Raw genomic sequence first — 57671 nt, 5'->3', positions numbered from 1 at the left:
TCGGCACCCCTTTCTTGCGCCATTCGTGCGCACCGACGAGGCCGAGCAGTTCGCGCAACGACACGACCGACGGCGCGCCGCCGGGCCCGTACGCCTCTTCGCATGCGGCGCGCACGTCGGGCGCGCGGCGCAGCGGGATCGTGTAGTCGGCATCGAGCGGGATCAGCAGCATGCCGAGCGTGCGGGCGCGCTGCGACTGCGCGAGACGATGCAGGTTGAATGCGTCGACGCCGGCCGCGGCTTTCGCCTTCTTCGGCTTGCGCTCGACACGGCGCGCCATCGCCTGCACGAGCTGGCGCGCATTCTGGAAATCACCCTGCCAGACGAGCGCGGTGCCCTCGCAGGCAAGACGGTAGGCCGCGTCGGCGGTGAGGCGGTCGTCGGCGGGCACCGCGCGCTTCGGCGGTTGCACGCCGGCTTCGGAGCGCCAGCGCACGGCATGATCGGCGCCGTCGGCGTCGGTCCAGTGGAAAACGGGGAAATCGGTCACGCGAACTCGGTTACGGTTGGCTTCAACGGCGGCGAGAATTCACCGCGCGGACCACACCATACCGCGCTTTGCCCGACCCGGCAAAACAGGCACCGCAACGCGTGCCCCGAAGGCGCTCGCGGCGGTGCAACCGGCGATCAGGTCAGGTCGAAGGCTTCGGCAACCGGCGCGTCGCGCTTGACGGCTGCAATGCCGTTCTCGCGCCCTTGTACGCTCGTATAGGTTTCGCTCGTACCGATGACCTGGTGATTCGCGGCCTTCAGGTTGAACATGGGTTCGCCGTTGCGGGCGAGCTTCCGCTCGTAACGCTCGTCCCGTGGTGCATTTTCACGCACGGACGCGATCCCGTTTCTCGCGCCGCCTTTCTCTTCGTACCGCTCGCTCGCGAGGATGATCTCGCCATTCGCCGACTTCAGGTGGAAGTAGTACTGACCGTTCGTGGCTTTCATGATTTCGAATTTTGCCGCCATGTATTTCTCCCGGAAAATTGTCCGGCCCTCGGACACCAGCGAGTCTACGTGCCGCATCGGCAAAAATCGACATGACGCCAGAATGAATGTTGAAGAGCGTCAAATGGTCAATTTTGCGTGACGTTTGCGCGACATTGCCCGCAACCACGCATGCTATCCGCCCCACCCCGGCATCGCGGGCAGGCGCAGCGTGCCCGCGTCGTTGAAGTGCACGGTGCCGAGCACGCCGCCCGCGAGCCGGCCGCGCAGCGCATACGGCAGCTCGCCGTTCGCGGCCGCGCCGGGCAGGTTCCACGCCTGCCGCGCAGCGGCGAAGGCCGACACGGAAACCGGCACGTCGAGCACGGCCTCGCCGAAGCGCGGCACGGTGCCCGAGCGATCGCTGACGCCGCCCGCGAACGGCGCGCCGTTCAGGTCGAGTGCAACCGAGATGCCGTCGTAGTCGATCGGCGCATCGTTCGGGTTCTGCACGCGCAGCTTCAGGCTGAAACGCATCTCGAGGCCCTGCCCGACGAGCGGGTCGAGCCCGACGACCGTCACGCGCACCGGGTCGCGCGTCAGCCCCGCACAACCGCCGAGCAGGAGCACGGCGACGAACAGCAGCAGCATGGCGCGCAGCGGCGCGATACGGAACAGGGTTCGTGGCATGGGAAAACCTCCTCGCGGCAATCGGTGAGCGGATCGTCGCTGCATTGTACCGAGCACGCCCCGGTACGCCGGGTTTCGTAGTTTTCGCAGTCCCGCGAGATCGTTAATAGATTAAAACTACGAAGATAACAGCGAAACAGAAAGCGCATTAATGCCTTCCAGCATTCAATCGAGCACGGCGAATTCAATAGATGCAATTTCTAAATTTTTCGTTTCCTTTACCTAAAACCATCAAGTATATTTACGCATCCTTCGAGCAAGCCGACAAACCTTGAAGCCGCATGACGGTGATTTTACGGAACGGCGACATGCCTTCCTGCCATCCTGCGACGAGGCCCGGCCAGCCCCGTAGGTCGTCTGTTCAAAGGGGAAAGCGCGCCCGCCCAGGGCGTGCGGCTCCGTGTCGTGCGTGCGAAATCAATTCAGTACAACACGCGCCCGGCCATTTTGAACCGGCAAGTTAACCGACATCCGGAAATCCAGAGGGGGCAGTAAACCATGATTACCTTCACGTAGTCGGCCGCCGTCTTTTCGAATAATCCGTCATTGGCATTTTCATCGCTGTTGATTAACGGCGAGGGGATTGTCTTTGCCGGCGTTTTCGCAGCACTGAACGATTCTTTCAACAATCGAGGTTTCAGTCATGTCGATCAACATTCGCAAGATGCGTTATCTGCCGATCGTCGCCGCGCTCGCGCTAGCCGGGTGCGGCGGCGACGACGGCGGCGTGGGCTCGGCTTCCGCGCTCAGCTCCGCCGGCGCGCCGCACTCGGGCTCGTCGCCCACCGTCACCGCGCCGCCGAGCGCCTCCAACGTCGACAAGAGCGTCTCGCCTGTCGAGTTGCCGGACACCGTGGTACCCGTGAACTACCGGCTGTGGTTCCGCCCGAACGACGCGCTGAACGCGTTCGACGGCCGTGCCGACGTCGAGATCAAGGTGCTGAAGCCGGTCAACAACATCGTGATCGCCGGCCACCGGATCAAGTTCACGAACGGCCGCATCACGCTGCAGCCGGGCAACATCCAGCTGATCGCGACGCCGCAGGACAAGGGCGACTTCTACCAGTTGCGCCCCGTGAGCGGCACGATCTCGCCGGGCAACTATTCGCTGCACATGGAGTGGACAGGCATCATCAACTTCAAGTCGTATGACGATCCGGTCACGAAGACCGGCGGCAGCTGCGGCGACGATCCGTATCCGGGCTGCTCGGCCGCGGAAGGCGTCTTCCGCGTCGACCTGAAGGGCACCGACGGCAAGACGAGCGGCGCGATCCTCACCCAGGGCGAAACCAACCTGTCGCGCCAGTGGTTCCCCGGCTGGGACGAGCCGGCATTCCGCCCGACCTATGAAGTGACGGCCGAAGTGCCGCAAAGCTGGCGGGTCGTGTCGAACGCGGCCGAGAAGCCGTCGACCAACGTCGGCGGCGGCTACAAGCTCGTGCAGTTCGAGAAGACCCCGCCGATGCCGTCGTACCTGCTGTTCTTCGGCGGCGGCCTGTTCGACACCTACGAGGACGACTTCTCGAGCCCGCTGCCGGGCGGCAAGGGCGGCCTGCACCTGCGCGTGTTCACGCCGCCGGGCATGAGCGACTGGGCGAAGCCGGCAATGGACCGCACCAAGCAGGCGCTCGACTTCTACTACCGCTATACGGGCATCGCACTGCCGCTCACGAAGTTCGACACGGTGGCCGCGAACGACGCGTTCAAGGAGCAGAAGGACCTGAACTTCGGCGGGATGGAGAACTGGGGATCGATCCTCGAGTTCGCCGACGACATCCTGCCGCAGCCGGGCCAGCCGATGTCGCACTACGGCAACGAAGTGCTGACGCACGAAGTCGCGCACCAGTGGTTCGGCGATCTGGTCACGACCGACTGGTGGGACAACGTGTGGCTCAACGAGTCGTTCGCGACGTTCTTCGAGACGAAGACGACGATCCAGTTCTTCCCCAACGAGTTCAGCTGGCTCGACCAGGTGAAGAACAAGTACCGCGTGATCAATCGTGACATCGGCCCGAACGCGTTCCCGGTCGCACCGAACTTCAACGGCTGGGCGTCGAACGACTTCGTGCTGAGCGCGAGCGCGTTCACGTACGACAAGGGCGGCCACGTGCTGAAGACGCTCGAGAACTATCTCGGCGAACAGACGCTGCGCAAGGGTCTCCAGCAGTACCTGGTCGACTACTCGTTCGGCAACGGTACGCCGAAGCGTCTGTGGGATGCACTGTCGAAGGAAAGCGGCCAGTCGATCGGTGCGATCGGCGACAGCTACGTCCGCCAGACCGGCGTGCCGCTGATCTCGCTCGACACGCAGTGCGACCTGACGAAGAACCAGACGGTCATCACGCTGAAACAGCAGCCGTTCCCGAACAAGAACGCGTATCCGGGCCTGCAATGGACGGTGCCGATCACGCTCGCGTACGGCCAGGGTCTCGCGAAACGCACGACGCTCGCGCTGAAGGATACGCAGACGCAGACGCGCGTCGACGGCTGCACGGGCGTGGTCGCCGACCCGAGCGGGCTCGACTACTACGTCGTGAACTACAGCGACGCGGCCTGGAGCGGGCTGCTCACGCAGGTCAACGGCTCGACCGATCCGGTCCTGCTCGCGAACCTGAAGAGCGAGGCCGCACTGCTCGTCGCGAACAACCTCGCGCCGGCATCGCGCTCGACGTCGATCGGTTCGGTCGCTTCGCCGGCCGCGATGAAGCTGCGCCAGACGCCGACCTTCGGCGGCCTCGAGCCGGTGACGAAGGAACGCCCGGCACTGCACTACCAGGGCATCTTCAAGCCGCGCAAGGTACTGACGCAGTAACGGTGCGCATCCGGCCGGCGCCGCGCAGCCTGCGGCTGCCGGCCGGCGTACCGGTTTCTCCGACCTTTGACGGGCCTCGCATGCGAGGCCCTTTTTTCTTTCCGCACGGGCACCCGCCCACCGTCATGCCCACGCGGCATCCCACGCCGGCTGCGCGAACCACGTCGCGAGAAACGCAACGAGCCGCGACGCGCGCGCGGTGCCGCGCGCCTGCTGGCGCAACACGTGGATCGTCGCCGGCTCGGGCGCCGCCGCGAACTGCGGCAGCACCGCGCGCAAGCGTCCGTCGCGCAGCGCGTCGCCCGCGAGCCAGGTCGGCAGGTGCGCGAGACCGAGCCCGTCGATCGCGGCTTCGAGCAACGCTTCCGAATGATTGCTGCGAAACCGCGGCTGCGCCGGCACGTGGCGGCGCTCGCCGAAGCGCCACGCGCCCGGCGGCGGCGCACCGTGCCAGGCGAGGCAGTCGTGGCCGGCGAGCGCGTCGGGCGACTCGGGTTCGCCACGCCGCGCGAGATACGCCGCGCTCGCGCACAGCACGCGCCGCTGCGGCGCCAGCACGGTCGCGACGAAGCGCGTGTCCTCGAGCGGGCCGATACGCACCGCGAGATCGACGTCGGAGCCGAGCCGCGCGCCCTGCAGGTCGACCATGCTGTCGGTCAGCACCAGGTCGACCTGCAGCGCCGGATGGCGCTGCATGAAAGCAGCCAGCGCGGCCATCAGGTGCCGGCGGCCGAACGGTGCCGGGCAGTCGACGCGCAGCAGCCCGCTTGGCTCTTCGTGCTGGCTGTGCAGGTCTTCCTGCAGGCCGCGCAGCTCGGCCAGCATCCGCGTCGCGCGCCCGTACAGCAATTGCCCGGCCTCGGTCGGCCGCAGCGCGTGGGTAGTGCGATGCAGGAGGCGGATGCCCAGTTGCGTCTCGAGCCGGTCGATGCGCCGCGTGACCGACGACGCGGCGACACCCAGCCGGCGCGCGGCCGCCGAGAAGCTCTGCTGGTCGACCACGTCGACGAACAGCGCCAGATGCGGGGAAAGGAAATCGTCCATTCGGTGCCTTCGGAGTTGGCTATGCGTTTAGCGCAAAGCAATCATCCGCCTTTGCGCGTTTCCGCGTCAAACCGGGCCGACTAGACTGCATGCATCCTTTTCACCCGCTGCGCGCACCGCCCCGCCGGGCCGCGCGACAGCCATCCGCCACGGAGATCATCATGCGCAGCATCCGCTTCGACGCCCCCGCCGCCGACATCGAGTCGCTCGACGCACGGGTCAGGGAAATCGACCCGCCCGTCCCGGCCGACGGCCAGATGCTGATCGAGGTGCGCGCGGCCGGCGTGAACCCGAGCGACGTGAAGGCCGCGCTCGGCCGCATGCCGCACGCGGTGTGGCCGCGCACGCCAGGGCGCGACTGGGCCGGCATCGTGCGCAGCGGCCCGGACGGCTGGATCGGCGCGCCGGTATGGGGCTCGGGTGGCGATCTCGGCGTGCATCGCGACGGCTCGCATGCGGAGTGGCTCGTACTCGACGCGCCGCTGGTGCGCCGCAAGCCCGCCGTGCTGACGCTCGACGAAGCGGCCGGCATCGGCGTGCCGTTCGTCACCGCGTACGAAGGCTTGCGCCGCGCCGGCATGCCGACGGCCGGCGACGTCGTGCTCGTGTTCGGCGCGAACGGCAAGGTCGGCCAGGCGGCGATCCAGCTCGCGACCGCGCACGGCGCCACCGTGATCGGCGTCGAGCGCAGCGCCGGCGGCTATCGCGGCCATGCATCGGGTGACGTGCATATGATCGACGCGTCGAACGAACCGGTGGCCGACGCGGTGCGCGCGGCAACCGGCGGCCACGGCGCGGACATCGTCTACAACACGGTCGGCAGCCCGTACTTCGGAGCGGCGAACGCGTCGATGGCGATCGGCGCGCGGCAGATCTTCATCTCGACGATCGACCGCAGCGTGCCGTTCGACATCTTCGCGTTCTATCGCGGCCAGCACACGTTCGTGGGCGTCGATTCGCTGCAGCTCGGCGGCGCCACGGTCGCCCAGATCCTCGACACGCTCGCGCCCGGCTTCGGCAACGGCACGCTGCGCCCGTTCCCGATCGGCGACGACTACGTGTACCCGCTCGAGCGCGCACACGACGCGTATCGCGCGGTGCTGGCCGGTGCGCGCGAGCGCGTCATCCTCAAGCCCTGACGCCGGACCATACGGGAGACTGCCATGATGGATTACGTGACTTCGCTCGCGGTGGGCCTCGGCGTCGGCGTGGTGTACGCGCTGCTGCACGTCCGCTCGCCGGCCCCGCCGCTCGTCGCGCTCGTGGGCCTGCTCGGAATGGTGATCGGCGAACGCGCGATCGCGCTGCTGCGCTGACGAATCGATGCGGCGCCGGTGGTGCTAACGATCGACGCGCCGGCGGAACGCCCACCATGCGGCGAGCGCCGTAAAGCCCGCGACGAGCAGCACCATCAGCCAGAAGCCGTGCTTGTTCTCCGAGAACGGCACGCCGCCGACGTTCATCCCGAAGAAGCCGGCGACGATGTTGATCGGCAGCGCGATCACGGTCACGAGCGTCAGCGTGAACAGCGTCCGGTTGTTCTGCTCGTCGAGACGCGAGCCGATCTCTTCCTGCAACAGCTTGATCCGCTCGTTGAGCCCGGCCAGATCGGCCAGCACCAGCGAGAACTCTTCGGTCGACTCGCGCAGCTCCTGCACGTCTTCCAGATGCAGCCACGCGGGCGGTTTCGCGAGCAGCCGGAAGATCGACCCAGGCTCGGGCGCGAGCATGCGCTGCAGGCGCGTCAGCGTGCGGCGCATCGCGCCGAGCTCGATGCGGCTCGACGTGAGCCGCTGCGACAGGAAGCGATCCTCGATACGGTCGACGTCGACGCTCGTGCGCCGCATGATCTGGATCAGCAGATCGGCCTGGTCGCGCAGCAGGTGCACGAGCAATTCCGCGGGCGACCTGAACTGCTCGCCGTCGCGCACGCACGCGCGCAGCGTGTCGACCGAGCGCAGCGGCTTGAGCCGCGCGGTGACCATGATGCGCCGCTCGACGTGGACGAACAGCGTCGCGATCTCCGACGGCGTTAGTTCGAGGTTGAACATCACGTCGTTGACGATCGCGCGCAGCGCGCCGTCTTCCTGCTCGATGCGCGTCGAGCGCGAGCCTTCGTGGAGGAATGCGAAGAAGCTGTCGGGCAACTGGAGATGCGTGCGCATCCAGCGCTCGCTCGCGCCGTGCGCGAGATTGAAGTGCAGCCAGACGAACTCGTCCGACGCGGCATCGTGCTCGCGGCACGTGCGCAGCCACGTGGCAGCCGCGTCCGCATCGAGCGTCGCGCCGGAGCCGCCGGGAACGAAGCGGAATCCGCACACCATGCCGGACGTATCGGCGCCGTAAGTCTGTACGATCAGGTCCATCGTGTCGAAGGTCGTGCTGCACACGGCGCGCCGCGCAAAGCAGGTCGCGCGCCCGCGCCGGAAATGGAAAGGAGACGTATGCCCGACGGGCATGACGCGCCGGTGACAGCGTCACGCCGCATCATACCGTCCGATTCCGCGCCCCCAAAGCAATGCGCCGCCCAACGGGCGGCGCAGGTGCGGCGGCTCGACACGCGCAGGACGCGTTACTGCCGCGTCTCCGACTGCGCGGCGCTCGGGCACGCGGGGTCCTTGCCCCAGTGACCCTCGCAGACGCGCCAGCGGCACAGTTGATCCTCGAAGAAACCGCGCTCCGAACACTCCTTCACGCGCGACGCCAGCGAGCCGGTCGTCGCGGCCGTCTTGGTCGGCACGGCCTGCGCCTTCTGCGCGGCGAGCTTCTTGTCAGCAGGCTTCGTGCGCGCGACGAGTGCCGCGAGCAGGTCCGCATCCGGATCGTCCTTCCCGGCCGCCTTCGCGGTACGGGCCGGCGTCGCGTCGCGATGCTTCTTCGCCGCCGCGAGCTCGGCCTGCTGTTCCTTGTGACGCTTGCGGGCCTCGGCTTTCGCATCGGCCTTCGTATCGGTCTTGCCGTGCGCGGCGACCTTCGCGCCCTTCGCGGCGTCGGCCTTGGCGGCGTCGGCCTTCGCGGTTTTGGTCGAGGCGGCAGCAGCGGCAGCGGCCGCACCGGCCGTGGCCGCACCCGATGCGTCGTCGGCGCCATTGGCGAGCGCACGCGACAGGCGGCTGTTGTCCGAGGATGATGCGGACGATGCGGACGCAACGGTTCGGGAAGCTGCGTCGTCGTTGACGATCGTGGCCGGTTGCGCGGCGGATGCGGCGGACGCGGCATTTTGCGCGACCTGCACGGCGGCATCGCTGGCCGCTGCGGCCTTCGCCGGCGCGGCGGCTGCCGGCGCAGCCTCTGCCGTGACGGCGGGGGCCTGCTCGCCCGCATGCTGCATGCGCCATGCGCCCCAGCCGCCGACGGCGACCACCAGGGCCACGACGGCGGCGATCGGCGCCTTCAGCGAACGGCGCGGCGGTTCGGCCGGCGGCGTGACACGTCCTTCCAGATTCGCGAGAATGCGCGACTGCTGAGCTCCGTCGCCTGCCGGTTTGGTATCGGACAGCAGGCTGGGCGGAGATTTCGAATTTGAATTTTCCGGCGCACTCATTCAGCGTCTCATTGAATCCTGGTTTAATTCACCGCGATAATATAGCCCGGCCTCTCGAAGCAGCCTGATTCTAAGAGCAAGCATTGCAAAACACAATCAATTCCAATTTCCGGGGATTTCTTTGATTGCCGTCGCACTCGTCGCCTATTTCGCCCTTGCCGTCGCGGTTGCGGCACTGTTGCTTTTACCGGGTATCCGCGCGACCGTATTCGAATCCGTCGCCCAGTTTCACGGCCGTCTAACGCGCCGTGCGAACGATCGCGCCTCGCGTACGCGAAGTCAGATTGTTAAATCGGCAAGCGCTACGCGCGGCGCTTTAAACGACGTGCAAAATTTACTGGTTCGCCGGCGCTTGATGATTATGGTATCGGCAGGTATTCTTGCGACGCCGCCATTGGTCGCCATTGCGTTACGCGGCCGGCAATTGTTCCAGTACGACGACACGGCGCGCGTGCCCGACGAGAAGATCGCCGCGCTGCTGCAGGGCGAACAGCTCGTCCCGCCCCCGCCGCTGCCGCCGGAAGTCTTCGCCACCAAGGAAGTCGAACAGGTACGCCCGGCGCTGAAGGATGCGAGCCGCGACTGGAACCTGCTGGATCCGGATTTCCGTACGCGTTTGCTGCTGGTCTACAAGATCATGCACGAACAATATGGTTATGAAATGGCGTTGCTGGAAGGTTACCGTAGCCCGGAACGGCAGAACCGGCTGGCGCAGATGGGCACGAACGTGACGAATGCGGCGGCCTTCCAGAGTTATCACCAATTCGGGCTGGCGGCCGACAACGCGTTCCTGCGCGACGGCAAGCTGGTCATTTCCGAGAAAGACCCGTGGGCGATGCGCGGCTACCAGTTGTACGGCCAGGTCGCCGAGCAAGTCGGCCTCACCTGGGGCGGCCGATGGAAAATGATGGATCTCGGGCACGTGGAATACCATAAACCCGGTTTTAAACTGGGACGCGGCAGCTAGTCAGGGCTGCCGGACAAGAAATAATGAGGGCGGCATGGGGCTTTTTAATCACCCGGCAGGAAACGATTTGGGCGGCGCAAACGATCGGGCATTCCGGTGCGCGATTTTTTCCGGCCGCCGCTTCCGTTTTAAATCTCACAGCGTCCTTTCGTTAATGCGCGCGCCTTCTCCGATGCCGCGGGCACATTGATGCCGGCCCCCTTCATCCCGTTTGACAGCATGGCGACACATCGCGGCGCCACCCTTGCCGCTCGGCGCGCCTGCGTCGCCTCATCGAATCGCACCGGAACCTGAACGTCCTATGCAACGCATCCTCAATGTGCTGACTCATCCGCGTACGCTCTCGATCGTCGGGATCGTCGCGCTAGCGGCCATCCTCTTCATCGTCGCCGACATGCTGCAGCTGCCGCTCCTGTGGGCGGCGATCGCCTTTGCGGCGATCCTCGCGCTGTGGCTCGTCGTCGCGCTGTGGCGCCGCTGGCGCGTGAAGCGCGCCAACCAGCAGCTCGGCCAGGTGCTGGAAGAGCAGGCGGAAACCGGCAAGATCGCCGCGCCCGCCGCCGCCGCGCTCGCCCCCGACGCGAAGACGGCCGATCTCGACGTGCTGCGCACGCGCCTGTCGGATGCGGTGAAGACGATCAAGACGTCGAAGATCGGCCAGGTGTCGGGCGGCTCCGCGCTGTACGAACTGCCGTGGTACATCGTGATCGGCAACCCGGCCGCGGGCAAGAGCAGCGCCGTGCTCAATTCCGGCCTGCAGTTCCCGTTCGCGGACAAGAACAGCGCCGTGATCCATGGCATCGGCGGTACGCGTAACTGCGACTGGTTCTTCACGACCGAGGGGATCCTGCTCGACACGGCCGGCCGCTATTCGGTGCATGAAGAAGACCGCAGCGAGTGGCTCGGCTTCCTCGGCCTGCTCAAGCGCTATCGCCCGAAGGCGCCGATCAACGGCATCATCGTCACCGCGAGCATCGCCGAACTCACCGGCAACCGCCCCGAATTCGCGATCAACCTCGCGAAAAACCTCCGCCAGCGCGTTCAGGAGCTGACGGAGAAGCTCGAAGTGTTCGCGCCGGTCTACGTGATGTTCACAAAGGCCGACCTGATCACCGGCTTCACCGAATTCTTCAGCAGCAGCGACAAGCACGAATACGACCGCGTGTGGGGCGCCACCCTGCCCTACGAACCCGACGACAAGCGCGACGTCGTCGCGCAGTTCGACACGCACTTCGAGGAGCTCTACGAAGGGCTGAAGGAGATCAGCGTCGCGCAACTGTCGCTGTCGCGCGGCAACCAGCTGTCGCCGGGCCAGTTGAGCTTCCCGCTCGAATTCTCGACGATCAAGCCGTCGCTGCGCGCGTTCCTCGCGACGCTGTTCGAGAACAACCCGTTCCAGTACAAGCCGATCTTCCGCGGCTTCTATTTCACCAGCGCGCTGCAGGAAGGCGAAACCAACAGCGCGGCCGCGCAGCGCATCGCGCATCGCTTCGGCCTCGACGGCGCCGCGCTGCCGAAGCCGCACAGCGCGTTCTCGAAGAACGGCTTCTTCCTGCGCGACCTGTTCTCGAAGGTGATCTTCGCGGACCGTCAGACGGTGCGGCAGTTCGCCAGCCCGACCAAGACGCGACTGCGCTACGCGACCTTCTTCGGCTTCGTCGCGGCGCTTGCACTCGCGCTCGGCGGCTGGACCTGGTCGACGATCGGCAACCAGCAGCTCGTCGCGAACGTGCAGGCCGACCTCGACAACGTCACGCGCCTGCAGCAGGGCCGCAACGACTTGCAGTCGCGCCTGCAGGCGATGGACATCCTCGAGGACCGGATCGAGCAGCTCGAGCAGTTCCGCCGCGACAAGCCGATTTCGGTGTCGCTCGGCCTGTACCAGGGCGACCGTCTCGAGCAGCACCTGCTGACCGAGTACTACAACGGCGTGCGCCAGATCCTGCTGGCCCCGGTGTCGCAGAACCTCGCGTCGTTCATGAAGGACGTGAACGCGCACCCCGAACAGCTCGTGCCGATGACGCGCCCGCCCGAATCGGGCGCCGTGCAGGGTGGCACGATGCCGGTCTCGACGAACGCGGCGGGCGCCGCGCCGCAGGCCGGTGCCGCACTGGCCGCGTCCGGTACCGCGCCGGCCGCAGCGCAGCAGCCGGCCGCACCGCAGGGCGGCCTCTACAGCGACGCGTCGCCGACCAACGTGCAGGATGCGTACAACGCGCTCAAGACGTACCTGATGCTGTCCGACAAGCGCCACGTCGAGCAGGCGCACCTGACCGACCAGCTCGCCCGCTTCTGGCGCGGCTGGCTCGAGACGAATCGCGGCAACATGCCGCGTGACGAGATGATCAAGAGCGCGGAGCGCATGATCTCGTTCTACCTCGCCCGCGTGAACGACGACAACTGGCCGATGATCGACGCGAACCTCGCGCTCGTCGACCAGACCCGCGAGAACCTGCGCCACGTCGTGCGCGGCATGCCGGCCCGCCAGCGCGTGTACGAGGAAATCAAGGCACGCGCGTCGACCCGCTTCGCGCCGATGACCATCGCGCGCATCGTCGGCGACGGCAACCAGGGGCTCGTGGCCGGCAGCTACGCGATTCCGGGCACGTTCACGCGCGAAGCGTGGTTCGACTACGTGCAGCCGGCGATCCGCGACGCGGCGACCAAGGAACTGCAGGCGAAGGACTGGGTGCTGAACACGTCGACACAGGACGACCTGACGCTCGAGGGCAGCCCCGAGCAGATCCAGAAGACGCTGGTCGGCATGTACAAGACCGAGTACGCGCAGCACTGGCAGAAGTTCATGCAGGGTATCGCGGTACAGGGCTTCACCAGCTTCGGCCAGGCCGTCGACGGGATGAACCGCCTCGGCGACCCGCAGGATTCGCCGATCCGCAAGATCCTCGAAACCGCGTACGACCAGACCTCGTGGGACAACCCGTCGCTCGCGAACGTGACGATCAAGAAGGCGCAGACGGGCGTCGTGAACTGGGTCAAGCAACTGTTCTCGCGCTCGCCGGCCGGCCAGGTGGCGGCCGCCAACATCGACATCAACGGCAATCCGGCCGAGGTGCCGATGGGTCCGATCGGCCAGGAGTTCATCGGGCTCGCGCGGATCGTCGCGTTGCATGACGGCACGTCGATGCTCAAGGGCTACATGGAGTCGCTGTCGAAGGTACGCACGCGTTTCAACGTGATCAAGAACCAGGGCGACCCGGGCCCGGGCGCTCGCCAGCTGATGCAGCAGACGCTCGACGGCAACGGTTCGGAACTCGCCGATTCGCTGAAGCTCGTCGACGAGCAGATGCTGACGGGCCTCACCGATTCGCAACGCAAGTCGCTGCGTCCGCTGCTGGTGCGGCCGCTGATGCAGGCGTTCGCGGTCGTGATCCAGCCGGCCAGCGCCGAAGTCAACAAGGTGTGGAACGCGCAGGTCTACCAGCCGTTCCAGAACTCGCTCGCGACGAAGTACCCGTTCGCGGCGAGCGCGAAGGTCGAGGCCGGCGCCGGTGAAATCGCGCAGGTGTTCGGTCCGGACGGCTCGATCGCGAAGTTCGTCGGCACGACGCTCGGGCCGCTCGCGGTGCGCCGCGGCGACACCCTCGCCGCCCGCACGTGGGGCGACATGGGCATCGGCCTCACGCCGGACTTCACGAACGGCTTCGCACGCTGGGTCGCACCGCTCGCCGGCGGTGCTGCAGGCAGCGCCGCCGCGTCGTCCGAGCCGCAGACCGTGTTCCAGATCCTGCCGCAGCCGAGCACGGGCACGACGGAATACACGATCGCGATCGACGGCCAGCAGCTGCGCTACCGCAACACGCCGCCGCAGTGGACCAACTTCGTGTGGCCGAACCCGCAGGGCTCGCCGGGCGCGACGCTGTCCGCGACGACCTTCGACGGCCGCACGGTGCAGCTCGTCAACGAGCCGGGCCGCTACGGTCTCGAGAAGCTGATCAACTCGGCGCAACGCAAGCGCCGTCCGGACGGCACCTTCGACCTGACGTGGGCGCAGGGCAGCGTGAACGTGTCGGTGACGATGCGCATCATCAGCACGTCGCAACCGTCCGGCGGTGGCGGTGACCAGCCGCAGCAGCAGAGCCTGCGTGGCCTGCAACTGCCGTCGTCGGTCGCCGACGCAAGCGCGGGCGCCGCGCAGAACGCAACCCAGACCGCCGGCACGGGCACGCCGGCCGCAGCGCCGGCCGTCGCGGCCGCCAACGCAACGCATGCCCAGGGGGCGCAATGACGCAAACCGTACAGGCGCAGATCGCCTACTTCGGCAAGATTCCGTCGCGCGGCGACTTCGTGAAGAGCCCGCACAACCCGCAGTTGCTGCAGACGCTCGATCGCTGGATCGCGCAGGCACTCGAGCTGCTCGCGGAAGATCCGCGCTGGAAGCTTGTCTACGAGGATGCGAAGCCGATGCATTTCGCGTTCCTCGGCTCGCGCAGCAAGCTCGCGATCGCGGGCCACATGGTCGCGAGCCACGACGTGTCGATGCGCCGCTTCCCGTTCCTCGGTGCGACCGCGCTCGAGGTCGACCGGCCGCTCGCGTTCCTCGCGCGCAGCCCGCTCGCGTTCGCGCGGCTGTGGTCGCGCGTCGCCACGCAGATCCCGCCGCTGCTCGGCAAGGACGAGCCGCCCGGCGCACTGCAGGCGCTCGGCGACACGCAGGTGCCGATCGACATCGGCGGCCCCGGCACGTCGCATGACGGCACCTTCAACGATTTCGTCGAACACCAGACGCTGCACGGCCTCCAGGAGATGCTGCTCGAAAGCGGTCATCCCGTGCGGCTGCGCGGCGCGATGCTCGCGCTCGGCTCGCTGCTGCGGCCGGTGATGCAGAGCGGCTCGTCGCACATCGAGCGCGGCCTCACGCTGCCGTTGCCGGTCGATCCGTTCTATCGCAGCCTCGTCGCCGCGTTCTGGCTCGAACTGATCGCGCCGTTCGTCGCGCAGGCCGACTTCGAGCTCGCGATCTTCATCGGCACGATCGCCGAGCGCGAACGGCTCATCATCGGCTTCAACGGCGCGTCGGCGAAGACGCTGCTGAGCGTCGTCGACCCGCAGACCTACGCCGCCCACAACATCGACATCGACGATCCCGAGTGGATCGACGCCCATGCGCAAAACGATCACCAGATCAGCAAGCTCGTCAGCTACCTCGACCAACCGCAACTCTCGCTGCGTGTCGCCATCGACGCGTTCCGCGAAGCGTTCATCGGAGGCTGACGGGATGCATCGCACGATTCAAGCCCGGCGCGCGCGCTTTTCGGCCGCGCTCTCGCCCGCCGTCGCCGCCCTCCTCGCCGCCGGGCTCTTCGCCAGCGGCGCGGCCTTCGCGCAGAACACCGGCGCGACCGTCACGCCGGTCGGCAACGGCACGGTCGCGACAACCGCGCTCTCCGCTAACCCCGGCGCCGCGCCGGGGACGGCCTCCGGCACTGTCGTGCACGGCACGGCCGGCACCGCGAACACCCTCACGCCGCCGCCCGCGACCGCGACGCCCGGCCAGGTGGTCGTCGGCGGCAAGGTGCCCGACGAGGCGACCAAGGCCGCCGTGCTGCAGAAGCTGCGCGATACCTACGGCGCGACCAACGTCGTCGACCAGATCGAGGTGGGTGATGTCGCCACGCCGCCGAACTGGAGCGCGAACGTGCAGAAGCTGCTCGGCACGCAGCTCAAGCAGATCAGCAAGGGGCAGTTGAAGATCAACGGCACGCAGATCGAGATGAAGGGCGAGGTGCACAACGAGGCGCAACGCCAGCAGCTCGCGAGCGACATGGCGAACACGCTGAACCCGACGTATACGATCAAGAACGGGCTGCGCGTGTCGGCGTCGGAACAGGGCGTGCTCGACCAGACGCTCGCGAACCGGACGATCGAGTTCGAGACCGGCAGCGCGACGCTCACGCCGCAGGGCAAGCTGATCCTCGACCAGATGGCGGCCGCACTCGCGAAGATGCAGAACCGCACGGTCGACATCATCGGCCACACCGACAACTCGGGGAACCGCACGTCGAACATCGCGCTGAGCCAGGCGCGCGCGGATTCGGTGAAGGGCTACCTGATCACGAAGAGCATTCCGCCGCAGCAGATGACGACGACGGGCGTCGGGCCGGATCAGCCGATCGCGCCGAACGATACGGCGGATGGGCGGGCACGGAATCGGCGGATCGAGTTCCGGGTGGGGCAGTAGGCGGCGTGTTTTGCCGCTTCGCGGGCGGTGTTCGCATCGCTTCGTTGGATGCGGGTCGCGCGGGGCTGTCGGCGGGCAGGCCCTCTAAGCGCTCGCTGGCGGCTGTCGAATCGTGACCGGCCGCCAGCCTCGCTATTTCAATCGTCCATCAACGTGACCGGCTTCCCGTGAACGCGCTCCAGCCGACGGGGCGTGACAATCATCAACAGGATGCCCTTGACGGCAAGGCCCGCGAAGAACAGCGAGCACGGGGTCAGCAACACCGTCGAGAACAACAACAAATCCGCTGACGCCGGCAAAGGTGCCCGTATCCTCACAGCCAGGAACACGGCCGGCGTGGTGAACAGGACGAGCCCCTGAACGATCCGGGCAATCGGGCCGCGATGGTTCGACAACGTGCTCAACTGCTGCATTGCCGACAGGCTGTACTGAATCTCGCTGCCGGCATCTCTGAAGGCCTGCGCGATGAACTCGGGCCTCCCGAGAACGGCGGATACCTGACGGGCCGTCATGACCACCCAGAGAAGGGTTCCCGTCACGGCCACTGCGATGCACACGGCGCGAAGCGTCGACGGCATCGGCGTGGATGACACATAAAACATCCACGAGATACCGGCGATCCACACGTAGATCGACGCGTTTGCGAGAACCGCAGCAACGCCGTATAGCCACAGGCGCCCACGCCCGTCGTCGACTCGCCATGCGGCGACCTGGCCGATGCTGGTGGCCAGCGCCACGCCAGCGGCGATCTTCCACGGCAGCGAATCGTCGAGAAACAGCGGCGATCCGATCATAACCGCACATCCGATCAGGAACGCGCCAGCGAGCAGATTCGCTTTGAAGATTGCGAGATATCGATCGTGGATGGTGCAGGGTTCCGTCGTTTCCATTGGCGGTATTGAGTCAAATGCCGTCACGTATTTTCAGGCTGTGGCGGTGCCACGGGAATCGGAGCGTTGCGAAGCAGACGCCGCTGCATGCGGGGCGATATGTGGCCGGTACGACCAGCAACGAATTGCCGGTCATTGCGCGAGGATGACCCTCTTGCCGGTTCGCCTCTCAAGCTTCAACGGCAAATACACACGAAAGAACAGCTGCCGCACATAAAAATTCCCGACAAGTGAGAGCGTCATTGGAAACGCAAGAAGCGAAATAACGATACACAACACGTGGGACCGATGTTCTCGTCAAAAGCGTGCCCCCGAAACGATGCGGCGAAAGGCATCAAATACGCAACCACCGACAACGCCCCTCTTTCACGGGATTTCTTGCCGTCAAGCGATCGATATCCCCGCCACACGAGTGACGCAGAATCAGGTTCTATCAGGCGATCGACGTTCATGAGCCAAGGACGACCTTCTTCCCGGTTTTTCGCTCCAGCTTGATAGCGAGATAAATATGAAAATAAGCGAATCGCACAAAGAATTTCGTCAATAACCAGCAAGTAATAGGAAGCCCTATCGCCGACAGGATAATAAACATCCCGTGCGGCCCACCATTTCCTTCAAAAAGCCGGGCCGACAACATGGAATATCCGATAAGTATCGGACCGACCACCGAAACCAGCCAATACGGGACCGCAATCGACTTCCCCGGTCCGTCCAGTTTTCCGATAACGGAATCGGACTCGTCCGGATACACGATACAATCGCCTTCATCCTTGAAAAGCTGCTTAAGCAATCCAAGTCGATCATTTTCCCGAGCAAAAGCAGCCCACGACAACCAGGCCCAGGTTGCCACCACCACCAAACACATCAAAAGGGCAATCGCACGAATTGCAATCGACATCGGCGCAAAACAAAAATAAAACAACCAGTACGAGCCGAGCAGCATCCAGGTCGGGATAAACCCGACACACACTGCAACCCCCTCCCAAATCAACCGCCTCGATCGCCGATTCAGAAAATAATGCACATACAAAAACAGGGGACACCCGATCTCCAGCATCAAGGCAATGACCCAGGGTAGCCTGGACGACCAAAAACCGTTGAATGCATGCCAATATATGATTATCGGGATGATTCCAATTACCAATCCGATTTTGGCGGCTAACGGATGATCATCAATCCGGGTTCTGTCGCCTTTCCCTGTAGCGCCAGAGCTACGCATCGAAACAGGTTTCATGGCGTTGCCCCGAGCGGAAACACTTGCCACGACGACTGCGAATAAGAATTCCCGTAATCTCCAGGCAATTTCTTCTCCAACTGACTGCCAATCAAATGATATAACTCCGTGATATGGTCATTGAACTTCACAACATTGAACATGACCGCTACGGCATAGCCCACAATCACAATCAGTGCGACAGTTCCAAGCGCAATTGTACCTATTGACGCACCGACCGCCGCACCACCCGCAAGAACCGCTCCTCCTGCAAACAGCAATGAGACGATCCATGTCGTAATGTATGTTGTCATCCACATTTGAGATGTGTCCGAGATAACGGATGCAAAGAGCTTCCCCAAATCTCTCTTTGGCGGCCCACCATCGGCTGACGGCTCATAATCATGCAGCCATGCCATATAGTCCATCGCGATCGTCACACCCAACGCCTTACCCGTCGCCGTCGTCGGTAAAACCGAAGCTTTCGCAGCCCCTTTAGCAGCAAGCTTGGTTCCAGCCAACGATCCGGTTCCTCCAGCGATCGTCATTACCTTGACGTCCGTGGAAACCGTTTTATATACGCCGAGCAGATAACCGACGATTTTTGTCTCTTTGGCGGCCGTCGAAAAAATCAAAGTGAATTCCCCACTCAAATCCCTCTGAATGATGAATGTTCGATTCCAAAACCCCTTAAGTGGCCCCTTCCATATCGTATCGGTCATATATCCGAAGAAACCAGGAATTTGACTGAGCAAAAAATTCCGGGACAACGTATTGAACGGATCCCACTTGTATGCGTCTGCACCACTCTTGAAAAAACCAGTAAGCTCCGGAGGCACCTCCGGCCCGGAAGTTTGCTTGATTTTGAACGCATGAATTGCCGGTAGTCCTTCAGTCGGCACTTCGACCTTGGCTTCGGAATACGGTACTGGGGCCGAAGCTGCGCGACGAGCTTGACCCAAAGCCGAGTTGAATTTTTGTTCGTTCAAACGTGCCTTTGCCTGTTCAAACCCACTCGCCAATAGCGGTGAAACAGGGCGTTGCGACAGCTCGGGGATTTCGCTCAATGCAAGAAGGTCTTTGACGAATTTCTGATCGTCATGCAGGGTAATGAACATCGGCGCCGGCTTATCCTTCGGATCGTCCGTACAACTGTTCGTATAGTCCATCTTGCTGATCGGGTAGCGCCCCAGCACCTTTTCACCCTGCTTGAGAATCAGGCTCCCCTCGAAATTACGGCCGATCCAGATGTGACACGACTCCCCGTCCTTGAACGTCGTCTCACCGGTATTCACCTTCCGCTTCGTGTCATAAAAGCGCCCGGTCGGTCGATCGGGATGCGTCGTCGTGACGGTATACGTCGCGCCGGCATGAAGCTTGATGTCGAACACCACGTCCCGATGCTTGCGCAACAGCACCGTCAGATCCGTCTCGGCTCGGCAGCTCACTGCCTCCCCCGGCAAATCAATACAAACATTATGCTGAACAAGCGGCCTGCCCATTTCACTCTCCCGTCCGTTTGACCTGGCTAGCAACGAACTCGTCAAAATCGATGTTCTTCAATTCCGCCCGGCCTTCCGCGTCGAGCGCGACGCTATGTTCGGTCCCGTCCTCGGTCGCGAACTTGATCGGCTCCCCGTGCGGCACGTTGCCGTCGGCGTCGACATAGCGAATCCGCATGTCCGCCTTGCGGCCTTCCGTCTTGAACGTCTTGTGCAGGCTCGTCGGCCCGCTGAATGCGTGCTGCCCGCCCTTCACGTCGATCTGTCCCGGTGCGTGGATCTCGATGTTGCCGTCCTTGATCCGGACATACGCGCCGCCCGCCGTCAGCAGGATCTCCTGCTTCGCGACGCCTTCGATCGATGCCGTCGCCGACAACACCTTGATCGCCTTCTGCGCAATCATCTCGACGTTGTCGCTGTGGGCCCGGATCTCGACCGGCCCCTTGCCGGCAAAGAGCTTCATGCCCGCGTTCTGCACGAACAGGCTGAGCTTGTCCTTGACGCTCGCCACCAGCGACTTGCCGCTCGCGAGATGCGTGCTTTGACCGCTGACAAGGTTCACGTGCCGATCCGCTGCCACGTGCGCGCTCTGCTGCGACGACACCCCGATCCCCGCCGGGCTGGCGAACAGCATCACCGGCTCCTTGAACGCATTCGCGTCACCCGTCCCACCGCCCGACGTCCTGCCGCCCGACGACGCCCCCGCCACGCTGTTCTTCGTCGCATCGGCGAACTGCTTCAGCGCATCGTGACCGGGGCCGAGGCTTTCGGCCTGATGCATTTCACTGGCCTGCGACATCGATTCCAGCAGCCCGTCTGCATCCGTGAGTTGCGCCCGCGCTTCGCTCGCATCGAGCGGCTGGCTGTTCGCCGGCTTCGGATGCGTCGTGACGTACAACCCCTGCCCGGCCCGCACTGCACCATACGCATCGGTACGCAAGTCGAACCCCGAACCGAGATACGCACCCCGCGTGTTGCCGTTCTGTTCGATCAGGTAGCCGAGATGCAACAGCGAATTCGCGCTGCTGCTGAACAGGCGTGCACGGTTCTGGCCGGTCGCGTCGTCGAGCACCATCTCGTTGTGCCCCGACCCCGCGTACTCCTTCGACCGGAAGCCCGACAGGATGCCGTCGCTATGCCACTGCGGCTTGGTTGCCCCGTTGTAGACCCGATGCATGACGATCGGCCGGTCGCAGTCTCCGCCGATGTAACCGATCAGCACTTCCTCGCCGACCCGCGGAATATGGACGGCGCCGTAGCCGCCGCCGGTATCCGACTGCACGACACGCATCCAGCATGATGCGGTTTCGGTGCCCTCGTTCTGCCGGTCCCAGACGAACATGACCTTGATGCGGTTCAGCGCGTCCGTATATACCTCTTCGCCCTTCGGCCCGACGACGACGGCCGTCTCGAGCTGCATCACGGGCTTCTTGTGCTCGAACGGGCTGCGATACGGCACCGCCGCGCGTTGCGCTTCGACCTCGACGAGGTAGAACCCGGCCGAACCGTCTTCGTGCCCGACTTCGAACGCAGCCGCCGCACCGTGCGCGGCTTTGGCCTGCGCGAGCCGCGCCTGCAGGCTGTGCGGGAAGTTCGCTTCGTGGTCCGAGATCGGCAGGTTGTTCTCGATATACCGTGACACCTTCAAGGCCGCGAATTCCCGGTCCTGCGCCGAATCGCGGTCATGCTCGGGATGGTCCGCCAGCGTGAAGCGCCGCCCGGCATCGATTCCGCGCACGCCGCCCACGCCGAAGAAGCGTTTCGCGCGCGACTCCCATTCCTCGAGGCGGATCTTCGACAGATGCTCGCCGCGATCCTGCCCCGCGTACGTGTACGCACCGGTGTATTCGTAGATTTCCGTCTGGCCCGGCAGATCGCCCTGGCCAGCCTTCGTGGGCAAAGTCGTACCGTTCGGATTGCCGGCCGTCGATGGCGACTTGTAATCGAACGTGCGCGTCGTGTGCTGCGAACTCTGCAAGGTCCGCGACGCAGCCCATTGGGTGAATCCGGCGGTTTCGCTCCCGGTTCCCGAGCGGTCGAACCGGACGGGGTTCGGTGACAGTTCGTCGACCGCGTGCAGGTCGTCGGTAATGACGAGCGTGTGAGCGCTGCCATCCCCGGCATGCCGCCAGAAGCCGAACAGCCCTTCGTCTTCCATCAGGCGATGCACGAAGTTCCAGTCGGTTTCGCTCTGGCGGCAGTACGAGCGCGACGGCAGCGGCTTCGACAGCGCGAACTGATAGCGCCCCTTCGCCTGCGAGTGCATATCGAACACGTCGGCCAGGATCGCGTCGACCGGCTTGTCCTGCCAGTACCGCATGTCGCTGCGGAACTTGAGAAAGTGCATCCACGACGCGAAGGTCAGCTGGTAGCCGGACAGGCTGCCGTCCGTGCCGAGCCGGCGCGCCGTATGGACGTAGCCGTTGATCGGGAGGTACGACTGGTCCGCCTGCTGGATCCACAACGTCATCGGCGTCGCGATCAGCGTCTTGAGTTCGACGTCGCTGGCGGTCGACACGAGGTCGAGCGCCACGCTGAAGTCGCGTCCCAGTTCGGAACAGATCACGGCCCGGCGCGGCACCAGCGCGTTGTTCGGCAGCGACGGGATGTCCGTCTTCAGCAGGCGATCCTGCTGAATCAGGCCACCGCGAATCGCCTGTGCCAGTTCGGTCAGGTTCATGCGTCAATCCACGTTCTTGTCTGCCGCGAGCCCGCCGGGCCCGCGCTCTCAGGTCAAATGCCCGTCGCTCACGACTGCTCGTCCGACCTCACGCCCAGCAACTCACGAATATGCGACAGCGAGCCGTCGTCCTTCACGACGCTCTCGAGCCACTTGTGCAGCGGCATGTCGGCCCATTCGGCGGCCTTGTCGGCGAGATACGCGACCGGGCTGTGCGGCTCGGTCTGGCGGAAATAGCGGGCGACCGCGCGCAACTGGTCGACGGCCTGCGCACGATTCTGGATGCCGGCGATCATCTGCGTCACCGGGGGGCGCGGAACGGGCTGCGGCTGCACGTGAGTCTCCTCGGTCTGGATCGGGTTGCCGAACACCGGCTCGATGCGCTCGGGCTGCGCCTGCGGTGCCGACTGCGTGTGCGGCGCGCTGCCCGTATAACCCTGCTCGCGCGCAAAGCGCTCGGCGAGCCGGTACACGGTTTCGAACGCGTCGCGCGCCTGCCGGAAGCTCGGCGCCGAATCGCCCGCGCGCTCGACGAGCCGTTCCTCGAACGCATCGAGCGCGAATTCGAACGCCTTCAGGTTCGCGAGCAACGCGGTGTAGAACGCGATCGACGTCACGCGTCGCGACGAATCGATCTGCTCGATCGACGGCTTGCCGCGTGCGATGTCGTCCGCATGCTCGGGGTCGCGCTTGATGGCCTGCGCGACGTGCTGCGCCACTTCCCAGTCGAGCGTGCTGAACGCGTTCGACGCGCCGTCCGTCATCGGCACCGCGCGCAGCAGCTCGGCCGTGCGGCCGGACAGCCACGCGACGTTGCCGAGCCGGTGCTCGGTGTCGTCGTCTTCCGGCAGCGGATGCACGGTGTCCCAGAAGTCGCGGCACAGGCCCTCGAGCAGCGCATAGCCTTCGGTGAGGCCGGTGATGCCGTCTTCGAGCGCGAGCGCCTCGGTCAGCCACACGGCGAGCCGCAGGTCCTTGGTGCGCGTGCGCAGCAGCTCGCCTGCATGGTCGACCACGAAGCCCCAGTCGGCCTCCTTGATCTCGGTCACCCACTCGCCCTGGTCGAGCGTCGGATCGTCGTAGCGCCGCGCATCCTGGATCGCGTCGAATTCGTTCGAAAACAGCAGGTCGTCGCCGCTGGGCGACGCATCGCTGATCGGCGTCAGCAGCTCGGGGAGATTGATCGGCATGGTTCGGTCAGTTCATCAAATGCTTGCGTTGCACGGCCGCGCTCATTCGACGGTGTACGTGAATTCGCCGGCCTCGTCCGCGCGCACCGCGATGCGCGCGATGGCCTCGCCGTCGGCGATCCGGCCGAGCACGTGGCCCGCGATCTCCGGCAGCAGCGTGCCGTTCAGGATGTGGTCGACGTTGCGGGCGCCCGAATCGACCTCGGTGCAGCGCGCGAGCACCGCGTCGACGAGCGATTCGTCCCATTCGAACGCGGCCTTGTGGTTCGCCTCGATCCGGCGGCGGATCCGTTCGAGCTTCAGCTCGATGATCTCGGCCAGCACGTCGTCGGAAATCGGGTAGTACGGCACGACCTTCATCCGCCCGAGGAACGCGGGCTTGAACGTCTTGTACAGCTGCGGGCGCAGCGTCTCGGCGAGCGCGTCCGGATCGGGCAGCTCCTCGGCCGGCTTGTTCAGGCACGCCTGCATCACCGCGGAAGAACCGACGTTCGACGTCAGGATGATCAGCGTGTTGCGGAAGTCGATCTCGCGCCCTTCCGCGTCGTCCATCGCGCCCTTGTCGAACACCTGGAAGAACATCTCGAGCACGTCCGGGTGCGCCTTCTCGACCTCGTCGAGCAGCACGACGGAATACGGGTTGCGGCGCACGGCCTCGGTCAGCACACCGCCTTCGCCGTAGCCGACGTAGCCCGGCGGCGAGCCCTTCAGGCCCGACACGCTGTGCGCTTCCTGGTACTCGCTCATGTTGATCGTGACCATCTTGCGCTCGCCGCCGTACAGGATGTCGGCCAGCGCGAGCGCCGTCTCGGTCTTGCCGACGCCCGACGGCCCGACGAACATGAACACGCCGCGCGGCTTGTTCGGATCCTCGAGGCTCGCGGTCGCGGTGCGCACGCGCTGCGCGATCGCTTCCAGCGCGTGGTCCTGGCCGATCACGCGCGCGGCGAGCAGCGGCTGCAGGTTCAACACGGTGTCGATCTCGTCCTTCACCATTCGGCCGAGCGGAATGCCCGTCCACGCGGCGACGATCTCGGCGACCACGTGGCCGTCGACCTGCAGCGGCACCATCGGCTCGCCGCCCTGCAGCGCGTGCAGCGCCGCGACGCGTTCGGCGAGCTTGTCGCGGGTGGCCTGCACGTCGACCGGCTGGCCGTCTTCCGACGGGCCGCGTGCCTTGTCGAGCGCTTCGCGCAGTTCGGTGATCTCGGCGACGATCACGCGCTCGGCTTCATAGCGCGCCTCGTCCTTCGCCAGTTGTTCGAGCGCCGTGTCGCGCGCGCCGCGCAGCTCGCCGAGCCGCTCGTCGTGCGACGCGCCGCCCGCCGCCTCGCGCTCCAGCGACGCGATTTCCGCGTCGATGCGCTCGATGCGCTTCTTCGTGTCGTCGATCGCCGCCGGCGTCGCGCTGTGCGCGAGCGCGACCTTCGCGCACGCGGTGTCGAGCACGCTGATCGCCTTGTCCGGCAGCTGGCGGCCGCTGATGTAGCGGTGCGACAGGCGCACGGCCTCGGTGATCGCATCGTCGAGGATCCGTACGTTGAAGTGCTTCTCCATCAGGCCGGACATGCCGCGCAGCATCGCGGCCGCGAGCGGCTCGCTCGGTTCCTCGACCTTCACGACCTGGAAGCGCCGCGCGAGCGCCGCGTCCTTCTCGAAGTACTTCTTGTATTCGCTCCACGTCGTCGCGGCGATCGTGCGCAGCTCGCCGCGCGCGAGCGCCGGCTTCAGCAGGTTCGCCGCATCGTTCTGGCCGGCCTGGCCGCCCGCGCCGATGATCGTGTGCGCCTCGTCGATGAACAGGATGATCGGATGCGCGCTCTTCTTCACCTCGTCGATCACGCTCTTCAGGCGATTCTCGAACTCGCCCTTCACGCTCGCGCCGGCCTGCAGCAGCCCCATGTCGAGCACGTGCAGCGCGACGCCGCGCAGCGGCGGCGGCACGTCGTCGGCCGCGATGCGCAGCGCGAGACCCTCGACGACCGCCGTTTTGCCGACGCCGGCCTCGCCGGTCATGATCGGGTTGTTCTGGCGGCGGCGCATCAGGATGTCGATCGCCTGGCGGATCTCGGCTTCGCGGCCGATCACCGGGTCGATCTTGCCGTCGCGTGCGCGCTGCGTGAGGTTGGTCGTGTACGTGTCGAGCGCGGGCGTCTTCGACGGGCCGGACGCGGGCGCCAGGCCGTCGGCGGCCGGCGCGACGTCGCTCCCTTCGTCGTCCGCCTGACGCGGCTCGGCTTCGCTCGAGCCGGCCATGATCTCGTCGAACTTGTGCTTCAGGTCCGTCACGTTCATTTCCGCAAACTGCGACGACATCCGTTGCGCGAACTGCGCGAGATCGGGCGCGGTCAGCAGCGCGAGCAGCAGGTGCCCCGAACGGATGCGGCCGAGCTGCGAGTCGAGCGACGCGATCAGCCACGCCTGTTCGAACAGCGCGATCAGGTGCACGGAGAACACCGGCGTGCGCGTGTTGCCCGTCTTCAGGCGCGTCAGTTCGCGCTCGAGATCCGCATGCAGCGCGTGCGGATCGACGCGGCTCGCGCGCAGGGCGAGCGGCAGGTCGCCCGTCGCTTCGTCGAGCAGCGCGAGGAACAGGTGCTCGAGATCGACCTCGTAGTGGCCGCGCGCCAGGCACGCGCTCGCCGCACGCTCGGTCGCGTGGCGGCACAGCGGGTTCAGTTTCGTGATCAGGGTCTTCAGAGGCGTGCTCATGGCGTCGATCTCAGGTTCGATTGCGTGTTGTTGTCGTTCGGAATCAATGAATCACGTGCAGTTCGTAGCGGGCGTCGGAGCGGTCCTCGACCGCGTCGCGCGTACACAGGAACGCGTCCCAGCCGAGCCGCGAGCCCGCGCCGAGCACGCTCGCGCCGACCTCGGTGCGCTTGAGCACGAGCTTCACTTCGTATTCGAGCGTGACGCCGGCAAGCAGCGTCAGCATCCGCTCCAGTGCGATGGCGTGCGCGCCGCCGGGCAGGAACGCCTCGTAGTCGCGCTTGGACAGCGGCCCGACGATGATCCGCGCGCGCATGTCGCGCTGCCACACGCGTTCGCCGACGAGCGCCGTCGCGCCGAGCACCGCGTTGACTTCGCCGAGCACGCTCAGCTGGTCGGGCGGCACGTCGTACCACTTGCCGACGAACTGGTCGATCTTCACCGGCACGCGGAAGTAGTCGGACAGCGTGCGTTGCAGGTACGCGGCCGACATCGGCCGGTGCCGTGCGGCGAGCGCATAGCCGGCCACGGCCTCGTCGAGCACGCCGCCCACGCCGGCCGCGAGACTGTCGCGCACCTCGTCGCTCGGCACGCCCGCGATCGCAAGCAGCAGCGGCAGATAGCGCTCGTCACGATCGAGTTCGTAATGGAACGGCAGCCGGTATTTCTTCCACGCGGCATAGAACAGCGCGGTCGCGCGGTTCGAGAACACGTCGAAGAACGCGCGCGCCGCATGGTCGCGCTTCAGGTGCTCGCGCGCGACGATCTGCTCGGTGTAATGCAGCGGCAGCGCGCCCTGCCCGCCGAGCAGCCCGAAGAACGCGGGCGTCAGCTCGACGTGGCCGAGCTCACCGGCCGCGAGCGCAGCGCCGCGCGCCTCGCCCGTGTCGAGGTGGGTGCCGTCGTCGTCGAACGAACGCGCGCCTTCGATCTCGCTCGGCGGAAAGCCGAGCGACAGCGTGTTGCGGAATTCGATGCGCTGCGCGACCACGTCGCCCTGCCGCCACGCGCCGGGCGCATCCGACGCCTGCCGCGCGAACAGCCCTTCGAGCACGCGCACCGCCTGGAAGAACTCGAAGCGGTGCGGCTCGTCGAGCAGCGCGTCGACTACGCCAGGATCGATTCGCCGGTTCGGGGCTTGCATCGGATGATCTCCTCGCCGGTGCGCTTCGACACGACGACCAATTGAACGAAACTGTTGAGGTGCACGTACAGCCCGAAGAAGCTGTCGAGCACGCGCACGAACGAGGCCAGGCTCGCGCCGACGAAGTGTTCCTCGTCGATCGTCAGGCGGATCTCGATGCCGCGCACGAAGGTCGCGAACGGCTTGCCGGGCAGCCACTGCACGGCGCCGCGCTGCTCGACGCCGACGAGGCCGTCGATCTGGCGCATCGACACGGCGGTGCGCCGCAGGTCGTACAGCGTCAGCATTTCCTTCAGCGGCGCGAGGCCGTGCGCGACCAGCGACACGTGATTGAGCGCGAGGTGCGACACGAGCCGCCAGTGCGCGGCGCGGCCGCGCTCGAAGCGCACGCTCTGCGTCGGGCGGCGCAGCAGTGAAATGCCGCTCGTCTGCGCGCCGCCCTCCTGGAACAGGTCGCCGCCCTCGAGCCCGAACGCGAGCATCGCCGGCAGGTCGCGGTTCGTGCAGGTGAGGTCGAGGCTCAGCGTGTCGGTCTGCGGCGACGTCGGCTCGAAATCGATGTCGACGATCGAGATCTCGGTTTCATAGCCGGGGCTCTTCTGCGCGACCCAGTCGTTGCGGCGTGCGAACCAGTAATGGCCGATCCGCGCCGATTCACCGTGATGCAGCGAATAGAACGGCCGGAATTCGATCACCGATTCCTCGTGCGCCTGCTGCCTCACGAGCTTCACCGAATCGATCGAATACACCTCGTACGCGAACGCGCGCCGCGCCTCGGCGATCACCGGGTAGGACACCGCGCGGTGGGTGATGCGAATCGGCTCGCCGTGCTGGCGGAACAGGTTGACGATCGGCGTGCAGAACAACCGGAAGTGGTTCGCCGTCAGCAGTTCGAGCAGCCGCGCGACGTGCGAATCGCTGCGCACGTCCTGCAGCACGAGATGCAGCGTCGCGCGCTGGCAGCGGCCGCTCGCGCGCGCGATCGCCGCGATGTCGAAGTCGACGAAATCGAACTTGTCGGGGAACGCGAAGTATTCGGTGAGCAGGCGATACGCGGGATGCGATTTCGCCGGGTAGTCGATCAGCGCGTCGTCCTCATCGAAGCCGGCGTGCGCGATCGGCAGCTTGCGCAGCGCGGTCCAGCGGCCGTTGCGCTCGGGTTCGACATACGCGCCGAGCACGTTGACGAACAGGCAGTCGGTCAGCGCGGCGACGAACGACTGCTCGCCGTGCAGGTGCGCGCGCAGCGTCGGCAGCTTCAGCGCGCCGAGATCGAGCTGCGCGGCGAGCGACTCGAACGTGATCGAGATCACGCCCGTCGCGTTCGACGGCAGCACCGTCGCGCTCGGCGCGAGCGCGACCGGCGTATAGCGGGCTTCCGAGATGCGGATCGGCGCGAGCGTCACGTCATAGGCGGTGCGGAACCGGCACTGCACGCCGCGGATCGGGCGGCTCTTCAGCTCGGTGCCGCGATCGATCACGACCGGTTCGGTCTGCTGGCCGGGCGACGCCGGCGTGAACTGCGCGATCGAGCACGACGGGAACGGCCGCAGGTAGTGCGGATACAGCACTTCCAGCAGCGCTTCGGTGAATTCCGGGTAATCGTCGTCGAGCTTCTTGTTGATGCGCGCGCCGAGCAGCGCGAACGACTCGATCATCCGCTCGACGTGCGGATCCTCGCAATGCTCGCCGGATAGCGCGAGCCGCGCCGCGATCTTCGGATAGCGTTCGGCGAAATCTCGCGAATAGCGCCGCAAAAACGATAATTCGCGCTCGTAATACGGCAGCAATTCTTCCATCGACGACCCCGAACCTCAATATTTCCTGCCGGACCCTGTTCCACCACCGGGCGGTCCGGCCCGCTCGGCGGCTTGATTTACTGCATTCTTGCGGCGCGTGCGCGCGTGACCGAATACTGCAGCGTCGAGGGCTGCAGCATCGCGTCGAAACTCACCGGCTCCTCGGCCGGGTGCACGACGAGCAGCGCCTGGATCGCGAAGTAAAGCGCGTTGGTGGCCTGCTCGTTCAGCTCGAACGTCACCTGCACCTGCTGCAGGCGCGGCTCGTGGCGCGCGATGGCCTGCTGGATCGACTTGCAGATGAACGCGCGATCGTAGTGACTCGCCAGGCTCAGCCCCGCGAAATCGTTCAGCCCGTAGGTCAGCACCGACTTCTGGCACTCCGGCAGCGCGGCCAGCTCGTTCTCGGTGTGGGCGATACGGGTATTGAGGATCGCCTCGACGTCGCGGGCGACCGTGTTCTTCAGCTCGTCCAGCGACAATTGCCGCATCGCTGCCGAGGCCGGCAGGTGCGGTTCGTCGTCGAACAGCTTGTCGAGAAAACTGGGTTCGAATCGTTTCATCGGCCGGGATTCACAGCGAAAACGGCAACGGGACGCCGTGCGCCCCGTTGCCGCAACCGACCTTAGACCGCGTAGGTCTTGTCGTTCTTCGTCAGACTCCAGGCGCCTTGCGTGTTGCCGCCCTGGTTGCCGCCGATCTTCTGCTGGGTTTGCTTCCACTGCACAGCTGCGTACTTCAGCGAGAACGTCTCGAGCGGCAGACCTTCCTCGCGAACGCTCGGGGCGATGCTCGAGATGATCACGTACTTGAGCTTGACTTCCAGATACTGCACGCGCTTGCCTTCACCATCAGCGCGCGAGAAATGGACCGTCACCTCGTCGAACGTGGTGCCGCCCGAAGCGTGTTGGTACAGCAGCGGGCTCGACGAATCGATTTCCTTCGTGAAGATCATGTCGCCGTGTTCGCAACGCGTCATCGTGTGACCGCCAGCGGTCGATGCGGTTGCCGAACGCGGCTGAACGATCGAGTGATCCCACGATTTCAGTTCGATCCAGCCCTGGTGGTCCTTATCCGCGGATTCGCCCTTCACCGCGGGACTACCAAACTGCAAGTGCATATGTAACATGGCCCTTCGACTCCCCAAAGAGGTGGTTTTAACGTCCTACCCAGGCGGCCCGCCCGGGCGATTTACTCGCTTATGAATTTGCCGGTTTGGGCAGATCAGCGACAAGTCGCAGAGAAATCGAGAGTTCGTCGAGCTGAAAGTGCGGGCGCAGGAACGCGACCGAACGATACGAGCCCGGCTTGCCCGGAATCTCTGACACTTGTATGGATGCCTCGCGCAGCGGAAATTGCGCTTTCTGTTCCTGCGAGGCGTTGTCGTCGAGCAGGACGTATTGCGAAATCCACCGGTTGAGGAAAGTCTCCACGTTCTGCGCCGATGCGAAACTGCCGATCTTGTCCCGCATCATCGCCTTCAGGTAGTGCGCGACGCGCGATACCGAGAAGATGTACTGAAGCTGGGCGGACAGGACGGCGTTCGCATTCGCGCTGTCGGTGCTGTATTTCTTGGGTTTCTGCACCGACTGCGCAGCGAAGAACGCGGCGTAATCTGAGTTCTTGCAATGGACGAGCGGGATGAAGCCGAGGTCGCTCAGCTCCTTCTCGCGGCGATCGGTGATCGCGATTTCGGTCGGGCACTTCAGCGCGACTTCACCGTCGTCGGTCTTGAACGTGTGGGTCGGCAGGTCCTCGACGAGGCCGCCGCCTTCGACGCCGCGGATCGCCGCGCACCAGCCGAAGTCGTCGAATGCGGCCGTCAGGCGCGCCGCGAACGCCCACGCGGCGTTGCACCACAGGTACTTGTCGTGGTCGGTGCCGTCGACGTCCTCGACGAAGTTGAAGTTCTCCGCGGTCTGGCCGTCCTTCGGATTGAACGGCAGGCGGCCGAGGAAGCGCGGCAGCGTCAGGCCGACGTAGCGCGAATCTTCGGCGTCGCGGAACGACTTCCACTTCGCATATTCGACCGTATCGAACACCTTGCCCAGGTCGCGCGGCTTGCCGAGGTCGGAGAACGACTCGAGGCCGAGCAGCTCGGGCGATGCCGACGCGATGAACGGCGCATGCGCGGCCGCCGCGACGTGCGACATCTGCTCGATGAAGTACATGTCTTCCGGCTGGCGCGAGATCTCGTAATCGCCGATCAGCGCACCGAACGGTGAGCCGCCGAACGTGCCGAATTCTTCTTCGTAGACCTTCTTGAACAGCGCGCTCTGGTCGAACTCGCTCGCGCCCTTGAAATCGCGCACGAGGTCGCGCTTCGGTGCGTGCAGCGCCTTGATCTTGATCGTCTGGCCGGTGTTGCTTTCCTTGACCAGGTAGTCCATCCCGCGCCACGTGCTTTCCAGGCGCTGGAATTCCGGCGCGTGCATCACCGCGGAAAGCTGCGTGGAAATCAGGCGGTCCAGTTCCGCGACGCGCGCATCGATCGTGGCCGACAGGTTGTCCGACACGATCACCGTGCCGTCGAGCACCTGGTGCACGAGTTCGCCGATCAGGTCCTTCGCACGCGCATGCTCGGAATCGGATTTCGCGACCTTGCTCTTCTCGACGATGTCGTCGAGCAGCGAGGTCCCGGCGGCGTAGTCCGCGCCGCTCGCTTGGGCCGCAGCCGTTTGCTGGTTCATCTCAACACTCCGTCGTCATTCGCCGTCTTTGTCGCTGCCCGTGCCCTTCGCGAGCTCCTGCAGCTGCTGCGTGTTCTTCAGCACCTCGGACAGCAGATCCTCGAGCTTGTCGTTGCCGGCGAGCTTGTTGCGCAGGTCGGCGAGCTTCGAGCGCGCCTCGAGCAGGCGGCGCAGCGGCTCGACCTGTTCGACGACTTCGTCCGGGCTGAAATCCGACAGCGAACGGAACTTCAGGTCGACCGCGAACTTGCCGCCTTCCGGGCTCAGGCGGTTTTCCACCTGGAACGCGGCACGCGGCTCGATCGCCTTCATCACGTCGTCGAAATTGTCGCGATCGATGTTGACGAATTTGCGGTCGCGCAGCTTCGGCTGCTCGATTTCGGACTGGCCCGCCAGATCGCCGACGACCCCGACGACGAACGGCAGTTCCTTCACCTCGATCGCATCGCCCTTTTCGACCTCGTAGGTCAATTGGACGCGCGGCGGCCGTATTTTCTGCAAGCTTTTCTGAATGCTTTCTTTCTTGGCCATCTCGACGGCTCCCAGGTTAGTTGTGGTTATCGCGTCAGTCTTGCGGTCAGTTGCGCAGTGCGCCGAACGGGTCACCGCCCTTCGCCCCGCCGCCCGACGACGTGTTGGTCGGCGGCGGCGCAACGTTGGATTCGGCGGTCTGCGTCTGGGCCTTCTTCGTATGGACGACCGTACGACCCTTCTTGACTCGGCCCGTGGCGCGGGTCGTCGTTTCCGGCGGGAACAGCGCCGATTCACCCAGCGTGTCGCGCAGCTGCTTCGCGAGCGCCTGCGCATCCGACTTCGCGTCACCCGCGAGCGACGAATCCTGGCGCAGCTCGCCGAGCGACTGCGTCGCGATCCGCAGGCCGGCCACGGCCAGCACGCTCTTCGCCTGGCGGTCGGTCGCGTCGCGCTGCAGCGCTTCCTGCGCGGCAACGATTGCCTGGCCGTAATGGTTCTGGGCGAACTGGATTTGCGCGATGCGCGACCACGGCTCTTCGCGCGTCGGATCCGACTTCGCGAGCTGCTGGTACAGGCCGAGGGCCTTGTCCTGGTCCCCCGCCTTCGCAACTGCGTCCGCATCCGCCAGCGACTTGTTGAACACTTCGGCGGTCGGCGGCGCCGGAGGCTGGCTCGCACAGCCGGCGATCACGCCGCAAGCCACTACTACCCCAGACAGTTTTGCGAAGAGACGGTCTTTCATCGTTATATCCACCGGCGCGTGAGTTTTAAAATCGTTGAGAATCTGGTTCTTTTGCTTTGCAAGAAGCGCGCGGGTATAGTACCGATCAATTTTTCATAATTCAATCGTCGTGTGAAGAGTAATTCCTTTTAAAACTGGGCGCTACCCCCTCCAATGGCCTCTCGCAGCGGGCTCGCAGCGATTTTTTCTGGCGGCCGGAATGGGCAAGTTTTACTGGTTGCACGACGCGCCGCCCGGATGGCGGAAAAAATTTCCGGACGCCTGCCTCGACGCGGACGTGCTTAATAGTTGAACAGTGCAATGCCGGGGACACGCAGCGAACGCGGAAATACCCGGCAGATTTGACAGGGATAAAAGGCAGCCCGCCGGAAATACGATGAGATCGTTGATGATTCGCTACGCGCTGCCACTGGTTGCCTGCGCCCTCCTGGCCGGATGCGCGGCCGCCCCGCTGCTCGGCTCGGCCGCGAGCGCCGTGATGTCCGCGGCCGGTATCGGCAAGCCCGAGGTACCTGACGCGCAGAAGCCGCCGCGCAACCTCGGCATCACGCTGGCCGCCGCGCCGAACCTGAATGCCGCGACCGACCACAAGCCGCTCGCGCTCGTCGTACGCCTCTATACGCTGAAGGACCCGACGTCGTTCCAGCAGGCGCCGTTCGACGCATTCACGGATCCGACCAAGGAAAAGGCCGCATTGGGTGCCGATCTGCTGAACGTGCGTGAAATCACGCTGATTCCGGGCCAGCGCTATACGGCGACCGAGAAGGTTTCGCGCGAGGCGCAGGCATTCGGCATCGTCGCGCTGTTCCGCGATCCCGCACTCCAACGATGGAAACTGACGTTCGACCCGGCGAAGTCGGAGAAATCCGGCATAATCATCGGCCTGCATAATTGCGCGATGACGGTCACCGACGGCACTGTCATCGCACCGCAACAGGGTGCGCCTTCACAACCGCTGAATTTGCTTTCTTCGGTCTCCTGCGGTTAAACAATGACGCACGAATGTCAATTAACAAGAGTTAACAATTGGCGATTTAATTCGGGCACGAACAAATCGATTACATCGCAACGCGACATTAACCGGATTTGACATGAGTTATTCGGCCAAGGTGCTGTGGGGGGAAGGGCTGTTCCTCCGGCCTCAACACTTTCAGCGACAGGACGCGTACCACGAAGCGCGCCTGTTCGAATCGATCCAGGCGATCCAGCCGTACAACTGGGGCGTGCGCTCGGTGCGCATCGACCGCGATGCGCTCGGCAGCAACGTGCTGCGGGTGGCCGAGCTTGCGCTCGTGTTCCCGGACGGCGCACTGTATGCCGCGCCGCAGGCCGACGACCTGCCGCCGCCGATCGCGCTGGACACGCTGCCTGACGGCATCAACGAATTCGTGTTCTATCTCGCGCTGCACCCGCTGCGCGAGAACGGCACCAACTACAGCGACGATCCGGCCGCCGGCTTCATGACGCGCTTCGTCAGCGAGCAGGCGAGCGTCGGCGACAACTTCACCGACGCCGCCGAAGCCGACATCACGTTCCTGAAGACGCAGGTCAAGCTGATCGCGCACAGCGAACCGCGCGACCAGCTGCTGTCGGTGCCGCTCGTGCGCGTGCGCCGCACCGCGACGTCCGGTTTCGAGATCGACGACAGCTTCGTGCCGCCGTGCCTCGCGATCGACGCGTCGCCGATCCTCCACCAGCGGCTGCGCCAGCTCGTCGACGCGCTGCAGGCGAAGGTGAACGCGCTGTACGGCTTCCACCGCGAGCCGTCGAAGAACATCATCGAGTTCCGCTCGGGCGACATCGCGTCGTTCTGGCTGCTGCACACCGCGAACGCCGCGTTCGCGACGCTCGCGCACCTGCACCAGCATTCGGCGCTGCATCCGGAGCGGCTGTTCCAGGAACTGCTGCGCCTCGCAGGCCAACTGATGACGTTCTCGAAGGGCTATACGCTGGCTGATTTGCCGGTGTACCGCCATGACGATCCGGGCCCGAGCTTCGCGCGTCTCGACCTGATGCTGCGCGAGCTGCTCGACACCGTGATCTCGACGCGCTACTTCGCGATCACGCTCGACGAGGTGCGCCCGTCATTCCACCTCGGCCGCCTCGATTCCGGCAAGATCGACGACAAGACCGAGTTCTACCTGGCGGTGTCCGCGGACATGCCGAGCGTCGAGCTCGTCGATGCGGTGCCGGCCCGCTTCAAGGTCGGTGCGCCCGACGACGTCGACAAGCTCGTGCTGTCGGCCATGCCCGGCGTGCGGCTCTCGTACACGCCGCAGGTGCCGCCCGCGATTCCGGTGCGCCCCGGGGCGTGCTACTTCGCGCTCGATTCGCGTAGCCCGCTGTACGAGCGCATGCTGCAGGCCCAGTCCGCGATGATCTACGCGCCGACTGGCATCAATGACCTGAAATTCGAACTGATCGCGGTCACATCATGAGCTACGCGCCTTCCCTGTTCGGCGACAACGCGCCGGCCCCCCTGCATACGCCGGCGTCGACCGACGCCTCGTTCCAGGCCCGTTCGCTGCTCGACCTGCTTTACGACGGGTTCTTCATGCTGTTCCTGCTCAAGAACGGGCGGGAGCCGGAGAGCGCGGGCGAGTTCAGCACGCGCATCCAGGAATTCCTGTCGGACTTCGAGCGCGGCGCGAAGAAGCTGAATATCGCCGCTGAAGACGTGTACGGCGCGAAGTTCGCATTCTGCGCGGCGATCGACGAGATGGTGCTGTCGTCGCAGTTCAAGATCCGCACGGACTGGGAACGCCGGCCGCTGCAGCTCGTGCTGTTCGGCGAGCAGCTTGCGGGCGAGAAGTTCTACCAGTATCTCGAGGAATGTCGCGCGCAGGGTGCGGCGCGGCTGCAGTCGCTCGAGGTGTTTCACATGTGCCTGCTGCTCGGGTTCCAGGGGAAGTATCTGCTGGAAGGGCCGGAGAAGCTGGCCTACCTCACCGCGCGGCTGGGCGATGAGATCGCGCATATGAAGGGCAAGCGGGCGGCGTTTGCGCCGCATTGGCCGTTGCCGGATCAGATCGCACATCGACTCAAGCGTGAGGTGCCGGTTTGGGCGATTGGGGCGGTTTTTGCGCTGGTTGCACTGCTCGGATATCTCGGGCTCAACACGTATCTCAAGGACAAGACGCTGCAGGCGCTGGCGCCTTATTCGCAGGTGATCAAGGTCGGGCCGGAGTCGGCTAATTTGACGATTTCGTTGCCTTGAGGGGCTCGGGCAACGCTTCACGATGAAGAAGGACCGCCAAGCGGTCCTTCTTCATTGCGGCATCCGGTTTAGTCATGCTTGTGACTGCATGCCGTTCGGGCCCAGATCGAGGAAGTCGTCGTAGCGATCGAAATGATTGAGGCAGCGAACGACCTCCTCGATCGATGCGTCCGGTTTCTGACGATAGGCCAGATCGACGACGTCCTGAAAGTGCTCGCACGCGTACTGGAATACGTAACCAAGCTCGGTGACCCTCTCGGGGTAGATCTCGCGATCCTCATCGTCGACCTGTACCGTATCTCCGATGAAAATCGTCTGTTGCGGACACAGCTCCGCGTCGCCGTCCTTTCCGTAAACATCATATAGCCACGCGGGATCGTAGCCCGCCCGCCGCTCCGCCTTCGCACGGACAACGGCAATGAATTCGGCTAGCTGGAAAGTTCTATTCTTGAAATCTTCCGGGCCACGAATCCGCAATCCGATACGTTCGCACTCGATACGCGCGAGCAGTTGCTCTGCCTTGTCACGCTCGATCGCCAGCGTGCCGACATCGGTGTCGCTTGCTGCCGCAAGCGCCCTCTCCAGGAACGGCCGTGCCGATACACCACGTGACGTTTCACACATCAGTTCCCCAAGGGCGACGAGCGACTGCGCGAGCGCAACGCGATCGCCTTCCTGCTCGGCCTCGGCCAGCGCGAGACACAGTGCCGCTTCGCCGCGATCTCTCAGGCCGCGATCGAGCAGCATCAATGCCTTGCGGAGGGTTTGCCGCGCACTCACTGCGACGCCTCGTTGCCGGGATGATCCATCCAGATGTCCTCATAGCCGGCGTCGTCGATGATGAAACGTACGCCTGCCGGCAGCATCAAATAAGGCAAGACCAGCGGCAGGAATTGAGGCAGATGCGTGGCGTGCAGCGGCTGATAAAAATCGTCGGCATCCGAGTATTCGCCGCAATGAAAGAACCAGCTCACGTTCCGTCCTTCGGACAGCGTGATGCGCGTGCCATGGACGGGTGCTTTCCCGAGCGTCGACATGGCGACGGCGACCATGTCATCAGGTTCGACGACTGGCAGGTTGTATCGCGCACAAATGGCTTCCTGACGGGCACGCAGCCCAACCGGATCGTCTGTCATGTTCGTCATGCTCTTCCCGTCCTGTGGCGCACTAACCAGCTTGCCAGCATAGCTGCGGATCGGCCCGGCCGGACGATACGAAATAGGCGACCGCTTTCGCTGCCTTCACGCGATCCACACATTCCCGCGTCGGGTAGCTGCCGCGCTGGCCGCCGGCAACGAGTTCGATCGTTTCTTCCATCGGTGCCTCGGGTGTCGTCAGGTTCAGCAACACGGCATCGAGGCTCGATGCGATAAATACGACATACCGCCCGTCGTTACCTCCGCCAATTGTCATCACCACGCCATCGCTCGACTCGAATGCGACTGTCGAGCGATCGCGACCGTTCAGCCTGTCGACTGCCGCGATGGCTTGCGCGACGCTGTCGCATCGCGCTTCCGTCACGTGCGAGCGGTTGCCGATATAGGTTTCCTCGATCACTTTCGTGGTTCGCATTCGATGGCCTTCGCTGCCTGGTCAAATGGATGCGTTACGTTGACCGACCTGATCCGTCGTTCAATCGACTTTAGCTCGGAAGCCGCTGTACCTCAAATCGCGCGCAAGCATTCGCCTGGCACTGAACGCTCATGGTCACGTTCGGCGAGCGGCACGCGTTGGTGCGGACGAGATTGCCCTTCGCGAGATTCAACGTGAGACCGGGTGACGCCAGGAGTTTGTAGACACCCGGCTCGACCTGGCGCGCGGGAAGCTCTTCGTGAACAGGTACGTCGCCGGAGCTGCCTGCGTAGACGTAGATCAGGTCGTACTCTTGGTCGAAGTTGTGCATCTCATTCTCGCCGCGCGTGGGGCCGGGTTACGGTCAACAACTGGTGTCCGCAAGGCTATCGGTGTCGTGGCCATCTAATTTCCTGACACTACTCGCCTGCAATCACCCCTCGATCATCTTCATAAAAACCGCCGCGTCCGCATCCGGCAGTGCCTCACCTATCCTCGACTGGATCTCCTCAAGGAATTCTGGTCGGATCTCATACGAGTCGTCGAAGATATCGCGCGAATACTTCCCGACGTACAGATCGCACCAGATCCACAACGCGTGCGCGAAATGCGTGACGGATGGAGCGACGCGCAATGGTGTCCAGGCGCCCGCGCCGTGGCGGTCAAACAGCACATCGCCGTTCGGCACGACGATAACGGGATCGCCGCCCATCTGACCCAGCACGATCCAGTCGTCGTGCCATCCGGACAGCCGACGGCCCGATGCGTCGACACGATAACCGGTCTGCCCGATCGTGAGGCTCGCCTGGTTGCCGTATAACAGGAGGTCATCAGCGGTCCAGGGAATCGACAGGTCGACATTGTCGAGGGCGTTGAACCATGCGGCCGTTTCAGAGCTGACGGAGAGGGATTTCGCGTGCGTTGCATTGTCGGGCGCACGTGCGCCAATGCTTGCGTGCGCATCGACAGTGTCACGAATTTCGACGACGAACTGCTTCAGATCCCGATCGCGCATCGTGCCTCCTGTTGACTTCGCGCCTTGCCGAATCGATTGCGAACGATGCCGGTATCGCATCGAATACGCATCGATTCTCGCCGATCCGACGTTCACGCCGCATCGTCAAAATACCACTTCAGGAATACCGAGAACGAGGCCCAGCGTGCGTCGATTTTGCCGGCCATGAAGTGCGAATGTGCGGCCAAATCGTAATCGTGAACCGCACCGGACAGCGCATCGTACAAGTACATGCCCTCGCTTTCATCCGACGTCAGCGGCAACAGGTGATCGGGAAACCCGTATCGATCCCGCACGTAATCGAGCGACGCGACGATACCCGAGCAATCGAGCAGATCCCACAACTCGGCAACTGGACGCGGGCTGACGAATGGACCCTGGTACGCGAGATAGAAAGCCGCGAATTCGGTGTCGTGTTCGATCCCGAGACGGTCGAGCGCGTTGAGGACGCCCCGCGGGTCGTCACGTTCGACGTTACCGCTCTGTTTCGACAAATAGATGCGCACGTCGTCGGGGATCGTCATCGCTTTCTCGCCAAAAAACCGCACGTCACCGATTCCCATCGGGTGACGGCATGTCGGACGAAGTACGGGAGCGGAGTGCCGTCCCGTCGTTCTGTTCACGTCTCGTCAGAACAGGATAAATGCATCGTTCTCTACGTAGAAGACGAACGCGTCGAGCAATTGCACAACGCTCGGTTCGTCAACCTGGTCGTGGGCGTTGATCACGATGTCCTCGATCGTCGCGCTGTCCAAGGTGATCCGCCAGCCGGGTTGATTCGCGATGGCAGGTACAGCGTCGTCGCCCGCATCCTTGGTGTCTTCGGAGAACACACCTTCGGTATCGAGCGTCCACGGCATGGGTGGCAAGTAGAGCCAACCGGCGAAGTCGCCCGGGCGTTCGAGGATGTGTTTCAGCGATGCTTCAGTCACGGAAGTGGTCAACATGGGTGGTGCGGTTGTAGCTGGGGCAAATGCGCCGAGGGCTGGATAGAGGGGGCGAATCGCCTCCTTCTCCGCCTCCGATTACGTGACGGCACAAGCGCGTGGTTACTGTCGCGCTCGTGCAGCGAGCCGTGATTATGCCAATTTCGTACCGGTGAGATTCGCCCGCAGTTGTTGCTGGTCAAGTTGCCGGTGGTCGAATTTCTCGGTTGACGAAGCTGGTGGCGCGGGTAATGCGACGGACCGAACGCCCCCTGGCAAAGCGACCTTATATCGGCTCCCCGAAATACACGAAGTCAAAAACTTCAATCCAGTGCGCGAACTCGTTCGGCGCCACGGCACGCCAATGCCGAGCGGAATCGATGCGTCTGTCGGACGCAAACAAGACGACGTCTCCCACCGAGGCAGCGTGAATGGTCAGCACGATCAGACCGCCGCTTTCTGCCGCGAATATGGCACGTCGACAGGGTCCGGGATCCTCGATATCGTCGAAAAACACGACGCCGGATGGGGTCAGGTCTGCTTCCCGACAGCGCATGTACCCCCAGTCAGCGATCCTGACCGGGTGTGCCTGAAACGCGGCGTCGAGAGAGGAATAGTGGATCGTCACCAATGTCGAAATCAGGGTTCGCATCGGATCGTTTCGTAGATCTTGGCCGTGCCTTGGTCCGCGATGCTTTCGTTTGCTGCCGGTCTGGACGAAAGGACTACGCAGGTCCCCCCTTGCCACAGTCGCACAATCTCTCGCGACCCTCGTTTTTTCGCGACCGAAGTACTAGCCGGCGAACCGCAGCGGATTCATGATGCCCGCCCGCCGTGCCGCTTCGCTGATTGCATCGTATCAAGAGGGCTGCCAAGGGACAGCCCTCCGTCCTTCTTGGCCAGCTGAGATTGGAGCCTGTACAACGTCAGGACAATTTTTCAATTTCCGATATCACGTGATCAAGCAAATCATCATTGATGACGATCGAGAAATCCCACACCTCTTGATCTTCTCCAACAAGCACATATACATCACCGTCCTCTCTTTTCCAATGAACTGAACTATTCGCCGACTCCCCTACTAAGGAATAGTCGCTCCCCCGCCTTCCGAAATCGATGATCTTTCCCACATCAACGATCGACACATACACATTTAACTCCACCACCGGCGCCGAGAATTTAATGAGAACAGCCTTGCCGCCGCTCCGATCAAAGGCATGATCAACCGAGATCTCGAACTCAAAATCGCTCATTCATATCACCTCAATGTAAGTTGTCGACATCAATACCCTTGTCGGCAAGCTGGCCGGCGCAATTATGCTCCGAAGGTCCACAAGGATCACGCTTTGACGTTCCAACCGATTTTAATCCCATGACGCAATTCATCAAATTCTCTTCCGCATGCTTATTCTTAGAAGTAGGAACCCTCTTTATTCCAAGACTATCGGCCATTTCTCGTTGACTGGCATCAAACGTTGCTACTGCCAGCAAACAAGCCGCCAGACTCGTCCTGACCAACTGCAATCGTTCTTTGGTTTACGGCGGGCTTAAACTTTCCCGCCTCGCGGATTTTCTGCGCCAGTTTTCGAAGCGTCCCTCTCGGCTTACCCGTCACCGGATTGATGCCACATGAGCAAGTGCAGCCCGCCTCGGACTTCGATAGCCCTAACGGATCGACCCACTCGACCGGATTGGGCGCGTATTGATAGACGTTGATGCCGCCAGCGAGCCCGATGGGGTCTTTCGATATGAATCTGCTCGTCTGTGAATCGTAGTACCGATGCCGGTTATAGTGCAGCCCCGTCTCATCATCAACCTGCTGCCCCTGGAACCGCAATGGATTCCTAGGCACGATCCCCGCCGCCTTCGACGCCCGCGCGATCACCTCCCGCGCTTCGCCCCACGCCTTATACGACGCCTCCCACACCACATCGCCTTCGTCATCCGTCAGCAATTGCGGCGTGCCGATCTGGTCACAGTGGTAATAGAACGCGTGCGCCTCACCCACCCGTTCCGGCACCCGTTGCAACGGATCGTCTTCCGGTACATAGCGATCGGTCTCACGGCGTGACGGCGTCTCGAACCCGTCTACCGATGCACTCGCGTACTGCACCATCGGCACGAACGAACCCGCTTCGTAAAGATAATGCGTGCTGCCCTGCTCCCCGCTCTCATACGCCAGCGTATCGCCATCCCACCCGAACACCGTGCGCTCGCCATTCACCTCTTTCGCAATCCGACGCCCCAGCGCATCGTAGTAGTACCGCCCCTACCTACCGGCAGTACGAATACGTCGAATTTCCGCCAAAAAACCCTTCAGGATAATTATTTTATTCACGCAAATTACACCTCACGACTTCTGCAATCTCTCAATTTCCCCCCTCAAATCATCAATCGCCCCATTCAAATCTCCAAACACCGAATCCTCCTCATCCAACTCTCCACCGCCATTAACGAACCCAACAATCCCATCCCAAATTGATCTCAGTAATTCAACAGACGAAAAAGGCCCCATTCGCTCTCCCGCCGATTCGATATACACCCCCCCTCCGCTTACACGAAACACAACCGAGAACGATGAATCAACAGCCACAAAATTGACATTTCTTTTTTTACCCAAAACCAACAATGAATCAATCAACCCAACCATTGACAGATAGATCATCATCCTCAATCGCCCATCGCTCTTTGATGATATACACCTCCCATTAGAACGAAAACTCATCTCCCCCAAATCAAATCCAGACGGATCACCTTCACCGATTCTCTCCACATTAAACTGAAGCATCCTATTCACTCTCCACCGGGAAAACGGTAATTGTTCTGTTTCCATCATGAGAATCAAAAGTACCTCTAACTCGAGACCTCTTTCCGCCTACTTTCATTCTCTTTTCATACGTCTGAATTCTGCGCTTCGGATCAGATATGCGAGTTCCGTTCTTCACCAAGCACTCACATACACTCTGGAGCTCTTCTCGGGTCGTACTTGGTGGAAATAGATCGCCTGCGCCCGATATGTGTGTCCCACTGATATGACGTTCGTCAATATGCTGCCATCCTTCCTTACTGTTTCCGTCTTCGATGCGCGGCTTAGGTTCTTTTCGACCGGATAAACCTAACGGGTCGATCCAATCGACCGGGTTCGGTGCGTACTGGAATGCATTCAGTCCGCCTTCCAACCCAATCGGGTCCTTGCTGACGAACCGCCCACTGTTCGGATCGTAGTACCGATATCGGTTGTAGTGCAGCCCCGTCTCATCATCAACCTGCTGCCCCTGGAACCGCAGCGAATTCCTCGGCGTAATCCCCGCCGCCTTCGACGCCCGCGCGATCACCTCCCGCGCTTCCCCCCACGCCTTATACGACGCCTCCCACACCACATCGCCTTCGTCATCCGTCAGCAATTGCGGTGTGCCGATCTGGTCGCAGTGGTAATAGAACGCGTGCGCCTCACCCACCCGCTCCGGCAACCGTTGCAACGGATCGTCTTCCGGTACATAGCGATCGGTCTCACGGCGTGACGGCGTCTCGAACCCGTCTACCGATGCACTTACGTATTGCACCATCGGCACGAACGAACCCGCTTCGTAAAGGTAATGCGTGCTGCCCTGCTCCCCGCTCTCATACGCCAGCGTATCGCCGTCCCACCCGAACACCGTGCGCTCGCCATTCACCTCTTTCGCAATCCGACGCCCCAGCGCATCGTAGTAGTACCGCGACTCGCTCCTGCGAGCGACCTCGTCAACCGTCGCTGCAGTCATCCGATTGAACGCGTTCCACTCGTAACGCTGCTCACCCGCTGGCGATCTGCGATGAACGAGATTGCCGCGCGCGTCGTACGCGAAATGCTCCCCCGCGTATTGCTTCAACAGGTTGCCCAACACCTTGGGCACTTCCGCGGGGAACGTGCTCTCCGTAGCACGTACCGGACTCGGCCGGCTCTCCGTGCGAGGCGCTTCAACACGTGCCGGGTCGATGATGTTGCTCGCCGGATCGAACGCGAACCGCTCCTTGCCCGCCGGACCAATCGACTCCAGCAACCGTCCGACCGGATCGTAACGATAGTCCGTCAACCCTCTGCGATTGTCTTCAATCTGCACGAGTTGGCCTGCCGCGTCGTAGCGATACCGGTGCTCTGCCAGCGGCGCGGGTGCATTCGCACGCTGTACCGTGCGCTGCGCCAACCTGCCTGCGCGATCGTATGCAGTGTGTTGATCGATCTTGCTCGGCAGGGTACGTAATGTCTCGCGATGCAAATCGTCCCGCTCGATCTGAACGAGTTCCTTGCCGTCCAGCATCAGCCCGTGGACGTGTCCCGAGCCATATGTGAGCCAGTCGACAGCATGGCCGTCCGGCCGGACCGTTCTGATGCGGTTGCCGATTTCGTCGTACTGGTGATGCCACACGAAACTCCGGCTCGCGCCGAACAGGTCGTAAGCGTGATGCTCGCGCACCAGATTGCCGACCGGGTCGAAGAACCGTTGAACGCGGCTATATCGATTGCTGGCCTCGATCAATCGTCCCAGCGGATCGTAGGCGAAACGCTCCGCCTCTTCGCCGACCGAACGGCCATCAAGCCGTCCACCGCGATCGTGGGACATCGTCATGACCTGTCCCGCCTCGTCGACCGATTCGAGACGGCTGCTCGCCTCGCCATACGAATAGCGCGTGGCCTTCCCGTCGAAATCGATCTCCTCGATCAATCGGCCTGCTACGTCATAGCGGAACGTATAATTCGCGTGATTCTGGTCGGTCAGCCCGACGATCCGCCCGAGCCGGTCATAGCGATACGACAGCGATTGCCCCAATGCATCGGTGCGGATATTGATACGCCCGCTCGCGTCGTAGCCGTAACGCGTGTTGCGGTTCAGCGGATCAATATGGGTCAGCAGACGCCCTTCCGCGTCGTAGCTCAACTGCTCGCGCCCCGCCGGCGACACGATTTCGATCAACTGGCCATTCGCGCCATAACGGTATGCCGTCACCCCACCCTCTGCATCTTTCGCTTCCGAGAGGCGACCCTGGGCGTCATACGCCCACTGCGATGTCTTGCCCGAGCAGTCGGTATAGCTGATCAACTGGCCGACGTCGTCATACTTCAGCGCTTTTGCGCCCCCCTTGGCATCCTTGATCCGGGTAAGCAGCCCTCGCTCGTCGTACGCGTACTCGGTCTTGTGGCCGAGCGGATCGACCTCCGCAACCATGTTCCCCGCATCGTCATATTCACGCAGCCACGGGTGCCCAAGCGGATCGGTCACGCGGACGAGCTGGTCCTTCTGGTCATACGCCATCTCGACCACGCTGCCGTCGGTACGTTGATGGCGGACGAAGTTGCCGCGCGCATCGTATTCCATGCGCTCGACGGTACCGTCACGATGGATGTACTGAACGAGTTTGTCGTTCGCGTCCCGGTACATCCACTCTTCGCTACCGTCCGGATGAATCACACGGAACGAATAACCCTTGCTGTCGTAATAGTGATGCGTGACATTGCCAAGCGCGTCGGTCACGCTGACCATCCGGAAGTCCGGATGCCACGCGAGGCGAACCTCGTCGCTGCCGTCGTCGGCGTATTCGCGGAAGCATTTTGCCTTCGGCCCGTCACCGTTCCACTCGAGGTTCACACCTCGGCCGGTGCGATCGGTATATCGCGTCACGAGGTGGTGTCGATAACGGTATTCGCGGCGATTACCGTAGCGGTCCGTCGCCCCGATCAGATCGTTCTGGTCGTCGTACTCGTAGCTCGCAAGTGTGCCGATGTATTCGCCCTGCGCATCATGATGAGTAACGCCTACGATCCGCCCACGCACGTCATGTCGGAGTGCAACCTGAACGTGCGGTGCAATCAGGCGATGCAACCGCCCTTCCGCATCGTAGTCGAGCGTCACCTGATTGCCGGCACGGTCCTTGACGAATGCGAGACGGAACACGTTGCCGTGCCGTTCGTACGCTTCGAGCAGCACATGCCCGCGCGTCACCGTCAGCCACTGCTCGTCCAGCCGCAACAACGTTTGCCCCTCGGAAAGATCATCGTGCGCACTTCCGACGCGGAGCAGCGGGTATTCGATACTTCGTCCAGCGGCGTCGTGATAGACGAGCTTTTCCGCAGCAATATCGAAACGAGTCGTATATGGCGTAATCCAGCGTGCGCCCAGTTCGCCATGCTCGTCGTTCGCGTCGAAGAACGATCGATAGGTACGCTGCCAGGCAATGGGCAACGGCCCGTCGATCGTGAAATCTTCGTGATTGATTTGCTCGTCGCCGAGCGCGAATCCGATTGATCGCGGGGTGGCGACAGGTGGCGTCTTCACCGGGGTATGTGTCAGGCAGCAATTCGGCCCCGGATGATGCGCTTCAGTGGTTTTTTGAACCTCGTCAATTCGATGCTGCGCACGCGTCTCATTGACCTTCGCCGTCTTGTGTTCCTGAATCCCCGTCGTCTGCGGCTTCGGATTGCGCTTGCGCCAGCTGCGCATGCCGTCTTCACCGATCGTGATGATCCATCCGATCTTGCCCGCATCGTTCCCATCGAGCTCGCGAATGCACTTCTGGACCGTCGGAATCCGCTTGTAGATATCGTCAGCGAAGAGCTGCAGCTTCTTCGTCGAATTCGGGTCGATCAAATCGGCGGCCGAGGTCACCGTGTTGATAGCGATCTTCCCCTCGACCTTGCGAATATCCGAGAGGAATCCCCCGATATTGTCGAGGATCTTCCTTCCGTCATACGCAACGATAGCCGCCCCGACACCCTTCAGATGCGACCCGGCCGACTTCACGTTGTGCCCGACTTCGTACTTCTTCCCCGCCGCGTGTGCGAACACGTCGGCAATCGCCTTCATCAGATCGCCGATGAATTTGGCGCAGTGGTCGAGCAACTCCTTCAGCCCGTCACGTATCACCTTCAGGAATTTCTCGATCTCGCCCGCGTAACGCTCCTGCACGTTCGCCACCATCGCCGAGATGATCGAATCGCGCAGCGCCAGCATGGCAGCCTCCCCCGCTGCCTTGCCACTCTCGACGACCTTCTGTCGAATCAGCTTCAGCACCGGGCGCGCGCCAAGCCGAAGCTCGGCGGTAGCCGGCGGCAGCGGCACGACCCCGATCAGGTCGAGACCGAGGTTGACCCAGTCGAACATGTCGATCGGTTTGTCGCCATGCTCGATCATCGCCTTGATATCGAGCACCGCATCGACTGCCGCAAAGATATTGGCCAGGACCGGCACGTTCTCCGCGACCGTCTTTAGCCGGCCGACGTTGACGACGCCGCCGCTGACCTTGATCAGCCACTTGTCGAATGAATCGATGCCGGCTTGTACGTCGGCCTCCGTGATCTTCATGATCGGAGACACGAACACATCGGTAGGTTTGGGTTGAAGGACGCCCGCAGCGGTCATGATTTTTCTGTTCTCGAATAGGTGAAAGGGGCGACGCTCAGCTCATTTTCAGCACGGCTGCGGCGCTACGCGCCGACTGCGCGAGACCGCTGACCTGCTGGGCGGCGGCACTCAACTGGCCCGCTTGCGACAGCGCCGCCTGCGCCCCCGCCGGCAGCATATTGGCCGCAGCCTGCTGCGCGATACCGAGGCCCTGGCCTGCCACCGCCTTCGCCAACGCGGCTCCGCCCTGCGACGCCGAGCTCGCCAATCCCGCGACCGTTTTCGCCGCACCCAGTGCATTCGACGCACCCGCCGGCAACATGCCGCCTACCGCCTGCTGCGCCATGCCCATGCCTTGACCAACGGCGGCCTTCGCCAGCGCCGCGCCACCTTGCGTCGCCGCACCGGCCAGGCCCGTCAGCGCGCCGGCGGCACCGCCTGCCGCCGGCAGAAACGAGCCGAGCTGCGCCTGCGCGGTTTCCGCGGCGCCTGCCGCCGGCGCCGGATTGGCCGGCCATGACGCCACGTCGAAGCGGCTCGACTGCTGATCCTGCGAGCGGGGATCCTCCCCGAACTTCACCTGCACCGCCCCCGGTGGCAGGCCGCTCACGATCATGTGCCCGTTGTTGTCGAGCGCTCCTTTCTTCAACAGCCCGCCATTCGCATCGAACACGGAGAACAAACCGCCCTTCACCGGTTGGCCGTTCCCGTACGTATGCAACAACTCCAACTGTCCCGGCTGATCCGGCCGCGGGCTCGGCAACGGATACCCCATGCTCGCCGGCCCCGCGAACGTATGCGACGCACCCTTCACGTCCACCGCCCCCGGCGTATGGATCTCGATGTTCCCGCCTTGAATGCGGATATATCCACCACCGCTCGTCAGCAGAATCCCCTGATCGGCCGCGATCTCGATCCGGTCCGTCGCCGACACCACCTTCACCGCCTTCTGCGCGGTCACCTCGATGTTGTCCGACTGCGCCTGGATCTCGACCTTGCCCTTGCCCGCGAACAGCTTCATCCCCGCGTTCTGCACGAACAGGCTCAGCTTCTGCCCGATGCTCCCGATCAGCGACTTGCCCGCCGCAACGTGCACGCTCTGCCCGCTCGCCACGTTCACGTGATCGTTCGCGACCACATGCAGCGACTGCTGCGTCGACATCCCGATCCCCGATGGGCTGCCGAACAGCATCACCGGTTCCTTGAATGCATTCGCGTTACCCGTGCCGCCGCCTGCCGTGCGCCCGCCGGACGCGCTGCCCGATGCGCTGTCCTGCGTCGCATCCGTGAACGCGCGCATCGTGTCCTGCGCGTCCTTCATGCTTTCAGCCTGATGCTGCTCGCTCACGCCCGACATCGCCTCGACGAGGCTTTCGCCCGTCACGAGCTGCTGCTGCGCTTCCTTCACGTCGAGTGGCTGGCTGTTCGCCGCCTTCGGGTGCGTCGTCACGTACAGGCCCTGGCTCGCCCGCACCGCGCCATACGCATCCGAGCGCAGGTCGAAGCCGCTGCCGAGATACGACCCGCGCGAGTTGCCGCTCTGGTCGATGATGTAGCCCAGATGCAGCAGGCTGTTCGCGCAGCTGCTCATCAGCTGCACGCGGTTCTGGCCGGTCGCATCGTCCATCACGAGCTGGTTATAGCCGCTGCCCGAATATTCTTTCGACCGATAGCCCGACAGGATCCCGTCGGTATGCCATTGCGGCTGGTTCGCGCCGTTGTACACGCGCCCGACCGCGAGCGGCCGGTCGCAGTCGCCGCCGACGTAGTCGATCAGCACTTCCTCGCCGATGCGCGGCACGTGCACGCCGCCGTAGCCACCGCCCGTATCCGACTGCACGACGCGCACCCAGCACGACGCGTTCTCGTTGCCCGGATTCAACCGGTCCCACACGAACTGCACGCGGATCCGGTTCAACTCGTCGGTATAGACTTCCTCGCCCTGCGGCCCGACGACGATCGCCGTCTCGAGGTGCATCTCCGGCTTGTGATGCTCGAACGGGCTGCGATACGGCACGCTTACGCGTTGCGCTTCGACTTCGACGAGATAGAAGCCGGCCGATCCGTCGTCGTGCTGCACGCGAAACGCGGGATCGGTACCGTAGTTGTCCTGTGCCTGCGTCAACGCTTCGCGCAGGCTGTACGGAAAGTCCGCGCTGTCGCTTGCAACAGGCAGATTGTTCTCGATCCACCACGCCACCTCGATCGCGACGAATTCGCGCTGATCGGCGGGATCACGATCGTGCTCGGGATGATCGGCCAGCGTGAAGCGCCGGCCGGCATCGATCGCGCGCACCCCGCCTGCGCCATGGAAACGCTTCGCCCGCGACTCCCACTCCTCCATCTTGACCTTCGTCAGATGGTCGCCGCGCGTCTGGTCGAGATACGTGTAGGCGCCCGTGTACTCGTAGACTTCGAGTTGATCCGGCAACTCGCCCTGGCCGCCCATCGTCGGCAGCGACGTGCCTTTCGGGTTCGACGGCTGCGAAGGATTCTTGTAGTCGAACGTGCGCGTCGTGCGCGTCACGCTCTGCAGCATGCGCGTACCCGACCATTGCGTGAACGCGTCGGGTTCGCTAGCCGCGTCGCCGCGATAAAAACGCACGGTTTCCGGCGACAGCGGCGCGAACGCCTGCAGGTTGTCGGTGATCACGAGCGTATGCGACTTGCCGTCGTCGGCCTGCTGCCATGCGCAGTAGAGCCCCTCGCTCTCCATCAGCCGGTGCACGAAATGCCAGTCGGTGTCGTGCTGGCGCGTGTACGACCGGTTCGGCAGCGGCTTCGACAGCGCGAAGCGGAAATGCCCCTGCGCCTGCGGATGCTGGTTCAGCACGTCGCTGATGATCTGGTCGACGGTCGTATCGTTCCAGAGCCGCTGATCGCGACGAAACCTCAGGAAGTGGGTGAAATCGGCGAACGCGAGCTGATAGGTCGTGAGCCCGCCGTCGGCGCCCAGCCGGCGCGCGGTATGCACGTAGCCGTTGATCGGCCGGTAGCCGAGATCGCCCTGCTGGATCCACAACGTGACGGGCTGCGCGATCAGCTTTTTAAGTTCCACATCGCTGTCGGTCGACAGCACGTCGAGCGTGAACTCGTATGCGCGCCCGATACGAGAGCGACCGACTGCCCGCTGAACGGTCAGGACGTTGGCCCCCAATGGCGTATCGAGCTTCAGCAACCGGTCCTGCTGAAGCAATCCGCCGCGCAACGCGGCGATTGTGTTCTGCATGTTCATGAACGGCCTTTTTTCTTTTTGACACGCCCTCGGATGGCGCGAGCATTCGATTTTGCTCGCGCGATTTTACAGACAAAACTTCACACGCTCTCGAATCTGACCTGATTTAAACGAGCGGAATCCGATCAGCCCGCGTGTCACGCTGGCGGACGGCAATCACGCCCGCCGTCCGGCATATCGATGAAATCGCTTTCAATCAGGGCCAATTCGACTTCCGGCGCGGCCTGGTTGCGAGTAGTGTCTACGTGCCCGTCTTGCGGCCCGCCGCGCCCACCCGGCGCCGGCGCTCACCTCACACCACGCTGACCACTGGAGATCTGCGATGAAACGTTCGAAGTTCCTGCTGACGGGCCTGCTGCTCGCGTCGGCCCTCGGCTTTACGGCGGTCTCCGCGCACGCGGACGACCTGCTCGATTCAGTGAAGAAAGCCGGCGTGCTGCGCGTCGGCCTCGAAGGCACGTATCCGCCGTTCAACTCGCGCGGCACGTCGGGGCAACTGGAGGGTTTCGACGTCGACATCGCGAACGCGGTCGCCGGCAAGCTCGGCGTGAAGACGCAGTTCATCCCGACCGAATGGAGCGGCATCATCGCGGGCCTGCAGGCCGGCAAGTTCGACGTGATCGTCAATCAGGTCACGATCACGCCACAGCGCAAGGAAGTGCTCGACTTCAGCGAGCCGTACACGTATTCGGCCGCCCAGCTGATCCAGCGCAAGGACGACTCGCGCAACTTCAAGTCGCTCGACGACTTCAAGGGCAAGAAGCTCGGCGTGACGCTCGGCACCAACTATGACCAGATGGCGCGCACCGTGCCGGGCATCGAGGTGCAGACGTATCCGGGCGCGCCGGAAAAGCTGCGCGACCTCGCCGCCGGCCGGATCGAGGCGACGCTCGACGATCGCCTGATGCTGCCGTACATGATCAAGACGTCGAACCTGCCGCTGCGCGCGGGCGCGGTGCTGAACGGCGGCAAGCAGGAAATGGCGATCCCGTTCCGCAAGGGCAATCCGAAGTTCGAGAAAGCGATCAACGACGCGCTCGATTCGCTGCGCAAGGACGGCACGCTGAAGAAGATCTCGACGCACTGGTTCGGCAGCGACGTGACCGTGCCGGTCGCACAGTAAGCGGCCCGGCGCTTCGACGCGTCACGCCCGTCGTTTCGATGAAGGCGTGACGCGTCCCTTCAAGCCGCTTCGTCGAAGCGCGCGAGCAGCATCTGGCCGATCGGTGTCAGCGCCGGGCGCGCGGCCACGGCATTCATGCGTACCTGCGTATCGTCGACCAGCCGCTTCTCGACCAGCACGGCGAAGGCCGGATTCGACGGATCGACGCTGTCCGGCGCACGCGCGACGCGCAACAGCATCGAGAATTCATGCGGACTCAGCATGGTCCCTGTCTCCTGATCGTCCGCAGTCCGGTTCGAACCGTCGTCGATCGTATTTTCGAATGAAATGGCGCGATGCATGACCGCTGCGCCGCCGGGAGCGAGATCCCGGTCGGCCCCCACCTGCGACGCGGGCACGTCGTCGCGAGCGGGTTGCGCACGTTCCCGGTCCGGCGGTGCCGCCGCGACGGGAACGTGCAACGTTATGGGCGCACCATGACGCGACCGTGACAGGAAAACGGGGCGCGTCACACACCGCTTTCGGTTCGATGCCCCCACGATTGGCGAAGACGGGCCGTGTCGCCCGTCAGGCCGTCAGTTGCCCGCTCGCCGGCCGTTTCGCACCCCTTCATCGCGAATCGACCGAATACGGGAAACTCCCATGCTTCGATCCGTTCGCATGGCGCATGCAGCGCACGACCACGTGCACCGCGCGCCCGAGCGTCATCCCGACGAGCACGCCCCATACGATCGACGGTGGCGTGATCGTGATTCGTGTCGAGCGCGATCTGCTTGGGCGGTTGCGGATTCGCGTGCACGGGCAGCAGGAGATGCTGCCGGTCAGTCGTGCGTATGCAGGGTTGTTCAGGCAGATGTGATGGATGTTTGCTTGCTGCCGGGTAACACGATTTCCGCCTGCTCACGGAGTCCTCGACGGTGCGCTACGGCACGCCCATCAGCGCGACGTGGCAAATAGAGGTATCGAATGTGACGACGGTCCTTGTCCCCGCGACCGGCGACAAGCCCGGCGGTACCCGCTACACGATGAAGCCGATCTATAGGGCACGTGCCGATGGGGAGATGTGCCTCGATTCGGACGGTCTCGCGAAGAAGTGCGGTGCGGCGATGGGGGAAGATGTTCGGTGAAACGCTACGCTCTCGGCATAACAAGCCCTTGCAGAGATCCGTCGACACATATCTCGACACCGCTACGAGATGACTATCCGGTTCGATGGGGATGTTGCACGTGCCATCGTGTGTTGCATGCCGTGGTCCGAGAAAACTCAGGCCGGAGCAGCGCCAGCATTTCGCTAAAGCACCTCACGGCAACCGATGTAAAATCGCGCGGGCATTCCTCAGACGCTATCCGAGAGCGCTGCAAATATAACGAAAGGCTTACGATGAACGTGCAGAACCTTGCTGCCGCGCTACGTGGCGGCCTGATTCAGCAGGACCGGCTGTTGAAGCTTGATACACCGCTTGGTGCAAACGCGCTGACGGTACTCCGGGCCGTCGGCCGATCGACAATCGGTCGCGACTATGCTTTCACGCTGGACGTGGTATCGCCCGACAACGCCATCGAGCTGAAAAAGCTCATCGCGCAACCCGTCACACTCTGGCTTTCGCAGGTAAACGGGCAGTATCGCCCCATCCATGGCTATGTCTACACAGCACGCCAGCTGGGCGTGGATGGCGGGCTGACGACGTATCAGATCACGCTGCAAGCATGGATGCACGTGCTGAAATTCCGCCGCGATCAGAAGATCTGGATCGATAAGACGGCCGACGACATCGTATCCGACGTGCTGAACCAACACTCGGAAGCGCGCGGCCGTTTTCGGTTCGCACTGTCGCAAACACTGCCGAACCGGTCGTACACCCGGCAGAGCGAAACTGACTGGCATTTCGTGCACCGCCTGCTTGAGAGCGAAGGCCTGTTCGGTTACTGGGAACAGGCCGACGACGGACAATCGCACACGTTCGTGATCACCGACAGGCTGGCAGCATGTCCGGAGCTGTCGCCAACGACGGTTCCATTTTACCGAGGCGGAACCCGCATCGAAGCAGACGGGTTGACGCAATGGTCGGGTACACGCACCCTGCAAAGCGTCACACACACGACACGCACGTTCGACTACAAGAATCCTTCGCAGCCGTCGAATCCGAAGGGCACGTCGCTGCCGACGATGGGCGGACAGGGCGAACTGCCCGATCAGCTCGAGATCTACGAGTACACCGGCGCGTACACCTTCCAGCAACAACAGCATGGCGACCGGCTTTCCCACATCCGCATGGAAGAATGGGAATCGCGCGCCAAACGGTTCCACGGCGTCGGCGGCGCACGGGCCATCGATGCAGGGCGGCGTTTCGTGCTGTCGGGTCATCCCGTGCATGATCGCGACCCGGCGGACCAACGCGAATTCGCGACGATTTCGGTGACGTGGTGGATCGAAAACAACCTGCCTGCCAATCGCATGCAGGACTTTCCGCACAGTCTGCACCGCGACATCGACAAGGCGCGGACGAATCGGTCGGGCAACACGCCGACCACCCCGTCGCACGATGACGATTCGGCCGGTTTCTATCTCGTCGAAGTCGAAGCGCAACGCGTGAGCGTGCCGTATCGCAGCCCGTTCGAGCATCACAAGCCGGAGATGCACCTCGAGACGGCGATCGTCGTCGGGCCGCAGGGTGAGGAAGTCTATACCGATGAGTTGAACCGGATCCGCGTGCAGTTCGTGTGGGACCGGTTGAATCCGGGCAACGAGAACGCGTCGTGCTGGGTGCGCGTCGTGCAGTCGGATACGGGCGGCGGCTACGGCGGCGTGCACGTGCCGCGTATCGGCGAGGAAGTGCTGATCGACTACGTCGGCGGCGACTGCGACCGGCCGCTCGCGGTCGGTCGCGTGTACAACGGCGCGAACCAGCCGCAGTGGCATACCGACGGGATCCTGTCCGGGTATCGGTCGAAGGAGTATTCCGGCGGCGGCTACAACCAGCTCGTGATGGACGACGCGACCGGGCAGAACCGCGTGCAGCTGATGAGCAGCAGTGCGAACAGCCTGCTGCATCTGGGCTACATCATCGACCAGAGCGGCAATTCGCGCGGGTCGTATCTCGGCAGCGGCTTCGACCTGCGCTCCGATGCGTATGGCGCGGTGCGGGCAAGCCAGGGCCTGTACGTGACGACGCATCCGAAGGCGTCGAACAGCCAGCCGCTCGACGTGAAGGAAGCACAGCAGCAGCTCGTGACGGGCGAGAGCCTCGTCGAGGCGATGTCGGGCGTGAGCGAGCAGCATCAGGCGGAAAGCCTGAAGGACGCGCAGGACACGATGCGCGCGTTCACGGATGCGACGCAGGACAGCGCATCGGGCAGCGCGTCGGGCGGGCGCACGGCAGGCGGTGGCACGGGTAACGCAAACGCGTTCAAGGAGCCGGTGATGCTGTTCGGCAGCCCGTCGGGGATCGGGATGTCGACGCAGCAGTCGGTGCATGTGGTCGCGAACGATCACGTGAATGTGGCGAGCGGGCAGAGCGTGCACGTCGCGGCGGGCAAGTCGCTGATCGGGAGCATCGGGCAGAAGCTGAGCCTGTTCGTGCAGAACGCGGGGATGAAGCTGTTCGCGGGCAAGGGCAAGGTGGAGATCCAGGCGCAGTCGGACAATATCGAGGTGACCGCGCAGAAGGCGGTGAAGGTGGTGTCGGCGACGGGGCAGATCGAGATCGCAGCCGATCAGGGGATTCTGCTGACGAGCGGTGGCGCCTATATCCGGATCAAGGATGGCAACGTCGAGGTTCATGCACCCGGGAAGATCGATATCAAGGGTGCATCGCATACGTTCGCGGGGCCGGCAAGCATGGGGTATCCGCTGCCGAGCCCGCGGCCGGATCAGCCGGGGCAGTTGGAGTTGCTGCATCGTTACGCCAACGGCCAGCCAGTGAAAGGCGGCACGTTCTCCGTATTCGATGCAAGCGGCGGCTTGCTCAGGAGCGGCGCGCTCGACAACAGCGGTCATATGATCGTGAGTGGACTACCAGCCGGTGCAGCTCAAGTGAAGTTCGGTCATGATCCACGCGATCAGGACCAGGACGCCAGCCTCTTCCCCGTCGAACGCTGGCCAGCGCAGCCGCAGCAGAACGGCGCCGCCGATGCGACGATTGCCAAAGATCAGCTGGGCGGCTTGCTGCCCGCGGCAGCAAGTGCAGCCGGTGCCGGCGCGTTGACGAATGCAGCGGGCGTAGCGAACGCCGCCGGCCCATTGGCAGGATTCGCCAGCCAGGCCATGCAAGGCGCCCCCACCCTGGCCAGCGCCATCGCCGGTCAGGCCTCCGGCATCGCGCAGCAGGCCATCGTCGGGCAGCTGCCGGCCGCCGCGCAAGCCGCGTTGTCACAGGCGAGCCGGCTCACGGCAACCGCCCGGCAGCTCAGCAGTCTGGCGCAGACGGCGCGCAATGCAGCCCCCGCGCTCAAACTGACGTAAGCACCGTCTCGTCCAACTCCTTCGGAAAAAAATACATCATGGCCGATTCGGGCGCCCTTCTTCCCAAGCCGACCGACGTTTTCGTGTCGCCGCTCAACAGAATCCAACCCATTGACGTCGATGCATCGATCAAGGTGATCGATGCATGGCTGGTCAACATCAGTGGCGGACTGGTCAATGCCGAACGCCTCAAGATGGTGGCATCCGGCATACCGATTCTTGCCAACATCTTTGCCGCGGTCGACGTCGTGCTCGATATCAAGGCGATGATCGAGCATGGCAGCAAACCTGTCGACGTATTCGACTGGACCAATCTCGGACTGGATCTGATCGGCGTCGTGCCGTTGCCACCCGGCACCGCGGAAATACGGGTTGCCGCCCGGCCGCTGCTGAAGATCATTCGCCAGGAAGTCGCGAAAAGCGGCAAGGCCGTGCTCGAATCATCCGCGTACATGTTGCGGGACGCCGTAATCGGCGCGATTGCGACGAGCCTGAACGAACGCTTCGCCGGCGAGATCGAAAACTTCATCAAGCACCTGAAAGCGGGGCTCTCGGATCTGCTCCACAAATGCGCGGAATACATCGGCAAATTGATGACCGCTTTTGCCGATCTCTTCGCTCAGGCCGCCGGCGAAAAAGGCTTCGAGGTGGACGGGAACCTGCGAGCAGCCGAGCGCCACGCAAAGGACATCAAGGCCGGATTCACGTCGTACGACGCGAAGAAGGTGTTCCATGGTGCAGGCCAGTTCATCATCGACTTCGCGAAGATCGAAGTAAAGGGCGTCGCCAACGTCGCGACCAAAACCGCCAAATTCATCGATCCGGCCGCCAGCAAGGATCTGCTGAAGATCTCGAACGATCTGCGGGCAAAAATCCCGGCCACGATGAAGTATGTTCGCAGCCTCGACGGCAACGAGATCGGCAAGATCGGCTGGTTGATCGAGGTCGGCGAACAGGGCGTCATGCGCTGGCGTCAGGTCAATCCGAAGAAGCACATGACGGGCATCCCGTCCCGCGGACAGGCCCGTGTCGTGGCACAGCGACCGCAAGCCCGCAACGAAGTCATGAATCACTCGGCACCGGCGGAGCATCCCGGTGCCGGCGACTGCAAGCGCGGGTGCCCCGTGCCGACGACACGAGAGCGCAGCGTGGGCTCGATTGGATTCGCGCTCGGCGATGAACGGATCGAGCATGACGATTTCGTGCTCGATGGCCCGTTATCGATCACCTGGCAACGGACCTACCGGTCTTTCTTCGACGCCTACGACGATCGGGGCGAACTCGGTGCGCGCTGGATCACGCCCTACACATCGCGCTTCGACATTCACGCCACGAAGCTCGTCTACCACGGCGCCGACGGCCGGAGTCTCGATTACCCGCTGCTGGCCCCGGGTGAGGCGAAGGACGACCTCGCCGAAAGCCTCACCCTGCTTCGCGTCGACGACCAATGGCTGACACTCACGCGCGGCCCCGAACTCGTCGAAGTGTACGAAAGGCACGGCGACAGGTTCCGACTCGCATTCGTCAAGGACCTG

General features: G+C 63.6%; 44 protein-coding genes and 3 pseudogenes (2 of these 47 only partly in view). 14 read left to right on the top strand and 33 right to left on the bottom strand.

The features are described from left to right. The 3 genes from CFB50_RS02360 to CFB50_RS02350 form a co-directional block, all read right to left on the bottom strand. On the bottom strand, nucleotides 1–490 hold the 5' portion of the coding sequence (locus CFB50_RS02360; protein WP_089444864.1) for a methyltransferase. Its footprint begins 644 nt before the window's first position; only the first 490 of its 1134 coding nucleotides appear in the window; it begins with the start codon at nucleotides 488–490; its stop codon lies beyond the left edge, outside the window. A 137-nt stretch (nucleotides 491–627) separates the two neighbouring features. Then, nucleotides 628–960, bottom strand: a complete 333-nt coding sequence (locus CFB50_RS02355; protein WP_069247007.1) for a YegP family protein — start codon at nucleotides 958–960, stop codon at nucleotides 628–630. Between the two features lie 153 nt (nucleotides 961–1113). Next, nucleotides 1114–1608, bottom strand: coding sequence for an LEA type 2 family protein (locus tag CFB50_RS02350; protein ID WP_089444863.1), 495 nt, complete (start codon nucleotides 1606–1608; stop codon nucleotides 1114–1116). A gap of 643 nt (nucleotides 1609–2251) precedes the next feature. On the opposite strand from CFB50_RS02350, the gene CFB50_RS02340 reads away from it, so the two are divergent. Beyond that, the gene (locus CFB50_RS02340; protein ID WP_089444862.1) at nucleotides 2252–4420 is read left to right on the top strand and encodes a M1 family metallopeptidase; all 2169 of its coding nucleotides are present in this window, start codon (nucleotides 2252–2254) and stop codon (nucleotides 4418–4420) included. 123 nt (nucleotides 4421–4543) lie between these two features. Here the strand turns inward: CFB50_RS02340 and CFB50_RS02335 are convergent, their stop codons facing one another. After that, on the bottom strand, nucleotides 4544–5464 hold the full coding sequence (locus tag CFB50_RS02335) for a LysR family transcriptional regulator (RefSeq protein ID WP_089444861.1): 921 nt from the start codon (nucleotides 5462–5464) through the stop codon (nucleotides 4544–4546). A gap of 161 nt (nucleotides 5465–5625) precedes the next feature. Here CFB50_RS02335 and CFB50_RS02330 point away from each other — a divergent pair, with 161 nt between their 5' ends. Together CFB50_RS02330 and CFB50_RS02325 are read left to right on the top strand one after the other, a co-directional pair. Further along, nucleotides 5626–6603, top strand: a complete 978-nt coding sequence (locus CFB50_RS02330; protein ID WP_089444860.1) for a quinone oxidoreductase family protein — start codon at nucleotides 5626–5628, stop codon at nucleotides 6601–6603. Nucleotides 6604–6630: 27 nt separating this feature from the next. After that, nucleotides 6631–6777: pseudogene (locus CFB50_RS02325) on the top strand (DUF1427 family protein); the annotation flags it as partial. Between the two features lie 27 nt (nucleotides 6778–6804). Here the strand turns inward: CFB50_RS02325 and CFB50_RS02320 are convergent. Beyond that, nucleotides 6805–7830, bottom strand: a complete 1026-nt coding sequence (locus CFB50_RS02320) for a transporter (RefSeq protein ID WP_089444890.1) — start codon at nucleotides 7828–7830, stop codon at nucleotides 6805–6807. A 206-nt stretch (nucleotides 7831–8036) separates the two neighbouring features. Beyond that, complete coding sequence (locus CFB50_RS02315; RefSeq protein ID WP_089444859.1) at nucleotides 8037–9008, bottom strand: phage tail protein; 972 nt, start codon at nucleotides 9006–9008, stop codon at nucleotides 8037–8039. A 121-nt stretch (nucleotides 9009–9129) separates the two neighbouring features. On the opposite strand from CFB50_RS02315, the gene CFB50_RS02310 reads away from it, so the two are divergent. From CFB50_RS02310 to CFB50_RS02295, 4 genes are all read left to right on the top strand, one after another. Further along, entirely contained in the window at nucleotides 9130–9975 is an 846-nt protein-coding gene (locus tag CFB50_RS02310; protein WP_069247001.1) for a M15 family metallopeptidase, read from the top strand. Nucleotides 9976–10276: 301 nt separating this feature from the next. Beyond that, complete coding sequence (tssM, locus tag CFB50_RS02305) at nucleotides 10277–14221, top strand: type VI secretion system membrane subunit TssM (protein WP_089444858.1); 3945 nt, start codon at nucleotides 10277–10279, stop codon at nucleotides 14219–14221. Continuing rightward, nucleotides 14218–15207 carry a type VI secretion system-associated protein TagF gene (gene tagF, locus CFB50_RS02300; RefSeq protein WP_069246999.1) on the top strand — a complete coding sequence of 330 codons (990 nt, stop codon included), beginning with the start codon at nucleotides 14218–14220 and terminating at the stop codon, nucleotides 15205–15207. Before tssM ends, tagF begins: the two co-directional genes overlap by 4 nt. A gap of 4 nt (nucleotides 15208–15211) precedes the next feature. Further along, a complete protein-coding gene (locus tag CFB50_RS02295) occupies nucleotides 15212–16174 on the top strand; it encodes an OmpA family protein (protein ID WP_089444857.1) in 963 nt (320 codons plus the stop codon). A 137-nt stretch (nucleotides 16175–16311) separates the two neighbouring features. Here CFB50_RS02295 and CFB50_RS02290 read toward each other — a convergent pair whose 3' ends face one another. The 13 genes from CFB50_RS02290 to CFB50_RS02230 all read right to left on the bottom strand — a co-directional run bounded on the left by CFB50_RS02290 (nucleotide 16312) and on the right by CFB50_RS02230 (nucleotide 33210). Further along, nucleotides 16312–17064 (bottom strand): hypothetical protein, encoded by a 753-nt coding sequence (locus CFB50_RS02290; RefSeq protein WP_089444856.1) that lies wholly within the window; start codon nucleotides 17062–17064, stop codon nucleotides 16312–16314. 448 nt (nucleotides 17065–17512) lie between these two features. After that, complete coding sequence (locus CFB50_RS02285; RefSeq protein ID WP_089444855.1) at nucleotides 17513–18298, bottom strand: hypothetical protein; 786 nt, start codon at nucleotides 18296–18298, stop codon at nucleotides 17513–17515. Next, nucleotides 18295–19779, bottom strand: coding sequence for a hypothetical protein (locus CFB50_RS02280; RefSeq protein ID WP_256978719.1), 1485 nt, complete (start codon nucleotides 19777–19779; stop codon nucleotides 18295–18297). The genes CFB50_RS02285 and CFB50_RS02280 overlap by 4 nt, the downstream gene beginning before the upstream one ends. A 1-nt stretch (nucleotide 19780) precedes the next feature. Next, nucleotides 19781–22459: a type VI secretion system Vgr family protein gene (locus CFB50_RS02275; RefSeq protein ID WP_089444854.1), complete on the bottom strand. Its 2679-nt coding sequence runs from the start codon at nucleotides 22457–22459 to the stop codon at nucleotides 19781–19783. A gap of 68 nt (nucleotides 22460–22527) precedes the next feature. Beyond that, nucleotides 22528–23649 (bottom strand): type VI secretion system protein TssA, encoded by a 1122-nt coding sequence (gene tssA / locus CFB50_RS02270; RefSeq protein ID WP_089444853.1) that lies wholly within the window; start codon nucleotides 23647–23649, stop codon nucleotides 22528–22530. A gap of 42 nt (nucleotides 23650–23691) precedes the next feature. Beyond that, nucleotides 23692–26361, bottom strand: a complete 2670-nt coding sequence (gene tssH / locus CFB50_RS02265; protein WP_089444852.1) for a type VI secretion system ATPase TssH — start codon at nucleotides 26359–26361, stop codon at nucleotides 23692–23694. Between the two features lie 43 nt (nucleotides 26362–26404). Continuing rightward, nucleotides 26405–27505: a type VI secretion system baseplate subunit TssG gene (gene tssG, locus CFB50_RS02260; RefSeq protein WP_089444851.1), complete on the bottom strand. Its 1101-nt coding sequence runs from the start codon at nucleotides 27503–27505 to the stop codon at nucleotides 26405–26407. After that, the gene (gene tssF / locus CFB50_RS02255) at nucleotides 27469–29304 is read right to left on the bottom strand and encodes a type VI secretion system baseplate subunit TssF (protein ID WP_089444850.1); all 1836 of its coding nucleotides are present in this window, start codon (nucleotides 29302–29304) and stop codon (nucleotides 27469–27471) included. The genes tssG and tssF overlap by 37 nt, the downstream gene beginning before the upstream one ends. A 77-nt stretch (nucleotides 29305–29381) precedes the next feature. Then, nucleotides 29382–29867: a type VI secretion system baseplate subunit TssE gene (gene tssE / locus CFB50_RS02250; RefSeq protein ID WP_006477092.1), complete on the bottom strand. Its 486-nt coding sequence runs from the start codon at nucleotides 29865–29867 to the stop codon at nucleotides 29382–29384. A gap of 62 nt (nucleotides 29868–29929) precedes the next feature. Continuing rightward, entirely contained in the window at nucleotides 29930–30433 is a 504-nt protein-coding gene (locus CFB50_RS02245) for an Hcp family type VI secretion system effector (protein WP_006477093.1), read from the bottom strand. Nucleotides 30434–30503: 70 nt separating this feature from the next. Then, nucleotides 30504–31994: a type VI secretion system contractile sheath large subunit gene (gene tssC / locus CFB50_RS02240; protein ID WP_011350759.1), complete on the bottom strand. Its 1491-nt coding sequence runs from the start codon at nucleotides 31992–31994 to the stop codon at nucleotides 30504–30506. A gap of 15 nt (nucleotides 31995–32009) precedes the next feature. Then, the gene (gene tssB, locus CFB50_RS02235; protein WP_027783377.1) at nucleotides 32010–32525 is read right to left on the bottom strand and encodes a type VI secretion system contractile sheath small subunit; all 516 of its coding nucleotides are present in this window, start codon (nucleotides 32523–32525) and stop codon (nucleotides 32010–32012) included. Between the two features lie 46 nt (nucleotides 32526–32571). After that, a complete protein-coding gene (locus CFB50_RS02230) occupies nucleotides 32572–33210 on the bottom strand; it encodes a tetratricopeptide repeat protein (protein WP_069246990.1) in 639 nt (212 codons plus the stop codon). Between the two features lie 376 nt (nucleotides 33211–33586). Here CFB50_RS02230 and tssJ point away from each other — a divergent pair, with 376 nt between their 5' ends. The 3 genes from tssJ (at nucleotide 33587) to icmH (ending at nucleotide 36427) form a co-directional block, all read left to right on the top strand. Further along, nucleotides 33587–34198, top strand: a complete 612-nt coding sequence (gene tssJ, locus CFB50_RS02225; protein ID WP_069246989.1) for a type VI secretion system lipoprotein TssJ — start codon at nucleotides 33587–33589, stop codon at nucleotides 34196–34198. Between the two features lie 103 nt (nucleotides 34199–34301). Next, nucleotides 34302–35648 (top strand): type VI secretion system baseplate subunit TssK, encoded by a 1347-nt coding sequence (gene tssK, locus CFB50_RS02220; RefSeq protein WP_069246988.1) that lies wholly within the window; start codon nucleotides 34302–34304, stop codon nucleotides 35646–35648. Continuing rightward, nucleotides 35645–36427, top strand: a complete 783-nt coding sequence (gene icmH / locus CFB50_RS02215) for a type IVB secretion system protein IcmH/DotU (protein ID WP_089444849.1) — start codon at nucleotides 35645–35647, stop codon at nucleotides 36425–36427. Before tssK ends, icmH begins: the two co-directional genes overlap by 4 nt. A 72-nt stretch (nucleotides 36428–36499) precedes the next feature. On the opposite strand, the gene CFB50_RS39865 is transcribed toward icmH, so the two are convergent. The 13 genes and pseudogenes from CFB50_RS39865 to tssI form a co-directional block, all read right to left on the bottom strand. Continuing rightward, entirely contained in the window at nucleotides 36500–37207 is a 708-nt protein-coding gene (locus tag CFB50_RS39865; protein ID WP_256978716.1) for a DUF7716 domain-containing protein, read from the bottom strand. Beyond that, nucleotides 37204–37572, bottom strand: a complete 369-nt coding sequence (locus CFB50_RS02205; RefSeq protein WP_256978715.1) for an immunity protein Imm33 domain-containing protein — start codon at nucleotides 37570–37572, stop codon at nucleotides 37204–37206. Before CFB50_RS02205 ends, CFB50_RS39865 begins: the two co-directional genes overlap by 4 nt. 22 nt (nucleotides 37573–37594) lie before the next feature. Beyond that, entirely contained in the window at nucleotides 37595–37999 is a 405-nt protein-coding gene (locus tag CFB50_RS02200) for an Imm1 family immunity protein (RefSeq protein WP_089444848.1), read from the bottom strand. A 70-nt stretch (nucleotides 38000–38069) separates the two neighbouring features. Continuing rightward, nucleotides 38070–38330, bottom strand: a complete 261-nt coding sequence (locus tag CFB50_RS02195) for a hypothetical protein (RefSeq protein WP_089444847.1) — start codon at nucleotides 38328–38330, stop codon at nucleotides 38070–38072. 102 nt (nucleotides 38331–38432) lie between these two features. After that, nucleotides 38433–39014, bottom strand: a complete 582-nt coding sequence (locus CFB50_RS02190; protein ID WP_089444846.1) for a hypothetical protein — start codon at nucleotides 39012–39014, stop codon at nucleotides 38433–38435. 92 nt (nucleotides 39015–39106) lie between these two features. Further along, nucleotides 39107–39637, bottom strand: coding sequence for a hypothetical protein (locus CFB50_RS02185; protein ID WP_144020623.1), 531 nt, complete (start codon nucleotides 39635–39637; stop codon nucleotides 39107–39109). Between the two features lie 6 nt (nucleotides 39638–39643). Continuing rightward, nucleotides 39644–39961: a DUF7716 domain-containing protein gene (locus tag CFB50_RS02180; RefSeq protein WP_089444844.1), complete on the bottom strand. Its 318-nt coding sequence runs from the start codon at nucleotides 39959–39961 to the stop codon at nucleotides 39644–39646. Nucleotides 39962–40226: 265 nt separating this feature from the next. Beyond that, on the bottom strand, nucleotides 40227–40592 hold the full coding sequence (locus CFB50_RS02175) for a hypothetical protein (protein WP_089444843.1): 366 nt from the start codon (nucleotides 40590–40592) through the stop codon (nucleotides 40227–40229). Nucleotides 40593–40866: 274 nt separating this feature from the next. After that, a complete protein-coding gene (locus CFB50_RS02170) occupies nucleotides 40867–41193 on the bottom strand; it encodes a hypothetical protein (protein WP_089444842.1) in 327 nt (108 codons plus the stop codon). 404 nt (nucleotides 41194–41597) lie between these two features. Beyond that, nucleotides 41598–42206 (bottom strand): annotated as a pseudogene (locus tag CFB50_RS40610) (RHS repeat-associated core domain-containing protein); the annotation flags it as partial. An 84-nt stretch (nucleotides 42207–42290) separates the two neighbouring features. Then, the gene (locus CFB50_RS38485) at nucleotides 42291–42608 is read right to left on the bottom strand and encodes a hypothetical protein (RefSeq protein ID WP_144020622.1); all 318 of its coding nucleotides are present in this window, start codon (nucleotides 42606–42608) and stop codon (nucleotides 42291–42293) included. Between the two features lie 121 nt (nucleotides 42609–42729). Further along, the gene (locus CFB50_RS02160) at nucleotides 42730–47334 is read right to left on the bottom strand and encodes an RHS repeat-associated core domain-containing protein (RefSeq protein ID WP_256978714.1); all 4605 of its coding nucleotides are present in this window, start codon (nucleotides 47332–47334) and stop codon (nucleotides 42730–42732) included. A 37-nt stretch (nucleotides 47335–47371) separates the two neighbouring features. Next, nucleotides 47372–50551 (bottom strand): type VI secretion system Vgr family protein, encoded by a 3180-nt coding sequence (gene tssI, locus CFB50_RS02155; RefSeq protein ID WP_089444841.1) that lies wholly within the window; start codon nucleotides 50549–50551, stop codon nucleotides 47372–47374. Nucleotides 50552–50873: 322 nt separating this feature from the next. Here tssI and CFB50_RS02150 point away from each other — a divergent pair, with 322 nt between their 5' ends. Further along, nucleotides 50874–51674 (top strand): transporter substrate-binding domain-containing protein, encoded by an 801-nt coding sequence (locus CFB50_RS02150; protein ID WP_089444840.1) that lies wholly within the window; start codon nucleotides 50874–50876, stop codon nucleotides 51672–51674. 59 nt (nucleotides 51675–51733) lie between these two features. Here the strand turns inward: CFB50_RS02150 and CFB50_RS02145 are convergent, their stop codons facing one another. Then, on the bottom strand, nucleotides 51734–51937 hold the full coding sequence (locus CFB50_RS02145) for a hypothetical protein (RefSeq protein WP_011350748.1): 204 nt from the start codon (nucleotides 51935–51937) through the stop codon (nucleotides 51734–51736). 476 nt (nucleotides 51938–52413) lie between these two features. Between CFB50_RS02145 and CFB50_RS40475 the strand changes: the two are divergent. From CFB50_RS40475 to CFB50_RS02125, 3 genes and pseudogenes are all read left to right on the top strand, one after another. Continuing rightward, nucleotides 52414–52533: pseudogene (locus CFB50_RS40475) on the top strand (DNA-binding response regulator); the annotation flags it as partial. Between the two features lie 522 nt (nucleotides 52534–53055). Then, nucleotides 53056–56136: a type VI secretion system Vgr family protein gene (locus CFB50_RS02130; protein ID WP_089444838.1), complete on the top strand. Its 3081-nt coding sequence runs from the start codon at nucleotides 53056–53058 to the stop codon at nucleotides 56134–56136. Between the two features lie 38 nt (nucleotides 56137–56174). After that, nucleotides 56175–57671: the start of an RHS repeat-associated core domain-containing protein gene (locus CFB50_RS02125; RefSeq protein WP_089444837.1), read on the top strand. Its footprint extends 3183 nt past the window's final position; the window shows 1497 of its 4680 coding nt (coding positions 1–1497); it begins with the start codon at nucleotides 56175–56177; the stop codon falls past the right edge of the window.

The sequence above is a fragment of the Burkholderia sp. AU33423 genome, assembly GCF_002223135.1.
GTDB lineage: Bacteria > Pseudomonadota > Gammaproteobacteria > Burkholderiales > Burkholderiaceae > Burkholderia > Burkholderia lata_D.
This window is presented reverse-complemented; position numbering and strand designations above follow the sequence as displayed.

What these genes read in the sequence shown, in the direction of transcription:
- CFB50_RS02355 (WP_069247007.1), bottom strand. Translation starts at nt 960, where the DNA reads ATGGCGGCAAAATTCGAAATCATGAAAGCCACGAACGGTCAGTACTAC.
- CFB50_RS02350 (WP_089444863.1), bottom strand. Translation starts at nt 1,608, where the DNA reads ATGCCACGAACCCTGTTCCGTATCGCGCCGCTGCGCGCCATGCTGCTG.
- CFB50_RS02340 (WP_089444862.1), top strand. Translation starts at nt 2,252, where the DNA reads ATGTCGATCAACATTCGCAAGATGCGTTATCTGCCGATCGTCGCCGCG.
- CFB50_RS02335 (WP_089444861.1), bottom strand. Translation starts at nt 5,464, where the DNA reads ATGGACGATTTCCTTTCCCCGCATCTGGCGCTGTTCGTCGACGTGGTC.
- CFB50_RS02330 (WP_089444860.1), top strand. Translation starts at nt 5,626, where the DNA reads ATGCGCAGCATCCGCTTCGACGCCCCCGCCGCCGACATCGAGTCGCTC.
- CFB50_RS02320 (WP_089444890.1), bottom strand. Translation starts at nt 7,830, where the DNA reads ATGGACCTGATCGTACAGACTTACGGCGCCGATACGTCCGGCATGGTG.
- CFB50_RS02315 (WP_089444859.1), bottom strand. Translation starts at nt 9,008, where the DNA reads ATGAGTGCGCCGGAAAATTCAAATTCGAAATCTCCGCCCAGCCTGCTG.
- tssM (WP_089444858.1), top strand. Translation starts at nt 10,277, where the DNA reads ATGCAACGCATCCTCAATGTGCTGACTCATCCGCGTACGCTCTCGATC.
- tagF (WP_069246999.1), top strand. Translation starts at nt 14,218, where the DNA reads ATGACGCAAACCGTACAGGCGCAGATCGCCTACTTCGGCAAGATTCCG.
- CFB50_RS02295 (WP_089444857.1), top strand. Translation starts at nt 15,212, where the DNA reads ATGCATCGCACGATTCAAGCCCGGCGCGCGCGCTTTTCGGCCGCGCTC.
- CFB50_RS02290 (WP_089444856.1), bottom strand. Translation starts at nt 17,064, where the DNA reads ATGGAAACGACGGAACCCTGCACCATCCACGATCGATATCTCGCAATC.
- CFB50_RS02285 (WP_089444855.1), bottom strand. Translation starts at nt 18,298, where the DNA reads ATGAAACCTGTTTCGATGCGTAGCTCTGGCGCTACAGGGAAAGGCGAC.
- CFB50_RS02280 (WP_256978719.1), bottom strand. Translation starts at nt 19,779, where the DNA reads ATGGGCAGGCCGCTTGTTCAGCATAATGTTTGTATTGATTTGCCGGGG.
- CFB50_RS02275 (WP_089444854.1), bottom strand. Translation starts at nt 22,459, where the DNA reads ATGAACCTGACCGAACTGGCACAGGCGATTCGCGGTGGCCTGATTCAG.
- tssA (WP_089444853.1), bottom strand. Translation starts at nt 23,649, where the DNA reads ATGCCGATCAATCTCCCCGAGCTGCTGACGCCGATCAGCGATGCGTCG.
- tssH (WP_089444852.1), bottom strand. Translation starts at nt 26,361, where the DNA reads ATGAGCACGCCTCTGAAGACCCTGATCACGAAACTGAACCCGCTGTGC.
- tssG (WP_089444851.1), bottom strand. Translation starts at nt 27,505, where the DNA reads ATGCAAGCCCCGAACCGGCGAATCGATCCTGGCGTAGTCGACGCGCTG.
- tssF (WP_089444850.1), bottom strand. Translation starts at nt 29,304, where the DNA reads ATGGAAGAATTGCTGCCGTATTACGAGCGCGAATTATCGTTTTTGCGG.
- tssE (WP_006477092.1), bottom strand. Translation starts at nt 29,867, where the DNA reads ATGAAACGATTCGAACCCAGTTTTCTCGACAAGCTGTTCGACGACGAA.
- CFB50_RS02245 (WP_006477093.1), bottom strand. Translation starts at nt 30,433, where the DNA reads ATGTTACATATGCACTTGCAGTTTGGTAGTCCCGCGGTGAAGGGCGAA.
- tssC (WP_011350759.1), bottom strand. Translation starts at nt 31,994, where the DNA reads ATGAACCAGCAAACGGCTGCGGCCCAAGCGAGCGGCGCGGACTACGCC.
- tssB (WP_027783377.1), bottom strand. Translation starts at nt 32,525, where the DNA reads ATGGCCAAGAAAGAAAGCATTCAGAAAAGCTTGCAGAAAATACGGCCG.
- CFB50_RS02230 (WP_069246990.1), bottom strand. Translation starts at nt 33,210, where the DNA reads ATGAAAGACCGTCTCTTCGCAAAACTGTCTGGGGTAGTAGTGGCTTGC.
- tssJ (WP_069246989.1), top strand. Translation starts at nt 33,587, where the DNA reads ATGAGATCGTTGATGATTCGCTACGCGCTGCCACTGGTTGCCTGCGCC.
- tssK (WP_069246988.1), top strand. Translation starts at nt 34,302, where the DNA reads ATGAGTTATTCGGCCAAGGTGCTGTGGGGGGAAGGGCTGTTCCTCCGG.
- icmH (WP_089444849.1), top strand. Translation starts at nt 35,645, where the DNA reads ATGAGCTACGCGCCTTCCCTGTTCGGCGACAACGCGCCGGCCCCCCTG.
- CFB50_RS02205 (WP_256978715.1), bottom strand. Translation starts at nt 37,572, where the DNA reads ATGACGAACATGACAGACGATCCGGTTGGGCTGCGTGCCCGTCAGGAA.
- CFB50_RS02200 (WP_089444848.1), bottom strand. Translation starts at nt 37,999, where the DNA reads ATGCGAACCACGAAAGTGATCGAGGAAACCTATATCGGCAACCGCTCG.
- CFB50_RS02195 (WP_089444847.1), bottom strand. Translation starts at nt 38,330, where the DNA reads ATGCACAACTTCGACCAAGAGTACGACCTGATCTACGTCTACGCAGGC.
- CFB50_RS02190 (WP_089444846.1), bottom strand. Translation starts at nt 39,014, where the DNA reads ATGCGCGATCGGGATCTGAAGCAGTTCGTCGTCGAAATTCGTGACACT.
- CFB50_RS02180 (WP_089444844.1), bottom strand. Translation starts at nt 39,961, where the DNA reads ATGTTGACCACTTCCGTGACTGAAGCATCGCTGAAACACATCCTCGAA.
- CFB50_RS02175 (WP_089444843.1), bottom strand. Translation starts at nt 40,592, where the DNA reads ATGCGAACCCTGATTTCGACATTGGTGACGATCCACTATTCCTCTCTC.
- CFB50_RS02170 (WP_089444842.1), bottom strand. Translation starts at nt 41,193, where the DNA reads ATGAGCGATTTTGAGTTCGAGATCTCGGTTGATCATGCCTTTGATCGG.
- CFB50_RS38485 (WP_144020622.1), bottom strand. Translation starts at nt 42,608, where the DNA reads ATGATGATCTATCTGTCAATGGTTGGGTTGATTGATTCATTGTTGGTT.
- CFB50_RS02160 (WP_256978714.1), bottom strand. Translation starts at nt 47,334, where the DNA reads ATGACCGCTGCGGGCGTCCTTCAACCCAAACCTACCGATGTGTTCGTG.
- tssI (WP_089444841.1), bottom strand. Translation starts at nt 50,551, where the DNA reads ATGAACATGCAGAACACAATCGCCGCGTTGCGCGGCGGATTGCTTCAG.
- CFB50_RS02150 (WP_089444840.1), top strand. Translation starts at nt 50,874, where the DNA reads ATGAAACGTTCGAAGTTCCTGCTGACGGGCCTGCTGCTCGCGTCGGCC.
- CFB50_RS02145 (WP_011350748.1), bottom strand. Translation starts at nt 51,937, where the DNA reads ATGCTGAGTCCGCATGAATTCTCGATGCTGTTGCGCGTCGCGCGTGCG.
- CFB50_RS02130 (WP_089444838.1), top strand. Translation starts at nt 53,056, where the DNA reads ATGAACGTGCAGAACCTTGCTGCCGCGCTACGTGGCGGCCTGATTCAG.